A 51331-nucleotide genomic window follows, 5' to 3' on the forward strand; every position below is an offset into this window, starting at 1 on the left:
CTCGCGGTTGTAGTACTCCGCCAGCATGTACGGCCCGGTCCCGGTCGGCAGCGCCGCCAGCAGCACCGCCGAAGCCGCCCACATACTCGGCAGGCTGAACACCTTGTACGCCAGCACCCAGGTCAGGGCCGGCTGCCCAACCAGTTTCAATCCCACCAACGGCCACGGGCTGGCTTGCGCACCCGCGCGCTTTTCTGCCAGGAATGCGCCCAGCGATATCAAGGCGCACGGCGTGGTGGCCAACGCCAGCATGTCGAGAAAATGCAACACCGGCTCGGCCAGACCCAACCCGCTCATGGCCCACCCCGCCCCCACCACCGGCGAAATCACCAGCGGGTTCTTCGCCAGCGCCTTGCTCACCACCAGCATCGCCCGGCCGACCTGCCGCTCTTCCTGCAACCCGACCTCAATAAAGGTCAGCGAAATGGCGAACACCAGGCACACCACGATCAACGACGAGATCAGCGCCGGCTGCAAGCCCGCCTGGCCGAACAGCAACAGGCACAGCGGGATGCCGATGTAGCCGGTGTTGGCATACCCCGCACTGAGCCCGTCGATGCTCGCCGCGACCAGGCTATGGCCGCTGTACAGCCGCCACGCCAGCGTGATCACGAACATGGCCAGGGCGCCCGTGCCAAACGCCACGATGAAGCCTGGGTGCCAGATCTCGCTCCAGGTCGCAGTGGCGGTGACCTTGAACAGCAAGGCCGGCAGGCAGAGCCAGACCACCATCTTGTTGATTTCGGCAGCGGCCTTGTCGCCGAGCTTGTTGGCGCGACGGCACAGGTAACCGACCAGGATGAGGGCAAAGATCGGCGCGACGATGACAAAGAGGGTATGCATATCAGGCCTTGCGGGTCAGCGCAGCATCAGTGCGGCTACCCAACCGGCTCATCCACACCGACGCCAGAATTACCGCGCCGCCAATAAGCAACCGCCCCAGTGGCTCGTGCTGGTTCCAGATCAACAGGTTGAGCAACAGCCCCACCGGCACATGCAGGTTGTTCATCACGGCCAGCGTCGCCCCGGAAACCAGGCACGCGCCCTTGTTCCACCAGTACAGGCCCAGCGCGGTCGGGCACAACCCGAGGAACAACAGCACCAGCCATTGCACATCGGTGCTTGGCAGGTGCTGGGCATTGCCGAACAGCAAAAACGCCGGCAGCACGACGATCAAGGCCCCGAGGTAGAAGTAGCCGAAGCGCTTGTAGTGCGGCAGGTCGCTGGGGTTTCGGGCGATCAGGTGACGGTACAGCACCTGACCGGCGGCATAGGTGAAGTTGGCCAGTTGCAGCAGCAGGAAGCCGATGAAGAACTCACCACTGATGCTGTCGAAACGAATCACCGCGGCTCCCGCCACGGCCACCAGCGCGGCCAGCAACGCCCATGGGTTGAAACGCCGGTTCAAGGCATCTTCGATCAGGGTCACGTGCAACGGCGTGAGGATGGTGAACAGCAGCACTTCCGGCACGGTGAGCACGCGAAAGCTCAGGTACAGGCAGACATAGGTAATGCCATATTGCAGCGCACCGATCAGCAGCATCGAACGCATGAAGCGCGGCTCGACCTGGCGCCAGCGGGTCAGCGGCAAGAACACCAGGCCCGCCAGCAGCACCCGCGCGAGCACGGCAAAGTAGCTGTCGACGTGCCCGGCCAGGTACTCGCCGATCAGGCTGAAGGAAAACGCCTGAATCAGCGCGACGATAATCAGGTAGCCCATGGTTGCCTCTCGTGGATCAAGGCGGCGACCTTAGCGGGTTGCGCCGCGTGAGTTCAACCATGAGAAGTGTGGGGGCTGTGCCGGCCCTTTCGCGGGCAAGCCCGCTCCCACAGGTACACCACGGGCCTTGAGAACAGTGAGTGACACGAGCAACCGAGAAATCCAAGGCATAAAAAAGCCCGGCCATCAGGCCGGGCAGGTACACCCAAAGGAGCAAAAACAGGTGTCAGGGTTGGGAATTCGTTGACGCTCAGGCCACCGCAGCCAGCTTGGCCTTGGCCTGGTTGATGCCCTTCTCGTGGAAGTCGCCGCTCATGTTCAGGCCTTCGGCATGGATGAAATTCACATCGTGAATGCCGATGAACGCCATCACCTGGCGCAGGTAGGGTTCCTGGTGGTCGCTGGTGGCGCCGGCATGAATGCCACCGCGGGCGGTCAGGACGATGGCGCGCTTGCCAGTCAGCAGGCCCTGCGGGCCGGTCGGGGTGTACTTGAAGGTGATGCCGGCGCGCAGCACGTGGTCCAGCCAGGCCTTGAGGGTGCTGGGGATGGTGAAGTTGTACATCGGCGCAGCCATCACCAGTACGTCGGCCGCCAGCAGTTCATCCGTCAGCTCATTGGAGCGGGCCAGCGCTTCGAGCTCGGCGGCACTGCGCTGCTCTTCGGGCTTCATCCAGCCACCGAGCAGGTTGGCATCCAGGTGCGGCACCGAGGTCACAGCCAGGTCACGTACGGTGATCTCATCGCTCGGGTGGGCGGCCTGCCATTGCTGGATGAAGTCGCGGGTCAGTTGACGGGAAACGGAATCCTGCTGGCGGGCGCTGCTTTCGATGATCAGTACGCGGGACATGGGGTGCCTCCATCGGCAAAAAGGGTGCGATTCGATGGAGGTGAGATTAAGGCTTGACCTATCGATAAAAAAGCGTAAAAAGTGGGTTCAATCAATCGATTAATCCGTTTATTCCGCTGTACAGTTCACGCTGATCCGCAATTTGATGATCTGGCGATTGAACTTGGCAGTGACGTCGACGCTTTTACCTGCCGGCACGTTCACCCGGCGCACCCGCGGCGCTTCCGGGCCGTTGCGGAACATTACCTTGCAGGCTGCAGGCACCTGCCCATAGTTGTTGAGGGTGATGGCGCCAATGTCGTAGGCGGTATCGTAGGCCGTGTAGTCGAGCTTGACCCCGTCCTCCAATTGCTTCTCCACATCGATGGGGTAAGCCATGGCACCGAGGGGCAGGCACATCAGTATTGCCGCACAACATTTCTTCATGGGGCGCTCTCCTTGGAAGAGCGCAGCTTAGGACAACAGGAGCGAAACATGAAAGCGCCGCGCGTAACCCTTGATCAGTGGCGAACACTGCAAGCAGTGGTCGATCACGGGGGGTTTGCCCAGGCCGCCGAGGCGCTGCACCGTTCGCAGTCGTCGGTCAGCTACACCGTGGCCCGCATGCAAGAGCAGCTCGGTGTTCCGCTGCTGCGCATCGATGGGCGCAAGGCGGTGCTCACCGAAGCTGGCAACGTGCTGCTGCGCCGTTCACGCCACTTGGTCAAACAGGCCAGCCAGCTCGAAGACCTTGCCCATCACATGGAGCAAGGCTGGGAAGCCGAGGTGCGCGTGGTGGTCGACGCCGCCTACCCCAGCGCCCGGCTGGTCCGTGCGCTGAGTGCGTTCATGCCGCAAAGCCGCGGTTGCCGGGTACGCCTGCGTGAAGAGGTGTTGTCGGGCGTCGAGGAAGTGCTACGCGAAGGCATCGCCGACCTGGCCATCAGCAGCTACAGCATCGGCGGCTACCTGGGCGCCGAACTGAGCGCGGTGGAGTTCATCGCCGTTGCCCACCCCGAACACAGCCTGCACCGCCTGGGCCGTGAAATTACCTTCCAGGACCTGGAAAGCCAGCTGCAGGTGGTGATCCGCGACTCTGGCCGCGCACAACCGCTGGATGTCGGCTGGCTGGGCGCAGAACAGCGCTGGACCGTCGGCAGCTTGGGCACCGCCACCACCTTCGTCAGCAGCGGCCTGGGCTTTGCCTGGCTGCCGCGGCACATGATCGAGCGCGAACTGCGTGAAGGTGTGCTCAAGCCGTTGCCGCTGGATCAGGGTGGCAGCCGTCACCCACTGTTCTACCTTTATTCGAGCAAAGAGAAGACCCTGGGCCCGGCTACGCAGATTCTCATCGACCTGCTGCGCAACTTCGACACCGCGCCTCTGGACGTGCCCTTCGCAGCCCCCCCACAAGCCTGAGAGGACCGCGCCCATGGCCTATTTCGAACACGAAGGATGCTTACTGCATTACGAGGAATACGGCCAGGGCGAACCCTTGGTGCTGCTGCATGGCCTGGGCTCCAGCTGCCAGGACTGGGAACTGCAGATACCGCTGTTGAGCCGCCACTACCGGGTCATCGTCATGGACATCCGCGGCCACGGCCGCTCCGACAAGCCCCGCGACGGCTACCAGATCGCCACCTTCAGCGAAGACCTGCTGGCCCTGCTCGAACACCTGCAGACCGGCCCGGTGCACTTCGTGGGCCTGTCGATGGGCGGGATGGTCGGCTTCCAGTTTGCCGTCGATCACCCGCGCTGGCTGCGCAGCCTGTGCATTGTCAACAGCGCCCCAGAGGTGAAGCGCCGCACCCGCAGCGACTGGGCCTGGTGGGCCAAGCGTTGGGGCCTGGCACGCCTGCTCAGCGTCGAGACCGTGGGCAAAGGCCTGGCCCAGCGCCTGTTCCCCAAGCCCGGCCAAGCTGACCTGCGCCAGAAGATGGCGCAGCGCTGGGCACGCAACGACAAGCGCGCCTACCTCAAAAGCTTCGACGCCATCGTTGACTGGGGCGTGCAGGAACGCATTGGGCAAATTCGCTGTCCCACGCTGGTGATTGCCGCCGACCACGATTACACGCCGATACATCTGAAAGAGCGCTACGTAGCCCTGATGCCGCAGGCCAGGCTGGTAGTCATCGACGATTCCCGGCACGCTACGCCCCTCGATCAACCCGAGGTCTTCAACCAGACCCTGCTGCAGTTTCTTGCAGCTGCTTCCACCTCTCAAGGATCTTTGAGCCCATGCTGAAAAAACTCCTGCTCACCGCCTGCTCGGTCGCCTTCGCCACCAGCGTCATGGCGTCCGACAAGACCCCTCACGTGTTGCTGGACACCAGCTTCGGTCAGGTCGAAATCGAGTTGAATGCCGAGAAGGCGCCGATCAGTACCAAGAACTTCCTCCAGTACGTCGACAGCGGCTTCTACAACAACACCATCTTCCACCGCGTGATCCCGGGCTTCATGGTGCAGGGCGGCGGCTTCACCGACCAGATGGTGCAGAAGAGCACCCAGGACCCGATCCGCAACGAAGCCAGCAATGGCTTGCTGAACACCCGCGGCACCCTGTCCATGGCCCGCACCTCGGACCCGAATTCGGCCACCAGCCAGTTCTTCATCAACGTGGCTGACAACGACTTCCTCAACCCAGGCCGTGACCGTGGTTATGCCGTGTTCGGCAAGGTGACCAAAGGCATGGAAGTGGTCGACCAGATCGTCAACTCACCGACCACCGTGAAAAAGGGCATGCGCGACGTGCCGGCCGATCCGGTCTATATCAAGTCCGCCAAACGTATCGACTGAATGCAGGTTTCACAGGGACGTGAACCCGCCTGAAGGCCGGACCAACAGGAGTGTTGTCACCCATGCTGTACCGCCGTTTCGAACGACTCATCGACATTTTTCGCGAGGCACCGAGCGAAGCACCGCCGAGCACGGTGTGGCCGTTCTACCTGTATTACCTGCGCCAGGTCTGGCCAAGCTTCGCCGCCCTGCTAGTGGTCGGCCTGATCGCTTCGTTGATCGAAGTGGCGATGTTCAGCTACCTGAGCCGCATCATCGACCTGGCCCAAGGCACGCCCAATGCCAACTTCTTCAGCGAACACAGCGGTGAGCTGATCTGGATGCTGGTGGTGATCCTGCTGCTGCGCCCGCTGTTCTTCGGCCTGCACGACCTGCTGGTGCACCAGACCATCAACCCGGGCATGACCAGCCTGATCCGCTGGCAAAACCACTCCTATGTGCTCAAGCAGAGCCTGAACTTCTTCCAAAGCGACTTCGCCGGGCGTATTGCCCAGCGCATCATGCAAACCGGCAACTCGCTGCGCGATTCGGCGGTACAGGCAGTGGACGCCCTGTGGCACGTGCTGATCTATGCCGTCAGCTCGCTGGTCCTGTTCGCCGAGGCCGACTGGCGCCTGATGCTGCCACTGTTGGCGTGGATCGCCTGTTACATCGCCGCGCTGTTCTACTTCGTGCCACGGGTAAAGGCGCGTTCGGTGATTTCGTCCGACGCACGCTCCAAACTGATGGGGCGCATCGTCGACGGCTACACCAACATCGCCACCCTCAAGCTGTTCGCCCACACCGACTACGAACAGCAGTACGCCCGTGAGGCGATCCGTGAGCAGACCGAAAAAACGCAACTGGCCTCGCGGGTGATTACCAGCATGGACGTGGTCATCACCACCCTCAACGGCTTGCTGGTGGTCGGCACCACCGGCCTCGCGCTGTGGCTGTGGAGCCAGTCGCTTATCACCGTGGGGGCAATTGCCCTGACCACCGGGTTGGTGATCCGCATCGTCAACATGTCGGGCTGGATCATGTGGGTGGTCAACGGCATCTTCGAGAACATCGGCATGGTCCAGGACGGCCTGCAGACCATCGCCCAGCCGGTCACCGTCACCGACAAGCCCAATGCGCCGGCGCTGAAGGTGAGCCGTGGCGCGGTGCATTTCGACGATGTGGACTTCCACTACGGCAAAGCCAGCAACGTGATCGAAGGGCTCAATCTGAACATCCGCCCGGGCGAAAAGATTGGCCTGATCGGCCCTTCTGGCGCGGGCAAATCGACCCTGGTGAACCTGCTGCTGCGTCTGTATGACGTGCAGGGTGGGCGTATCCTCATCGATGGCCAGGACATCGCCGAAATGAACCAGGCCAGCCTGCGTGCGCAGATTGGCATGATCACCCAGGACACCTCGCTGTTGCACCGCTCGATCCGTGACAACCTGCTGTACGGCCGCCCAGAGGCCAGCGAAGCGGCACTGCTTGAAGCCGTACGCCGCGCCCGCGCCGACGAGTTCATTCCGCAGTTGACCGACGCCCAGGGGCGTACCGGCTTCGATGCGCATGTGGGCGAGCGTGGAGTCAAGTTGTCTGGCGGCCAGCGTCAACGTATCGCGATTGCCAGGGTGTTGTTGAAGAACGCACCGATCCTGATCATGGACGAGGCCACTTCAGCGCTGGACTCTGAGGTTGAAGCCGCGATCCAGGAGAGCCTTGAGACACTGATGCAGGGCAAGACCGTGATCGCCATCGCCCACCGGCTCTCGACCATTGCCCGGATGGACCGGCTGGTGGTGCTGGACAAAGGGCATATCGTCGAGAGTGGCAGCCACAGTGAGTTGCTGGCGCAGCAAGGGTTGTATGCGCGGTTGTGGCATCACCAGACCGGCGGGTTTGTTGGGGTGGATTGAGATGTGCGGTTGCCTGCGCCGGCCTCTTCGCGGGGCAAGCCCGCTCCCACAGGTAAATCACTGCCCTTAAAATAAGTGATGTACCTGGGGGATGCACAGCTAGATCACTGCCCTTAAAACCAGTGATGCACCTGTGGGAGCGGGCTTGCCCCGCGAAGAGGCCGGGGAAAGCGACATAAAGTTCAATCCCTGCGGTAAGGCAACATCCCCCGCGCCTCTTCGGCATACCCCTGCACCCCTTCCCGCTCCTGCAACAAAAACCCTTCCACCGCCCGCCGCAACCCGGGATGCAGCAGGTAATGCCACGACCGCGTCAGCACCGGCTCGAACCCTCGGATCAGCTTGTGCTCACCCTGAGCCCCCGCATCGAACCGCTGCAAGCCTTCAGCAATGGCAAAGTCCATGCCCTGGTAGAAGCACGTCTCAAAGTGCAGCCGGTCGAACTCATCCAGGCATCCCCAGTAACGGCCATACAGGCTGTCACCGCCCACCAGGCTCAGGGCCATGGCCACGTCACGCCCGCCTTGCCTGGCCATCACCACCCGCAGCGCCTCGGGCATGCGCTCGGCCAGCAGGCTGAAGAACTCACGGGTCAGGTACGGCGCGCGCCGGCGCACTGCATAGGTGTTGGCGTAGCACAGGTAGACGAAGTCCCACTGCGCCTCATCCAGTTCATCACCCCGGTACCACTGAAAGTCGATGCCCTGCCCGGCCACTTGCTCGCGCTCTTTGCGCATCTGTTTGCGCTTGCGCGAGCTGAGCGTGTCGAGAAAGTCCTGGAAGTCCCGATAGCCTCGGTTGCGCCAGTGGAACTGGCAACCCAGCCGCTCCATCCAGCCTGGCAAGCCGGCCATCTGCTGGTCCAATGCCGGGTCGGTGAAGTTGATGTGCGCGCCAGAGAGCCCGCCCTTGCCCAGGTACTCGGGCAATGCTTGCAGCACCAGCAGGCCATCGGCGGGGTCGGCGGCCAGCAGGCGCGGGCCGCTGACCGGGCTGAACGGCACGGCGCCCAGCAGCTTAGGGTAGTAGGCAATGCCTGCCCGCTCACAGGCATCGGCCCAGCCGTGGTCGAACACGTATTCGCCAAACGAATGCCACTTGCGGTAGGCCGGCAGCACGGCGCGTACCTGCCCTTCACGCTCCAGCACCAGGTGCTCGGCAGCCCAGCCGGTCGAGGGGGCAACGCTGCCACTGTCCTCCAGGGCGGTGAGAAAGGCGTGGCGCAGAAACGGTTGGCCCGCAGGCACCAAGGCATCCCAGGTGGCCGCGGGAAGATCACGCAGATGAGCAAGGCTGTACAGGCTGGTCACGGTTTCGACTCGCTGTCTTGAGGCCCTCAGTATCCCGGAAGAATGGCCCATCACTCAAATGACGATCACCTGGCCAATCCGTTCATTGTCGATTACTTAACAACAGTGCCACTAATTAGACATTAATCTGTCATTCCCCCCCGCAATACTTGCGCCTGTTTTCCGGAACCCCAGAACCTGTCTATTCAGGCCCTTTCCGAAGACATGCCAACACAGGGGCGGGCGCTGAGCCTCCCCCATTTTTTTCTAGTAGGGAGAACCTTATGCGTCTTGTTTCCACACTTACCGGAGTGAGCCTCACCGGCATGATGCTGGCTCTGAGTACTCCGGCCAGTGCTGCTGTCGACGCCAAGCTGCTCGAAATGCTCCGCGCCAATGGCTCGATCAACCAGGCGCAGTACAACGAACTGCAAGGCGATCTGGCAAAAGAGACCAAGGAAAAGGCCGACCAGAAAGCGCAGTCCGAGCGTATGAGTTCCTTTGAACAAAAAGTGGCATGGGCCGCCAAGACCCAGATCAAGGGTGATGTGCGCCTGCGTTACGAAGACGTCAACGTTGACGACCCGAACAGCAGCAGCGGCAACCAGGACCGCCAGCGCGTCCGTGCCCGTGTCGGCTTCTACAGCGAGATCAACCCGCAAGTCGATGCTGGCGTGCGTATCGCCACCGGCAGCAGCGCCGACCGTCGCTCGACCAACCAGAGCTTCGACAACTATTTCGACAAGAAATCGCTGTGGGTCGACCTGGCCTACCTCGACTGGCACCCGACCGCAGTGCCAAACCTGCACCTGATCGGCGGCAAGATGCCACAGCCGTGGGTGAGCATGGGCGATATTATCTGGGACAGCGACATCAACCCGGAAGGCGTGGCCGCGACCTACAAGGCTGACCTGGGCGGCGCCGAAGTGTTCGCCAGTGCCGGTCAGTACACCCTCAAGGACAACGTCGACGGCGACGGCGTGCAGTACAAGCACGATGCGCAGGTCTACCACGGCCAGCTGGGCGCCAAGTTCGCCCCTGCCGACGTGCTGAAGTTCACTGTGGGTGCGAGCATCTATGGCTACGACAACGACAAGGAAGCGGCCATTCTGCAGTCGTTCGGCAACACCACCAATGAATTCAACCTGGTGGAAGGCTTCGGTCAGCTCGACTTCACCGGCTTCGCCATCCCGCTGTCGGCCTACGGCCAATACGTGAAAAACACCGAGAGCACCGACGGTGAAGACCAGGCCTGGCTGGCCGGTCTGAAAACCAAGGTCGGCGCTTGGAGCCTGGACTACAACTACCGCGATGTTCAACGTAACGCCGTGGTCAGCCTGTTCACCGACTCCGACTTCGGCAACGGCTTCACCGGCTCTCGCGGCCACAAGTTCAAGGTCGGTTACGAGATCGACAAGAACTTCTCGCTGGGCGCGGCGTACCTGATGGCCAAGACCGATCTGTCGCAGCTGCCGAACAGCAATGCTGACGTAGACACGCTGCAGGTAGACCTGGAAGCCAAGTTCTAAGCAACCGCTTCACTGCTTCACTCAAGGCGGGAAATGCCGACCCCATCCGGTATTTCCTGCCTTTTTTTGTGTGTGACATTGTAGGGGCTGCTTTGCAGCCCATTCGCAGCGCAAGGCTGCTCCTACCGGTGCGGCTCGCGTTCCCCTGTAGGAGCAGCCTTTGCGCTGCGAATGGGCCGCAAAGCGGCCCCGGCAATCAGCGTTTGCGCAAAATCACGCTACCCACCGAATACCCCGCGCCAAACGAGCTCAGCACGCCCACCGCACCCTCGGCCAGGTCATCCTGGTACAGGTGGAATGCAATCACCGACCCCGCCGAACTGGTGTTGGCATAACGGTCCAGAATCACCGGTGCCTCTTCCTCGGTGGCTTCACGCCCCAGCAGCTTCTTGACGATCAAGTGGTTCATGCTCAGGTTGGCCTGGTGCAACCAGAAGCGCTTGACGTCGCTCGGCTGCAGGTCATTCGCTTCAAGGTGCTCACCGATCAGCTCAGCCACCTTCGGGCACACTTCACGGAACACCTTGCGGCCTTCCTGGATGAACAACTTGTCCGCAGCACCTTCCCCCTCCTCCGCCGCGCGGTTGAGGAAGCCGAAGTTGTTACGGATGTTGTTGGAAAACCCGGTCCACAACTTGCTGCTGACAATCTCGAACTGGTGCTTCGAGGTGGCCTGGTCGGCACGCTCGATCAGCACGGCGGTGGCGGCATCTCCGAAGATGAAGTGGCTGTCGCGGTCGCGGAAGTTCAGGTGGCCGGTGCAGACCTCGGGGTTGACCATCAGTACCGAACGCGCCTGGCCCAGCTGCACGCTGTTGGCGGCGGTCTGGATGCCGAAGGTGGCTGACGAGCAGGCCACGTTCATGTCGAAGGCAAAGCCCTGGATGCCCAATGCATTTTGCACTTCGATGGCAATGGCCGGGTATGGGCGCTGCAGGTTGGAGCACGCGACGATCACACCATCGACGTCGGCAGCGGTACGGCCCGCACGTTCAAGCGCCTGACGAGCAGCGGCCACCGCCATTTCACACAGAATCGACGGCTCGTCATTCGAGCGCTCTGGCAGGCGTGGCTTCATGCGTTGCGGGTCGAGTATGCCGGCCTTGTCCAGCACGAAGCGGCTCTTGATGCCCGAGGCCTTCTCGATGAAAGCGGCGTCGGACAGCGGCGCTGCCTCGACCTCGCCGCGCTCGATGGCGGCGGCGTTGTCGTGGTTGAACTGCTGCGCCCACGTGTTGAAGGACTCCACCAGTTCTTCGTTGGAAATGCTCTGGGCCGGGGTATACAGGCCGGTGCCGCTGATCACGACGTTATGCACGGTCGTTCCTCTGGTCAAAGGCCATCGCCACGGGGCGCTGGCTGGAAAATGCGTAATAGCACTTTAGTGCCAACTCGAAGGCGAGGGCGTTGCCCTCGTTCGCGGGTAAACCCGCTCCCACAGAGGCCGCTAGGCGGCCCCAAATTGCATCAATATTGCCACATCTTCTGCGGTTTAGGCTTCCACCTGAGCCCACTGTTTGCTGAGACGCTTGTCAGAAATCGGCACTTTGGTACCCAACTGCTGAGCGAACAACGACACCCGGTATTCCTCCAGCAACCAACGGTACAGCGTCAGTTGCTCATCACGCTTGCCCTCCTGGGCGTGCTTGTCGGCACGTGTCTTGTATTGGGCCCAGAGGTTTGCCAGCTCGCCACTCCAGACGCGGTCCTTCTGCACCTGCGAGCCGAGCTTCTCCAAGCGTAACTCCACGGCCTTGAGGTAACGCGGCAACTCCTTGAACCAGGCGCCCGGGGTTTCGCGAACGAAGCCTGGGTACACCAGGTTGGCCAGCTGTTGCTTGATGTCGTTCAGCGCCACCGCCTGGCTCAGGTCGATCTTGCCTTTGAAGCGCTTCTGCAGCCCGTGCCACAACTTGAGCACTTCCAAGGTCTGGCGCGCCAGGCGTTCAGCGTGCTCGGCCCAACTGCCACGTTTGCGCTCGGCCAAGCCGGCCAAGGCGGCACCGTCGCGCGGCAGCGGGTGTTCACCCTCGAGGATGCAGCTGTCCAGGCTGGCCAGCAGAATGTCTTCGACCAGTGCCTCGACACGGCCCAGCTCGCGGTACAGCAAGCCCAGTTCGGTCAGCCCGGGCAGCTTGCCACGCAAAAACTTGGCAGGCTCCGCCAACTGCTGCAGCAACAGCCGCTGCAAGGCGCGACGGTGCTGGAACTCGGCTTCGGCCTGAGTCGAGAAACGCCCTTCGCGCACGGTGCCGTTTTCGTCCACCAGCGCCGGGTAGACGGTCATCGACAGGCCGGCGATCTTCTGCTGGGTGCTCTGCGCCACTTCACTGAAGGCCTTGGCCTGCACCGGGCGTTCGGCGTTCTCGCTGCGTGGCACGGCCAGTGCGGCCTGGCTGGCGGCGACAAAGCGTGCGGTCAGCTCGGCCAGGTCGCGGCCTTCGCCGAGGAACTTGCCCTGGCCATCGACCACTTCGATGTTCATCCGCAGGTGGCCTTCGACCAAGTTGACCGATTCTGCCCAGGCCTCGTCGGACACACGCGCACCGGTCATTCGCAGCAGCTCCTGGCCCAAGGCCTGGGGCAACGCGCCTTGGCCGAAGGTCATGCGCGCCAGCGCGGCCTTGACGAAGTCCGGTACGGGCACGAAATTCTTGCGCAGGGCCTTGGGTAGGTTGCGCACCAGCGCCACGCACTTGGCTTCGATCAGGCCCGGCACCAGCCATTCCAGGCGCTCGCCCGGCAGGCTTGGCAACAGCGGCGCCGGTACGCGAACGGTCACACCGTCGCGGGGGTGGCCCGGTTCGAAGTGGTAGGTCAACGACAGGCGCAAGTCCCCTACCTGCAGGCTGTCCGGGTACTGCGCAGCGGTGACCTCACTGGCTTCACGCGCCAGCACGTCTTCTTCGCGCATGATCAGCAGGTTGGTGTCCTTCTGGCTGGTCATGCGGTACCAGGCATCGAAGGTCGCGGTCTGGTGGATTTCCTCGGGCAGGCGCGCTTCGTAGAACGCGTAGAGGGTCTCTTCATCGGCGAGAATATCGCGCCGACGGGCCTTGGCCTCCAGTTCGTCGAGCTGTTCGAGCAGGCGTTTGTTGGCGGCCAGGCACTTGGCCCGCGACTGGATCTCGCCGCCCACCAGCCCCTCGCGGATGAACAGCTCGCGGGAGGTCACCGGGTCGATCGGGCCGAAGTGCACCGGCCGGCGCCCCACCAGAATCAGCCCATACAAGGTGATCTGTTCAAAGGCCACCACTTGCCCGCGCTTTTTCTCCCAATGCGGTTCGAAGTGGTTCTTCTTGACCAGGTGGGTGGCCAGCGGCTCGATCCAGTCGGGCTCAATCTTGGCGACCACCCGCGCATACAGTTTGGTGGTCTCTACCAGTTCGGCAGCCATGACCCACTGCGGGCGCTTGCGGCCCAAGCCCGAGGACGGATGGACCCAGAAGCGCCGCTGACGGGCACCTTGGTAATCGCCCTCTTCTGTCTTCTGGCCGATCTGGCTGAGCAGGCCGCTGAGGATGGCCTTGTGCATGCGCTGGTAATCGGACGGTTCCTTGTTGACCGTCAATTGCAGGTCACGGCAAATCAGCGCCAGCTGGCGGTGGGCATCGCGCCATTCGCGCAGGCGCAGGTAATTGAGGAAGTTCTTCCGGCACCAGTTACGCAACGGGTTGGCCGTCAACGCCTGGCGCTGTTCTTCGAAGCCACGCCACAGGTTGACCAGTGCGGCGAAGTCGGAATCGACGTCCTTCCACTGAGCATGCGCCTGGTCGGCCGCCTGCTGGCGCTCCGGCGGCCGCTCGCGCGGGTCTTGCACCGACAGGGCACTGGTCACGATCAACACTTCCTGCAGGCTGCCCTGGCGGGCGCCTTCAAGCAGCATGCGGCCAAGCCGTGGGTCGATCGGCAAACGCGCCAGCTGTCGCCCAAGCGGGGTCAACTGGTTCTCGCGGTTGACCGCCGAAAGCTCCTGCAACAGGTTGAAACCGTCGCTGATGGCCTTGCCATCTGGCGGCTCGATGAACGGGAACGCGTCGATCGCACCCAGGCGCAGGTGCAGCATCTGCAGGATCACCGCCGCGAGGTTGGTGCGCAGGATCTCAGGGTCGGTGAAGGCCGGCCGGCCGTTGAAATCCTCTTCGCTGTACAGGCGTACGCAGATGCCCGGTTCGACCCGGCCGCAGCGGCCCTTACGCTGGTTGGCGCTGGCCTGCGACACCGCCTCGATCGGCAGGCGCTGGACCTTGGCGCGGTAACTGTAGCGGCTGATGCGGGCGGTGCCGGTGTCGATCACATAACGAATGCCCGGCACGGTCAGCGAAGTCTCGGCGACGTTGGTGGCCAGGATCACGCGGCGCCCGGTGTGCGACTGGAAAATGCGCTGCTGCTCGGCGGGCGACAGGCGCGCATACAGCGGCAGAATCTCGGTATGGCGCAGTTGCGCCTTGCGCAAAATCTCGGCGGCGTCGCGGATTTCCCGCTCGCCCGGCAAGAAGATCAGCACATCCCCAGGGCCCTTGCCCTCGCTGCGCTCATGCTGCGCCAGTTCGTCCAGGGTGGCGAGGATCGCCTGGTCGACGGTGAGGTCTTCCTCGATCTGGTTGCCTTCCTCGTCCTGCTCGCTGGTCAGCGGCCGGTACCAGGTTTCGACCGGGAAGGTGCGCCCCGACACCTCGATGATCGGTGCGCCATCGAAGTGCTGGGAGAAGCGCTCAAGGTCGATGGTCGCCGAGGTGATGATCAGCTTCAGTTCCGGACGGCGGTGCAGCAGGGTCTTGAGGTAGCCGAGCAGAAAGTCGATGTTGAGGCTGCGTTCGTGAGCTTCGTCGACGATGATCGTGTCGTAGCGTTCGAGGAAGCGGTCGTGCTGGGTTTCGGCCAGCAGGATGCCGTCGGTCATCAGTTTGACCAGGGTATTGGCATCACTCTGGTCTTCGAAACGCACCTGGTAGCCGACCAGCCCGCCCAGCGGCGTGCCGAGTTCTTCGGCGACACGGGTAGCGACGCTGCGCGCGGCGATACGGCGTGGCTGGGTGTGAGCGATCAGGCCATGGCTACCGCGCCCCAACTCGAGGCAGATTTTCGGCAACTGAGTGGTCTTGCCCGAGCCAGTCTCACCGGCAATCACCAGCACCTGGTGCTCGGCCAGCGCCTTTTTGATCTCGTCACGCTTGGCAGCAATCGGCAGGCTGTCGTCGTAGCGCACGGTTGGCACACTTTGTTGGCGTGCGGTGACCTGCGCGCAGGAGGCCTGGACCTTTTCCACCCACTGGGCGAGCTTCGCTTCGTCCGGGCGTTTGCGCAGCTCGTGCAGTTGCCGACGCAGACGGTGGCGGTCGGCGATCATGGCGTGGTCGAGGTTTTTCAGGAGCTGGTCGATGGCTTGGTCTGTCATGGGGCTTTTTAGTGATGCAGGTGAGCCTGCTTTTTCATGATCGGCTTGAAGAGGCGCGATTGTCGCAGATTTGAGGGTTCTTTGCTGTCCGCGCTGGCCGCACCTTTGTGTGTGGAGCAGCCTTGTGCTGCGAAGAGGCCGGTGACAACAAAGGTGATGTCGGTTGCTATCACCGGCCTCTTCGCAGCACAAGGCTGCTCCTACAACGATCAGGCAGGCGCGCTATGTTTAGTGGAGGCTGATGTAAAGGTTGCCATTCACTGCTTTAATCAACCTTACGCCGCATGTGAGTATCAAAGGCATGACTCCCGCCCAGCCTATCGCCCCACCGTCGTCCCGCCCTTCGCTGCCGAAGGCCAGGAGCCGTGCTGGGGAAAATCCGCTGGTCCACATCATCCTCGCCTTCTGGGCTTTGTGGCACTGCCGTCACGCGCGCCCACCGGACACTTCGCTCACGCCATTGTGACCCAACCCGGCCACCGCCTGGCCGTTTGACTCAACTGGGCCGCCAGCATGCGCGGTGGCCCTGTGCGCCCGTGAGCGAATTCATCATGCACTTTGCACCCGTAGAGCACGCCAGCCAATTCCTGGCCGACAACCCCGATATCGAGCTGTTCGAGCTGTTCATCCTCGACGCCAATGGCGTCCCCCGCGGGAAGCTGCTGCACCGCGAGGAACTGCTGGCGGTCTACCAGACCGGCCGCCCGCTGCCCAGCACCATCCTGGGCCTGACCCTCAATGGCGATGACGTCGAAAACTCTGGCCTGGTCTGGGACGTTGGCGACATCGACTGCCGCGCCTACCCGCTGGAAGGCAGCTTGGTGCGCCTGCCCTGGCGGCGCGTACCCACCGCCGCAGTGCAGGTCAGCATGCACCCCAGCGAAGGCCTGCCGGCGAGCATTGCCGACCCACGCCATGTGCTGTTGCGCACGATCGAAGCGCTCAAGGCCGATGGCTACCACCCGGTGATGGCGTGTGAGCTGGAGTTCTACCTACTCGACCAAAAACGCGATGCCCAGGGCCGCCCGCAGCCGGCCCTGGACAACGACGGTGGGCGCCCGCGCAGTACGCAGGTGTATGGCCTGCGTGAACTGGAACAGATCGAGCCCTTCCTCGCCGACCTTTACGCCGCGTGCAAAGCCCAGGGTATCCCCGCCCGCACGGCAATCTCCGAGTACGCACCTGGCCAGGTGGAAATCACCCTTGAGCACGGCGATGCGCTGCTGGCCATGGACCAGGCCGTGCGCTACAAGCGCCTGGTCAAAGGCGTGGCCCATGCGCATGGCATGCAGGCTTGTTTTATGGCCAAACCCTTTGCACAACTGGCCGGCACCGGCATGCACATGCACCTGAGCCTGGCCGACAGCGCTGGCAACAACCTGTTCGCCAGCGAGGACAAGGCCGGTACGCCGTTGTTGCGCCAAGCGGTGGCCGGCATGCTGCGCCACCTGCGCGATTCGCTGCTGCTGTTTTGCCCCAATGCCAACTCGTTCCGCCGCTTCCAGGCCAACAGCTACGCGCCACTGGCGCCCACCTGGGGCGTCGACAACCGCACGGTCAGCCTGCGCGTACCGGGCGGCCCGGCCAACAGCCGACACGTGGAGCACCGCATCTGCGGTGCCGATGCCAACCCGTACCTGGCCGCAGCGGCCATCCTCGCCGCCAGCCACCGCGGCATCCGTGAACAGCTGGACCCCGGCGCCCCCGTTGAAGGCAACGGCTATGCCCAGGCCACCGAGCACTTGCCCACCGACTGGCTGACCGCCCTGGATGCCCTGCAGCATTCGGGCTGGGCCCGGGAGGCACTGGGCGATGAATTTCTTGGGGTGTACCTGAAGGTCAAGCGCGCCGAGTACCGCCAGTTCATGGCCGAAGTCAGCGAACAGGACTGGCGTTGGTACCTGCACCAGGCCTGAGCCCCATTCATAACAAGGAACACCCATGAACGCAGCATTGAACAAGGGACCGGCCCAACGCGCGCCGTCCTATTACAGCGCCACCCTCAATGACCACACGCAGTACCCGACCCTCAAGGGCACCGTGCACGTCGACGTGGCCATCATCGGCGGTGGGTTCACCGGCGTGGCCACCGCTGTGGAGCTAGCAGAGCGCGGCCTGAAGGTGGCCATTGTCGAAACCAACCGCATCGGCTGGGGCGCCAGTGGGCGCAATGGCGGCCAGGTGACCGGCAGCTTGTCGGGCGACGAAGCCATGCGCACGCAAATGCGCGATCGCCTGGGCAGCGAGGTGGATGATTTCATCTGGCACCTGCGCTGGCGCGGGCACCAGGTCATCGAGCAACGGGTGGCACGCTACGGCATCGACTGCGACCTCAAGCGCGGCCACCTGCATGCCGCGATGAAGCCGTCGCACTTGAACGAACTGCGCGGTTTCGCGGCCGAGGCAGAGCGTCGCGGCATGGGCGATCAGGTCGAGATGCTCGACCGCAGCGCCATGGCCCAGCACCTGCAGAGCCCGCTGTACCTGGGCGCCTTGAAAAACCGCCGCAACCTGCACCTGCACCCGCTCAACCTGTGCCTGGGCGAGGCCCGCGCCGCCCACAGCCTGGGCGCGTTGATCTTCGAGCATTCAGAGGTGCTGGACATCGTCCACGGCCCGCGCCCGGCAGTGGTGACCGCCGAGGGGCGCATCGAAGCCCGCCAGGTGATGCTGGCCGGCGATGTCTACCACAAGCTGGAGCAACGCAAGCTCAAGGGCAAGATTTTCCCGGCCATGGGCGGCATCGTTACCACTGCGCCGCTGGGTGAACTGGCCGAGCAGATCAACCCGCAGGACCTGGCGGTGTATGACTGCCGCTTTGTCCTCGACTATTACCGCCTGACCGCCGACAAGCGCTTGCTGTTTGGCGGCGGCGCCAACTACTCCGGGCGTGATTCACGCGACATCGAAGGTGAACTGCGGCCCTGCATCGAACGCACCTTCCCGGCGCTCAAAGGGGTGCCGATCGAGTTCCAGTGGAGTTGCGCCATGGGCATCGTGGTCAACCGTATCCCGCAACTGGGCAAGCTCTCGGACAATGTCTGGTACTGCCAGGGTTACTCCGGGCATGGCATTGCCACCAGCCACATCATGGGCGAGATCATGGCCGAAGCGCTGACCGGGACACTGGAGAAGTTCGACACTTTCGCGCAGTGCAAGCACGTGCGGGTGCCGATGGGGGACTTGCTGGGGAATCCGCTGTTGGCGGCGGGGATGTGGTACTACCAGATGCTCGAGAAATTGCGCTGATTTCACCGGCCCTTTCGCGGGCAAGCCCGCTCCTACAGTGAGATACCTGTAGAAGCGGGCTTGCCCGCGAAAGGGCCAGCAAAGCCAGCCCAGAATACAGCCTCAAGCGATCTTCTTGAGCCCTTGCTTCTTCAGCTCTTCATCGCGCAATTCACGGCGCAGGATCTTGCCCACGTTGGTGGTCGGCAACGTATCGCGGAACTCGATGTAGCGCGGCACCTTGTAGCCGGTGACGTTGGCACGCATGTGCTCCATCACCTGCTCCTTGGTCACGGTCATGCCCGGCTTGACCACGATGAACATCTTGATCACTTCGCCCGACTTTTCGTCCGGCACGCCGATGGCCGCACACTGCAGCACACCTGGCAGGCCGGCCAGCACGTCTTCCAGCTCGTTGGGGTAGACGTTGAAACCGGAGACCAGGATCATGTCCTTCTTGCGGTCGACGATGCGCATGTAGCCGTCCGGCTGGATCAACGCGATGTCGCCGGTCTTGAGCCAACCCGCGCTGTCGAGGATTTCGGCAGTGGCGTCCTCGCGCTGCCAGTAGCCCTTCATCACTTGCGGGCCCTTGATGCACAGCTCACCCACCTCGCCCAGCGGCAGTTCATTGCCACTGTCGTCGATGATCTTGCACAGCGTCGAAGGCACCGGAATACCGATGGTGCCAACCTGGTTGGCCTCGGACGGGTTGACGGCGGCCACCGGGCTGGTTTCGGTCATGCCGTAACCTTCGCAGATGGCGCAACCGGTAACGGCCTTCCAGCGCTCGGCCACGCTCAATTGCAGGGCCATGCCGCCAGACAAGGTGATTTTCAGCGCAGAGAAGTCCAGCGCGCGGAACCCCTCGTTGTTGCACAGGGCGACGAACAAGGTGTTGAGGCCAACGAAGCCGCTGAATTTCCACTTGCTCAGCTCTTTGACCATCGCCGGCAAATCACGCGGGTTGCTGATCAGCACGTTGTGGTTGCCGATCAGCATCATTGCCATGCAATGGAAGGTAAAGGCATAGATGTGGTAAAGCGGCAGCGGCGTGATCAGGATTTCGCAGCCTTCATGCAGGTTCGAGCCCATCAGCGCCCGGCATTGCAGCATGTTGGCCACCAGGTTGCGGTGGGTCAGCATCGCGCCCTTGGCCACGCCCGTGGTACCGCCGGTGTATTGCAGCACGGCGACATCATTGGGTTGCGGGTTGGCCTCGGTGACCGGCTGGCCCTTGCCCAGCGCCAGGGTGTCGTTGAAGCGCACGGCACGCGGCAGGTCATAGGCCGGCACCATCTTCTTCACGTACTTGATCACACTGTTGATCAGCAGGCGCTTGAGCGGCGGCAGCAGGTCGGCCACTTCGGTGACGATGACATGCTTGACCTGAGTCTTGGGCACCACTTTTTCGGCCAGGTGGGCCATGTTGGCCAAGCACACCAGCGCCTTGGCACCGGAATCGTTGAACTGGTGCTCCATCTCCCGCGTGGTATACAGCGGGTTGGTGTTGACCACGATCAGCCCTGCACGCATGGCGCCGAATACCGCTACCGGGTATTGCAGGACGTTTGGCAGTTGCACGGCAATGCGATCACCCGGTTTCAGGTCGGTGTGTTGCTGCAGCCAGGCGGCAAACGCCCCCGACAGCGCATACAGTTCGCCATAAGTGATAGTCTTGCCCAGGTTGCTAAAGGCCGGTTTGTCGGCAAAGCGTTGGCAGGATTGCTTGAGTACCGCCTGGATATTGGGGAATTCGTCAGGATTGATTTCCGCCGTAATCCCGGCTGGGTATTTATCCTTCCAAAAATGTTCGATCATGGAAGCCCACTCCTTCAGCAACAGCGAAGTTCGATTCACGCGTCGATGCGCTTATTATTGATATGTGATGGCGGCTCATTGCAAACCGGATCATCTGAAAGCGGCCCGAGAGTAACAGCTTTGCCAGGGGTCGCCTAGAGGCCAAAACAGGCCTCACGGTCACAAAAATGACTCAATGAACGATACAAGTCATTTTTAGAGTATTTATCCAAAATGTCGCAAAACGGGCCAAAAGGCCCGTTCCAGAGGCGCCCTGCATCCCTGTCAGGCGATGTCACGCAACTCGCGCCGCAGGATCTTGCCCACCGGCGTCATCGGCAGCGACTCGCGCAGCACGATGTGTTTGGGCACTTTGTAGCCGGTGAAATTGGCTTTGCAGTACGCCTTCAGCTCATCGACGCTCAAGCCGCCCTCGCGCGGCACCACGAACAGTTTCACCGCCTCGCCAGAACGCTCGTCCGGCACGCCGATGGCCGCGCAGTTGGCCACCTGCGGATGGCCCATGATCACGTCCTCGATTTCGTTGGGGTACACGTTGAAACCCGAGACGATGATCATGTCCTTCTTGCGGTCGACAATGCGGGTAAAGCCATCCGGGTCGATCACCGCGATATCACCCGTCTTCAGCCAGCCTTGTGCGTCCAGGGTCTGCGCGGTGGCCTCGGGTTGCTGCCAATAGCCCCTCATCACCTGTGGGCCCTTGATGCACAGTTCACCCCGCTCGCCCAGCGGCAGCTCGTTGCCGTCGTCGTCGATTACCTTGAACGCCGTGCCTGCCACCGGGATACCCACCGTGCCCAGCCGCGCCAACTGGCCATAAGGGTTGGTACTGGCGACCGGCGAGGTTTCGGTCAGGCCATACCCTTCGACGATGCGGCAGCCCGTGAGGCTCTCCCAGCGCTCGGCGGTGGCCTTGACCAGCGCGGTGCCACCGGAGTTGGTGACCTTCAGCGCAGAAAAATCCAGTTGCCGGAAGCCGGGGTGGTCCATCAGCGCGACGAACAGCGTGTTGAGCCCCAGCAGGCCGGAAAAACGCCACTTGCCCAACTCCTTGATGAAGCCGGTAATGTCCCGCGGGTTGGTGATCAGCACATTGTGGTTGCCGGTGACCATCATGCACATGCAGTTCGCGGTAAAGGCATAGATGTGATAAAGCGGCAGCGGCGCGATCATCACCTCCTGGCCTTCTTTGATCATCTTCTGCCCGTCTGGCCCGTGCTGCGAGAAACACGCCAGCACTTGGAGCATGTTGGCCACCAGGTTGGCATGGGTGAGCATCGCGCCCTTGGCCAGGCCGGTGGTGCCGCCGGTGTATTGCAGCACGGCGATATCGTCCAGGCTCAGCGGCACCGGCTTGTGGCTCAGCGAGCGGCCCTCACGTAGCACCTGCTTGAATGACACCGCCTGGGGCAATTGATAGGCCGGCACCATCTTCTTCAGCTTGTCGACCACGGTGTTGATCAGCCAGCCCTTGGCGGCGGGCAGCAGGTCGCCCATTTTCGCCTCGATCAAATACTCGATACCGGTATCGGGCAGCACCTCCTGCACGCGCTTGCCGAACATGTTCAGGTAGACCAGCGCGCGGGCGCCGGAGTCCTTGAACTGGTGGCGCATTTCACGCTCGGTGTAGAGCGGGTTGGTGTTGACCACGATCAGCCCGGCACGCAACGCGCCGAAGACCGCGATCGGGTACTGCAGGACGTTGGGCATCTGCACGGCGATGCGGTCGCCCGGCACCAGGTCGGTGTGTTGCTGCAGCCAGGCGGCAAAGGCCGCCGAATGGCGCTCCAGTTCGGCGTAGGTCAGGGTCACGCCCAGGTTGCTGAACGCCGGGCGGTCGGCGAAGCGCTTGCAAGAGCGCTCGAACACCTCGACGACGGAGGTGTAGGCATGGATGTCGATGGTGGAAGGCACGCCCGCCGGGCGCTTGTCATTCCAGAAGTCGGCTAGCATTTATTATTGTTCCTCTGCCTGGACCTGCTGCGGGGGGTGTAGCGGGTCGTTTAGTCCTTTGACCTGATCGCCAATGGCAAACAGGCGTTTAACCGACGTTAGCAGGTAAGCCCAAGGCGGCATATACGCCAAGCTCCGCCATTAACATTGTGAATCTTATTTGTGCCCTTCCTGCAATCCAGCCGGTTGCGCATACACTGTGCTCGTACCCCCCGCGCAAAGGACCGGCCATGCCCCACGACGCCTTCTGGCTGCCCGCCAGCGAGCATTGCAGCCTGTACGTACACCAATGGCTGCCGGCCACGCCGGTCAAGGCCGTAGTGCTGCTGGCCCACGGCATGGCTGAGCACGCCGGGCGCTACCAGCGCCTGGGCCATGCGCTGAGCGAGGCCGGCTTCGCCCTGTTCGCCCCCGACCTGCGCGGCCACGGGCGCACCGCCGAACTGGGCAGCCTCGGCCTGTTCGCCCGCCATCATGGCTGGAATGCCGTGGTCAATGACCTCGGCTTGCTCGCCCAGCACATCGGCCAGCAATACCCCTGCACGCCGCTGTTCCTGTTCGGCCACAGCATGGGCAGCTACATTGCCCAGGCGTACCTGCTGCACCACAGCGCCAGCCTGCACGGGGCGATCCTCAGCGGCTCGAACTTCCAGCCCGCGGCGCTGTACCGCGTGGCGCGGCTGATCGCCCGGGTCGAGGCCTGGCGCCAAGGGCCGCTGGGCAAGAGCGCGCTGATCGAGTGGCTGTCGTTCGGCTCGTTCAACAAAGCCTTCAAGCCCAACCGCACCGCCTTCGACTGGCTGAGCCGCGACCCTGGCGAGGTGGACCAGTACGTGAATGACCCCCTGTGTGGCTTTCGCTGCAGCAACCAGTTGTGGCTCGACCTGCTGCAAGGCTTGGCGCAGATCAGCCAGGCAAGTAACCTCGCGCAGATCGATCCGAACCTGCCCCTGCTGGTGATTGGCGGTGAATGTGATCCGGTCAGTACCGGCAAGCGTCTCACCCATCTGGCCGACGCGTTACGCGCGACCGGCAACCAGCATGTACAGCTGCGCATCTACCCAGAGGCACGGCACGAAGTGCTCAACGAAACCAACCGTGACGAGGTCACCGCCGATATTCTCGGCTGGCTCGAACAGGCGCTGGCCCTTGGCCGCCCTGCGCGCAGTGAATGATAGCCGCCCTCGCCCACCGCTTAAGGAAGCCCCGATGTCCCAGGTCACCAACACGCCTTACGAAGCCCTTGAAGTCGGCCAGACAGCCACCTATGAAAAGTCTGTGGAAGAACGTGACATCCAGCTGTTCGCCGCGATGTCCGGTGACCACAACCCGGTGCATCTGGATGCCGAGTTCGCGGCCAAGAGCATGTTCCGTGAGCGCATTGCCCATGGCATGTTCAGCGGCGCGCTGATCAGTGCGGCGGTGGCGTGCACGCTGCCTGGCCCTGGCACCATCTACCTGGGCCAGAAGATGAGCTTCCAGAAGCCGGTGAAGATTGGCGACACCCTGACCGTACGCCTGGAAATCCTCGAGAAGCTGCCCAAGTTCAAGGTGCGGATCGCCACCAATGTGTACAACCAGAACGATGAGCTGGTGGTCGAGGGCGAGGCCGAGATCCTGGCGCCGCGCAAGCAGCAGACGGTCGAGCTGGTATCGCCACCGAATTTCGTGGCCAGCTGATTTCAGCGCGGGTTTCTTCGCAAGGCCCGCCCCTTGATTGAGTGGGAGCGGGCTTGCCCCGCGAACACCGGCGAAGCCGGTGCCCTGCACCGCGTGAACCCTTCGCGGGGCAAGCCCGCTCCCACAAGGGCAGTATTGCCCGCTCATTTCAGTGCCTGGAGCCGCCGCTCGATATGCCGCCGCTCCGGCGCCTGCCGGGTCAACGCCAAGGCCTGCTGCCACGCCGCACGGGCCTCTTCGACATGGCCCAGTTGAGCATGCAGCTCCGCCCTTGCCGCATGCGCCAGGTGATAGTCGTGCAGCTCACCCGCCGCCAGGATCGCTTCAACCTCTGCTAACCCCACCTGCGGCCCATCCCGTTTCGCCAGCGCCACTGCCCGGTTCAGCGCGACCACCGCCGACGGCCAGTGCCGTTGCAACACGTCATACAGCCCGACGATCTCGTCCCAGTCCGTGTCATCCGCCGTGGCCGCCTCGGCATGCACCGCGGCTATCGCCGCCTGCACGGTATAGGCGCCATAGCCGCGGCTTCGCAGGGCGTGGCGCACCAGCTCACAGCCTTCTTCGATGCGCTCACGGTCCCACACGCTGCGGTCCTGCTGTTCAAGCACCACCAGGTTGCCCTGCGCGTCGATGCGCGCACGCTGCCGCGATGCCTGCAACAGCATCAGCGCCAGCAAGCCGATCACCTCCGGGTCTGGCAGCAATTGCCCCAGCAGGCGGCCGAGCCGGATCGCTTCGTCTGTCAGGTCCTGCTGCAGCAAGGCGTCGCCGGACGAGGCCGAATAGCCTTCGTTGAACACCAGGTAAATCACCCGCAACACGCTCTCGAGGCGCTCGGGCAACTCATCGAGCGCCGGCACCTGGTAGGGGATGCCCGCGTCGCGGATCTTGGCCTTGGCGCGTACGATGCGTTGGGCGATAGTAGCCGGGCTTTGCAAAAACGCCCGGGCAATCTGCTCGGTGGTCAGGTCGCAGACCTCGCGTAGGGTCAGCGGCACCTGCGCGTCGGCAGCCAAGGCCGGGTGGCAGCAGGTAAAAATCAGCCGCAGGCGATCATCGCTGAGCAAGGCTTCCTCGCTGGGGTCTTGCACCTGGCCTTCCAATAGCATGATCAGGTCCGCCTGGGAGCGGTCGAAGCGGGCACGTCGGCGCAACGCATCAATGGCCTTGAAGCGGCCGGTCGACACCAGCCATGCCCGAGGGTTAGCAGGGATACCATCGCGCTGCCAGCGCTCAACAGCGATGAAGAACGCATCGTGCATGGCCTCCTCGGCCAGGTCGAAGTCGCCCAACAAGCGGATCAAGGTCGCCAGGATGCGCCGCGAATCGCGACGGTACACCGCCTCGACTTCGGCGCGCACCTGCGCCAGCCCTGCCATCAGTCCGGCATCCGCTGGGTCACCACCTCCACCAGGCGGTCCAGGCTTTCTCCCCAGCCTTGGTGGAAGCCCATTTCCTCATGGGCTCGGCTGTCGGCGGCGCTCCAATGCCAGGCGCGGGCGGTGTAACGGGTCTTGCCGTGCTCCTCGTCAAAGGTCACCACAGCGGTCATGAACGCTTTGTCAGAAGGTACCCAGCCCGGCCCGAAGGCGTCGGTAAACACCAGGCGCCTCGGCGCGGCAATCTCCAGGAACACGCCCTGGGTCGGGTACTCGGTGCCATCCGGGGCCCGCATCAGGGTGCGGAACAGGCCACCGACCCACAGTTGCATTTCGCATTCCGGGGTGGTCATGCCGTGCGGCCCCCACCATTGCATCAGCCACTGGGGCTCGGTCCAGGCGCGGAACACCTTGGCCGGGGGCGCGTCGATCAATCGGCTGATGGACAACTCGTGCTGCGCTTGCGCAGGGTGTGCAAGGCTCATGCTGGTGGTTCTCCGTGAGTGTCAGGGTTGCAGTTCGCGCACAGGTCGCACTTCAACGCTGCCGACCCTTGCGGCGGGGATGCCTTTGGCGATGTTCAGCGCCTCGTTCAGGTCTCGGGCATCCACCAAATAGAAGCCGGCCAGTTGTTCCTTGGTTTCGGCGAACGGGCCATCGGTGAGGCTCATGTGCCCACTGCGCACGCGCACCGTGGTGGCGGTTTGCACCGGCTTGAGCGCCTCGGCCGCGAGCATGCGCCCAGCGCCCTGCAACGCCTCGGCATAGGCCATGCATTCGGCGTCTTCCGGGCTGTCGGGCAGGCTGTGCAGCAGCCCTTCGTCACAATAGACCAGGCACAGGTATTTCATGGTCGCCTCCAGGGCATTGGCAAAGTGCGTTTGGCGATATCAGATCAGGGCTTCAGATCGAACAGGGCTTTCTGCGTTTCCATGTCGAACGGTGCCGACCAGTGTTCATGGATGACTTGCCATTGCCCGCCCTGGCGACGATAGCCGACCGTGGCGCGCATGAAGCCGCATTGGCTCTCGTCGTCCGACGGGCCGCAGCGGTTCAACCAGTGCGCCAGGCCCAGGTCTCCGTCGGCGTATACGGTGAGCTCGGCCAGCTCGAAGATCATCGGGCCGGTGCACAGGCCCATGCACATTTCCCAGTGGGCCTGGTAAACAGCCTTGCCTTTGAATTGCAGGGTTTTGATGGCATCGAAGGCGACGATGTCGTCGGCATAGGGCGCAGTGATGCCGGGGATGTCACGGTCGCGCACGGCCTGCATCCAGCGGTCGATCAATTGGCGGAGTTCGTTTTCGGCTGCGGTGCTCATCGGTGGGGCCTCCGATCGTTTGTCAGGTTTGGGCATAGGTGTGGCCTGTGCCTTCAACTGTTGGTCGAACGGTAGCTTGGGAAATCGACAGGCCGGTGAAAATAAATGGGCTTGAGGTTGGGTGAGGGCTACCAGGTGTTCGCTTCGGGATATTTAGCGCCTGGGAGACCCAAGGCATGCACCCTGCCTACACCCCAGGGCTGGCGAGAATGAACTCGCGATACCCCGAAACAATCACGTAAACCGCGAAATAGCAGAAAATCGCCGCCGACAGCAGGTACGACCAGGTCAGCAATCGATCCCCCAGCAATCGCCCTCCGTGGCTGGCAATGCCGCACAGGCTCAGGCACCAGACCAACCCCGCCGCAAAAAAACCGCTGAGGAACAACCCGGCCTCCAGCAAGCTGCCACCACCGGAACGGGAAATCAGCACCCCACCGACCGCCGCGAACCACAAAATCGCGGTGGGTGAGGACATGGCCAAAAAGATGCCACGCAAGAACTCGCGCCAGCCCGACTCCACCACCACGTCTGCCCGCGTGTCCATGTGCCCGCCGCGCCACGCCGCCAGCAGCATTTTCACTGCGAACCACACCAGCAGCGCCGAACCGCCCAGCCACAAGGTCCAGCGCACGCTTTCAAACTGCAGCAGCACGGTCATCCCGGCCAGTGCGGCAACGGCATAGATCAAGTCCCCCACACAGGTCCCCAGCCCCAGCCAGAAACCCTTGAGAAAACCACGCTGCATGGCCAAGGTAATCATGGCGATGTTGGCGATGCCGATGTCCAGACACAGGGACAGGCTGAGGAGAAAACCATTGGAGAAAGGCATTGAGCACTCGATGACCGGCCAATTAAGCGCCGTAGAGCCTGCCACGAGTGATCAGGGGATGGGAAGAAGAAGTGTTCGATCAGGCAAAGGCCGCCTGCTCGAATACCTCATCCGCCCATTGGTTCAGGCTCTTGCCGGCGGCCCGGGCGGCAATGCTGGCAGCAGCGTGGACTTCTGGCCGGATACGCAGCATGACCTTGCCTGATGCCGGCTTTTCAGGGGTGATGCCCTGTTCTGCAAAATCAGCGAGATAGTCCTCGAGCGCTTCACGGACGGCTTCATGCAACTCAGGAACGGAGCTTGCGTGAAAGCTGATGATGTCGCGCATGCCAAGCACGCGACCCACGAAAATGTCGTCACGCTCAGCGTATTCGATTCGGGCGGCATAGCCCTTGTAGCGCATGCAACTCATAGGCTGACTCCTGCCAAGTGCTATCAAAATACGATAGCACTTATTGCGTGTCATTCAGGATTTTTCATCACCCGCCAGCACGCGCGCATAACGCGCGCGATCCACGTTCGCCCCGCTCAGCACCACGGCCACCCGCCGGCCCACTTGCCGCTCGCGCTCCTGCATCAACGCCGCCAGCGCCGCAGCGCCCGCACCTTCGGCGGTGTTATGCGTGGCCTCGTGGTACACGCGCATGGCTTCGGCGACTTCACTGTCACTCACCCGCACGATGCGCGCGGCATGCTCGCACACCAAGGTGAACGCCTCCGGGTGCGGTACCCGGCAGGCCATGCCATCGGCGAAGGTGTCGGCAGTGGCAGTGGTGACGATGCGCCCGCGCTCGAAACTTTGCGCATAGGCATCGGCCGCGCTAGACACCACCCCCACGATCTCGGTCTTCAACCCCAGCAGGTTGCGTGCCTGGATAAGCCCGCAGATGCCCGACCCCATGCCGATAGGCACGTATACACAGTCCAGCTCAGACACGGCCTCGAACAGTTCCAAGGCATAGGTGGCTACCCCGCGCACCAGCTCCGGGTGAAACGACGGCACCATCATGTAGCCCAATGCGTCAGCCAGCCGGGCCGCCTCTTCACGGGCCACATCAAAATCGACACCGTGCTCTACCAGCTCGGCACCCAGGGCGCGCATGGCGGCGTTCTTCTCGGTGGAGTTGCCTTCGGGCACCACGATCACCAAGGGTATGCCCGCCTGGCGTGCGGCCAGTGCCATGCTCTGGCCATGGTTGCCGCGCGTGGCGGTGACCAGGCCACGGGGCGGCGCGCCATCCGCCAGCAGCGAACGCACGTAGACCAACCCGCCCCGCACTTTGAACGCTCCGGTGGGCGCGTGGTTTTCATGTTTCACCCACACTTGGCAGCCCAGCCGCTCGGCCAGCAAAGGCCAGGCGTGCTGGGGCGTTGCGGGCACATGCTGGTGAACGAAATCGGCGGCTTCGCGCAGGGCTTTCAAGTCGAACATGGCGATCATCCCTCATCGGTAGGTGGTTGATCCGATCCTAAGCGCCGGGCATTGTATGGGTACAACCTTATATTGCATGGGTAGCAATTTCGTGTGGATCCCAACGCTTGTGGATGATGACCAACCCCGCTACCTGGCCTTGGTCGATGCGATTGCCGACGCCATTGAGCGCGGCGAGCTCAAGGTCGGCGACCGCCTGCCACCCCAGCGGCGCCTGGCCTGGAAGCTCGACCTCAACCCCAGCACCACCCAGCAGGCATACCGTGAAGCTGCCGCGCGCCACCTGGTGGCAGGTGAAGTCGGCCGCGGCACCTACGTGCTGGCGGGCAGCAAGGAAGCGACGCTGTTTCGGCTCAAGCACCACGATGGGCAACAGCCATTGATCGACCTGTCGACCAACGTCCCGGTGGCCGACCCGCACAATCAGGACCTGCAAAGCAGCCTGCGTAACCTGCTGCAACGGCACGAGAGTGGCCTGCTGGATCATTACCTGGGGCCCGAGCAGTTACTGCTGGGCCGCATTCATGGCGCGCACTGGCTGGCCAATCGCGGCTTGGCCCTGCCACCGGACGCACTGCTGCTCAGTAGCGGTGCGCAACAGGCACTGACCCTGGTGCTGCAGTCGTTCTGCCAGGCCGGTGAGCCGGTCATGCTCGAAGCCTTGACCGCACCCGGCATCAAGGCGGCCTGCCGGCAGTTGCGCTTGCCCGTGCATGGTGTGGCGTTGGACAGCCAAGGCCTGCGCCCCGACGACCTTGACCGCGTCGCCCGCGCCAGCGGTGCCCGTGTGCTGGTGACCACACCCACCCTGCACAACCCTACCGGCGCCTGCATGGATGACGCTCGCCGCGAAGCGCTCGCTGCGGTCGTCAAACGCCTGGGGCTGCTGGTGATCGAGGACGACGTCTATGGCGCACTCAGTGACAGGCCGCCGCTCTACTCACTGTTGGGCGAGCAAGGGATTTTCATCAGTAGCCTGTCCAAGACGGTGGCTGCCGGGTTGCGCCTGGGGTGGATCGTGGCCAGCCCACAGTTGCTGGCACAGGTCGACCCGCATGCCCAAGCCAGCCACTGGCCTGTATCGCCGTTGAACCTGCTCATTGCCTGCCAGTGGATCGAAGACGGTACGGCTGCGCGGCGGCTGGCCTGGCAGCGGGCGGAAATTACCGAGCGTTGGCGCCTTGCGCGAAGGCTGCTGGGCGATGGGCTGCACAACACAGCGCAGCCTTCACCTCACGCATGGTTGGCCACACCGCAGGGTGCGGAGGGGGTGGTAAGACGGTGTCGCGAGCAGGGCGTGGAAATCGTCCCGGCCAGTGTCTTCGCCATTGGTGCGACCGAGGTGCAGGCGGTGCGTATCAGCCTGTCGGCGGCGGCTAGCCGGGCCGAGCTGAAACGCGGGCTGGAGGTGGTGCGCCAGGTAATGTACAGCCCATGACACCGAGGCCGGCCTGGCCACCTCTTCGCGACAGCTCGGCGCGAAGAGGCGGTTGGCGTTGCAGTATCAACCCTGCTGGCAACCCTCGCCCATGGCGCGGTACTGAATAGTGTGCACCTGGCCTTGGTGGTCTTCGTAGGTCATGGTCGCAGGCACTACTTCGCAGACATTGGGGATGGTCGACAGGTTGATGACCCGCTTGATATCCAGGTTCATGGAGTAGTCGTATTGCTGGGCCACGGGCTCGTTGGAGACAGGTTTGACCTCATCGGCGAGGGCGAACGAGGACATACCGACCAATGCAAGAATCAGTAATGGTTTCATGTGGGTTTGCCTATAACGCAATCAAGCTGATCGATTGACTTCTAATGCCGTCACTGGCGCGGAGAAGTTGTCATCGACTGCAAAGATGACACGAAGTACCGATCCCGCTTCGTCGTACTGCTGGTGGGATGAGTAAAAGTCTACTCCCGGTTTGCAATAGTTGAACCCCGAAGTCGGATATTCACCCTTGCCGGTTTTGCAACAATCTGCGACATAATGGGTTGGAAATAGTGGGATAGAGCCTTTGGCATGTACTTGCCGGTGTTGGCCGTTTAAACAAGGGATACACGTCATTTCTGATTATCTGCATTGCTCCGAGTTGTCGGACACGGAGCGTCGCCTGCTCGATCACTTCTACCGCCAGCACGGCTCGCCCATGCGCGCAGCACGTGATGCTGCACTGTGGGTGGCGCGGGCCAGCGGCATCATTGCAGGCATGAGCCTGACCGCCGTTGGCGATGGCTATTGGCTGACCGGGCTGTTCGTCGCCCCGCCACAGCGTGGCCAGGGTGTCGCTGGGCGGCTGATCGACAGTGCGTTGGCGCACGCGGCTGGGCCGACCTGGCTGTTTTGCCACCCCGACCTTGTGCCCTTCTACCAGCGCCTGGGCTTCGATGACGCGCAAACGCTACCCGAGCCCCTGGCCGCGCGCCTGCAGCGCTACCAACGCAGCAAGCGCCTGGTGGCCTTGGTGCGCGGTCAGTCGTCGCTCGCGTCCAGCCCGGGGAACAGCACCTCGGTGTAACCGAATTTGGCGAAATCCTGGATGCGCGAGGGGTACAGCCGGCCGATCAGGTGGTCGCACTCGTGCTGCACCACACGCGCATGGAAGCCATCGGCAAAGCGGTTGATCGGGTTGCCCTGAGGGTCGAGGCCTTCGTAGCGAATGTGCTGGTAACGCGGTACCACGCCACGCAGGCCGGGCACCGACAGGCAGCCCTCCCAACCGTCCTCGACCTCGCTCGATATCGGCGTGATCAGCGGGTTGAGCAGGATGGTCTGCGGCACTGGTTCGGCATCCGGGTAACGCTCGCTGCGTTCGAAGCCGAAGATGACCAGTTGCAGGTCGATGCCGATCTGCGGCGCAGCCAAACCCACACCCCCGACATGGCGCATGGTCTCGAACATGTCGTCGATCAGTTGCTGCAGTTCAGCGCTGCCGATCATCTGCGGGGGCACGGGCGGGGCGATACGCAGCAAGCGTTCGTCGCCCATCTTGAGAATGTCACGGATCATCGGGGATTCGGCTCGGTGGTTTGCGGCTCGACGGGGTGTTCATGGCCGAGCACAGTGATGGTTTCCTTGGGCTTATCGCCGTCGAAATCCTTTTCGCCAGGGTTCTTGCCCTCGGCCGACATGTGTTCGATCACGGCGTTCATTTCCGCGCCAAGCAACAGCACGGCAGCAGAGATGTAGAAATACAGCAACAGCACGATGATTGCACCGATGCTGCCATACATGGCGTTGTAATCGGCAAAAGTTTTCACGTAGTAGGCAAAGCCCAAGGAGGCGACGATCCACACCACCACGGCCAGCACCGAGCCTGGGGTGATGAAGCGAAACTTCTGCTTAACATCGGGCATCACGTAATAGATCAACGCCACCGCCACCATCATCAGGATGATGATCGCCGGCCAGCGCAGGATGGTCCACACCGTGACGATGACTTCCTGCATGCCGACCTGGGCGGCAATCCACTCCATCACCTGCGGCCCCAGCACCATCAACGCGGCGGCGGCCAGCAGCATGACGGCGATGCCCACGGTATAGAAGATAGACAGCGGTATGCGCTTCCATACCGGGCGGCCTTCGGGTACGTCATAGGCGGCGTTCATGGCGCTCATCATCAGCCGCACACCTGCCGAGGCAGTCCACAGGGCAATCACGATACCCACCGACAACAGCCCACCCTTGGACTGTTGCAACTGGTCGATCACCGGGTTCACCTGTTCAAGGGCCTGGGGCGGCAGCACCAATTCTGATTGCAGGCGCAGCCAGGAGAAAAAATCTGGCAAATGCAGGAAGCCGATCAGGGCAATCAGAAACAACAGGAAGGGAAACAGCGAAAACAGCATCTGGTAGGCCAGCGCGGACGCATAGGTGGACATCTCGTCGTCAAGAAACTCTTTGACGGTGCGCACCAGCACGCGGTGCAAGGGCAAACCTTGCAGGGCGGAAAAAATCATAGCGTCTCCTTTCGCCGCTCGATCGATACAACAGACAAGTCTAATAGACCACGCCGTTGCTGTGCTGCTCCCGAGGGTTTAAAAGAAAATGCCTACGTTAAACACAATCCTTGTAGGAACAGCGTTGCACTGCGAAGAGGCCCGTAGCAACTTACATAATAGTCATTGCTATCACTGGCCTCTTCGCAGCAGCTGCTCCTACAGGGCGACGCCTACACCCTGGTGAACAGGGCAGGATGCATCAAGGCTTTTTCACAGCGTCCTTTACATGGCCTTTGATCTGCTGGGCTTCACCCTTCAGTTCCTGCGCCTTGCCTTCAGCCTTGAGCTTTTCATTGTCGGTCACTTTGCCGATGCCTTGTTTCACGTTACCGATTGCTTCGTTGGCCAAGCCTTTCGCTTTGTCTTTAGTACCGCTCATGGCAAAACTCCTGCAAATGGAGACACGTGAACCGTGTCGACAGTCTGTGGACCTGAGGCCCTTCGCAAGAGTTTCAACCAATTTGCCACGATCAAGCCGAGCGGCAAATCTGCGGGCGAATACCGCACCAATTCCCGCCAACCACCTGCGCAGGGCCGACTGCCTGCCCTAGAATCCCCGCATACGACCGCCTGCAATAAAAACAACGACTTATCGGAAAACCCGCCCCATGCGTTTGATGCCTGTGCTCGTGGCCATGCTGCCACTGCTCCCCCTGCCTGCCCTCGCCGCCTCGCCGGCCGACACCGAAGCCCTGCGCGTCGAGCGCTATGCCGATGACGGCCAACCCGGCAGCCTGCGCTGGGCGATCGAGACCAGCAACCAGAACCCCGGCCACTACCGCATCGAGATTGCCGCGGTGGGCCAGGCGCCCTATGTGATTAAACCCACGCGCGCGCTGCCTGAAATCAAAGGCCCGGTGAGCATTACCGGCCTGGCTTGGGCCCGCGACGGCCAGTACATCGCCATCGACGGCTCGGGCTATATCAAAGACCAGGGCGTGCACACCTGCCCCGGCGCCCTGCCCGGCCAGTTCGGCACCAACGTACGCACCACAACCCACCCGGGCCTGGTGCTGCGCGACACCCAGGGCGTGCACCTGAGCGGCCTGGAAGTGCGCAACTTCTGCATCGGCATCCTGGTCAACCGCGCCAGCGGCAACGTCATCGAAGACAACCGCGTCGTCGCCAACAAAGGCGGTGCCGGCATCATGCTCACCGGTGACGACGGCGCCGGTAACCCCACCGCCACCAGCACGGTCAACAACAAGGTGCTGCGCAACCAGCTGATCGACAACGGTGACGGCCTGGAGCTGACGCGTGGCGCGGCCTTCAACCTGGTGGCGGACAACCTGTTCCGCTCCACACCGGCCAACCCCGAGCCGTCCCAGGGCATCGAGATTCTGCTGGGCAATGACAACACGGTGGTGCGCAACCGTTTCGAGCACTACTCGGACGGCCTGCAGATCAACTGGGGCAACCGCAACTACCTGGGCGCCAACACCTTCACCGGTAACTCGATCGGCGTCAGCGTCACCGGCGAGGGCAACATCCTCGATGGCAACCTGATCCACGGCAACCGCATCGGCGTGGCCTTGCGCCCAGAGCCGAGCGTCACCGCCACACGCCTGAGCGCCAACCGCATTTGGAATAACAGCCAGGACATCCGCCGCTGCGAGGCCGGTGGCTCCTGCGTGCCAAACCAGCGCACCGGCGCCATCGTCTTCGGCGTGCCGGCACAGGCGCATGCGTTGTATGTAGGGTCGCGCGGGGTGGGTGCGGAGCTGGCGAAGAAGGACCAAGCGATCATCTGCGATGCCAAGGGCGAACCCAAGCCTTGCCAACCGTTGCCTAACCACAACCAGCAGCCACCTCGGCTGATTGCGCTTGAGGGAAATGTGATTCGCGGCGAGGTGCAGGGGCCGGCGTCGAGCCTGTTGCGCATCGAGTTGTTCGGCAATGCGCAGGCTGCGGGCAGCGAAGCGGAGCAGTATCTTGGGGACGTGCTGGTGAACAGCAATGCCCAGGGGCAGGCGCGGTTTGCACATCCGCTGGAGAATATCGGCGGGTTGCGCAGCTTTACCGCGACAGTGACCACTGCCGATGGGGCCACTTCCGAGTTGAGCCGGCCGGTGAGTCGCTGAGGCAAATGGCCTCTTCGCGGGACAAGTCGGATCGCCGCACCGCCGCTCCCACAGGTTACACAACTGTTCTCAGGGTAATCGTATACATGTGGGAGCGGGCTTGCCCCGCGAAGAGGACAGCCCAGGCAAAGCGCATGGCAAACCTTGCCCCGCTAACCGCCACCCCTCACAATGCAGGCCTTATTACGCGTCAACCCGCAGGAACCTGCATGAAACTCGACAAACCCGCCGCCATCGCCCGGCGCAACGAAGCACTGGCCCGGCCCGTGCTGACCAGCAGCAACACCCTGTTCGCCATCCTCGACCCCAAACGCAACCTGTGGTGGTTCGAAGTGCCGGTAGCGCTGTTGGGCAAAGGCCAACCCGATTGGGTCAACCTGCTGCTGCACACCCCGGACAGCGATGAGCTGCAGCACCTGAAAGTACCGACCAACTTCCTCAAGGCTCACCTGGAGCAGATGGAAGTGCGCAAGCCAGGCAAACGCCGTTCGACCATCAGCCTGGCCCTGAGCGCCGACCGCGACTCGCTGCTGCGCGACACCCGCCCGGGTGGCGAGCAGCTGGACTTCCGTACGTTCGTGCAGGCCTGATCAGACCCGCTCGATACGATCGTCATGGATGACGATGCGGCCTTGCTTGAACAACGCGCCAATGGCCTTCTTGAAGTTGCCCTTGCTGACGTTGAACAGCTTGGTGATCACTGCCGGGTCGCTCTTGTCGCACACCGGCAGCACCCCGCCTTCGGCGTCCAGGCGCGCCATGATCTGCTCCTGCAGGCTATCAGCCAGGGCCGCGCCCACCGGTTGCAGGCTCAGGGCGATTTTGCCGTCGTGGCGGATTTCCTTGATGAAGCCCTTCTCGTGCATCCCCGAACGCAGGAACTTGAACACCTCGTTCTTGTGGATCAGGCCCCAGTGGCGGTTGTTGATGATCGCCTTGAAGCCCATCGGCGTCTCGCCGGCCACCAGTAGCTCAACCGGCTGGCCGACCTGGTAATCGGCCGGGGTACGGTCCAGGTAGCGGTCCAGGCGCGCGGTCGCGGTGATGCGGCGGGTACGCTTGTCGAGGTACGCGTGCACCACGCAGTAGTCGCCGATCTTCAGTGGCCGCAACTCTTCCGAGTAAGGCATCAGCAGGTCCTTGGACAGGCCCCAATCCAGGAAGATACCGGCACCATTGATGTCCTTGACCTTGAGGCTGGCGAACTCACCGACCTGCACCTTTGGCTTCTCGGTGGTAGCAATCAGCTGGTCTTCGCTGTCCAAGTAGATGAACACGTTCAACCAATCGTCTACCTCGGTCTCGGCGTTCTTCGGGATGTAACGCCCCGGCAGCAGGATCTCGCCATCGGCGCCGCCGTCCAGGTAGAGGCCGAATTCCACGTGTTTAACGATTTGCAAACTGTTGTAACGCCCAAGCAGAGCCATTTCCGATGTTCCTCAAGACAAGACGGCTATTCTACACCTGAAGCCACCGTACTGCCCGACCGCTGATTCGGTGGAACCGTCATCTTCCCCCTTGCGTCTACCGACTGGCCAGCCACTGCAAGGATCAGCACATGCTTCGACGCCTGCTCAAGCCCCTGCTTATCACCGTCGCGTTCGCCCTGGCCCTGGTCGCGTGCAGCCGCATCGACCTGGCCTACCGCAACCTGGACCGCCTGGTGCCATGGTCGCTCGGTGACTACCTGGACATGAACCGCGACCAAAAGGTGCTGCTCGACGAGCGGCTCAGGCAGCACCTGGCCTGGCATTGCAAAACCCAACTGCCCAGTTACCTCGACTGGCTGGACCGGGTGCGGGCTATGGTCGCCGAAGACCAGGTGACCGACCAGGCGTTGCAGCAGCGCACCCGCGAAGCGCGCGAGGCGATTGGCCGGGTTGCCGAAGAAATCACCCCCTCCGCCACCGAACTGCTGCGTGGCATGAGCGACGCGCAGGTGGCGGAAATGCGCGAGGCGTTTCGCGACGACATCAGCGAACGGCAAAAGCAGTATGTCGATACGCCTTTGCCCAAGCAGATTGCCCGCCGCGCCGAGCGCATGGAAAAACGCCTGACGCCGTGGCTGGGTGAACTCAATGCAGCGCAACGGCTACGTGTGCTGACCTGGTCACAGGCGCTGGGCGATCAGAACCGCCAGTGGATCGCCAACCGTGCCCACTGGCAGCAACAGCTGGTGCTGGCGATGGACAAACGCAGCGATGCCAGCTTCGAACCGCGCCTGGCGCAGTTGCTGCAGCGCAAAGAGAGCCTGTGGAGCCCGGAGTACCGCATCGCCTACCAGAACACCGAGCTGCAAGCACGCAGGTTGCTGGTCGATCTGATGCACTTGAGCACCCCGGAGCAGCGTCAGCAACTGCAGGCGCGACTGAGCAAGGTGCGCACCGATTTCAGCGAGTTGAAGTGCCTGAAGGGCTGAAACCCCAGACGTGCGTGGCGCTGATAGTTTGCGACTGCAGCGCAGCCCCAGGGTTACCGCACCTTACGTCGATACGGGAACACATCGATCACCTTCCCGTCGCGAATCGTTGCCTGCAAACCCTTCCAGTAATCCGCGTCATACAATTCGCCATGCAAGCGGCTGAACAAACGCCGCTGGCCCATATCGGCAAACAGAAACGGCGGGAACTCTTCGGGGAACACGTCATGCGGCCCGATCGAGTACCACGGCTCGCCTGACATCTCGTCTTCCGGGTAGCGCGGTGGCGGTATATGGCGGAAGTTCACCTCGGTCAGAAAACAGATTTCGTCATAGTCGTAAAACACCACCCGGCCATGGCGGGTGACGCCAAAGTTTTTCAGCAACATGTCACCGGGGAAGATGTTCGCCGCCGCCAGTTGCTTGATGGCCAAGCCGTAATCCTCCAGCGCTTCGAGCACCTGGCCTTCACTGGCGTGCTCCAGGTAAAGGTTGAGGGGTGTCATGCGCCGCTCGGTCCAGCAGTGGCGGATCAGCACTGTGTCGCCTTCCAGGGCGACCGTGGACGGCGCCACTTCCAGCAGCTCGGCCAGGCATTCCGGCTCGAACTTGCTGCGCGGAAAGCGAAAATCGGCGAACTCCTGGGTATCGGCCATGCGCCCTACCCGATCGACGCTTTTCACCAGGCGGTATTTGTCGATCACCGTGGCGCGGTCAACGGTTTTTGACGGTGAGAAGCGGTCCTTGATGATCTTGAACACGGTATTGAAGCCCGGCAGCGTGAACACGCTCATGACCATCCCACGCACCCCTGGCGCCATGATGAAGCGGTCGTCACTGTTGGCCAGATGATTGATCAGTGCCCGGTAGAACTCCGACTTGCCATGTTTGTAGAAACCGATCGAGGTGTACAACTCGGCAATGTGCTTGCCGGGCAAGATACGCTTGAGGAAGTTGACGAACTCCGCCGGCACCGGCACATCGACCATGAAATAAGAGCGGGTGAAAGAGAAGATGATGGACACCTCCGCCTCGTCGGTGATCAGCGCATCGGCCTCGATGCCAAGGCCTTCGCGGTGCAACAAGGGGATCACCAGCGGCCACTGCTCGTCGGGGGTGTACAGGCGGCCGACCAAGTAGGCGCCCTTGTTGCGGTACAACACCGGCGAAAACAGCTCGACCGCCAAGGCCGGGTCCTTGCACACCCAGTCCGGCAGGCATTCGCGCAGCTGTTCTTCCAGCCGCGTCAGGTCGCCCTCAAGGTCACCATAGGGCACATCGAACGGGTAATCGGCGAAGATCGCCCGCAGCAGGCCCTTGAGCCCTTCTTCAAGCTGATAGGTGCGGGTTTGCGCCGCGCGCTCGTGGCTGCGCAGGGAAGGCCGGGTGGTGTGGATGAACATGCAGCCGTCGCTGATCTGGTCATGGCTGAACAGGCTGCAGAACAGCGAGTTGTACCAGGTCTCGGACAACTCGTCGTCGAGCCGTGGGTCGATCAGGTGGATGTAGGCGCTCTTGACCAGCGGCCACTGCTCCACATCCAGCAGCACCTCGTCGGCAACGCTTTGCCGTAGCCGGCCGTTGGCCTCGGCCACCTTTTCTTCGTAGAGGTTGATACGCGCCGCCGCTGCGCGTTGGATGTCTTGCCAGCGCGCCTGCTCGAAGCGCTCACGGGCGCCGAGGGTGATACACCGAAAGTGTTCGCGGTAGTCATCGAAGCCATCGAGGATCATCCGGGCGATTTCGCTGGCAGGCCAGTGCTGGGACATGCAGGGCATCTCGGTGCAGGGTGAGAGATACAGCTTAGCCGGTCCACAGCCCGCCTAGATTCACAGCGCAAGAAAGCACAAGAATCCCACTCCCCCCTGGCGTAAACTCGCGCCCTGCCCAAAACCCGGAGACCGTTGTGACCCCCATTGCCCTAGCCCGCCTGCTGACCCTTGCCGCTGTCTGGGGGGCGAGTTTTCTGTTCATGCGCATCATCGCCCCCGAACTCGGCACCGTGCCGACCGCGTTCTTCCGCGTGTCGATCGCCTGCCTGGGCCTGGTCGCCATCGTCGCCGCCGCGCGGGTACGCTGGGACTTCCAAGGCAAGCTCGGCGCCTGCCTGGTGCTGGGCATGATCAACTCGGGCATCCCGGCGACGTTCTACTCCGTGGCCGCGCAAGTACTGCCAGCTGGCTACTCGGCGATTTTCAACGCCACCACACCGCTGATGGGCGTACTGATCGGCGTGCTGTTCTTCCGCGAACCGATGACCCTGCCCAAGCTCTGCGGCATCTTCCTGGGCCTGTTCGGCGTCGGCATCCTCAGCGGCGCTGGCCCCGTCGCGCTGGACCTGGCCTTGCTGCAAGGCGCCCTCGCCTGCCTGGCGGCCACCACCTGTTATGGCTTCGCCGGTTTTCTCGCCCGCCGCTGGGTCAGCGGCCTGGACAGCCGCCTCTCGGCCCTGGGCAGCATGCTCGGCGCCACGCTACTGCTGAGCCCGCTGTTCGCCTGGAGCGCCTTGGCTCAGCCGCCTGCCAGCTGGGGCGGCTGGCAGGTGTGGCTGTCGCTGCTCGGGTTGGGCCTGCTGTGCACCGCATTCGCCTATATCCTGTACTTCCGCCTGCTCGAAGAAATTGGCCCGGTCAAAGCCAGCACCGTGACCTTCCTGATCCCGGTATTCGGCGTATTGTGGGGGGCATGGTTGCTGGATGAACCGCTGTCGATGGCGCACCTCTACGGCGGTGTGTTGATTGGCGCGGCCTTGTGGCTGGTGCTGCGGCCGACGCGCCATTGAAGCGGGGCACACGATGAACAGTGCATACAAGAAGGTGTTGTTCCGCCTGGTGCAGGACGCAGACGGTTACCCGCCGGCCTCAGTCGAGGGCCTGTGGGCCAAGGCAGTCGACGGCGGCTACCAAGTCGATGGCATCCCGTTCTATGTCTACGGCATTGCGCCGGGCGACATCATCGACACGCGGGAGGACAGCGGTGAAACCTGGTTCGACAGCTTGCGCATCAGCAGCGGCCGCTCGGTGTTCCGGGTGATCGTCAAGCCACCGGAAACGCTCGACCAGGTGCGCGCAGCCCTGCAAGACTTTGGCTGCAACTGCGAAGCAGAACAGGCGGTGAGGATGCTTGCCGTCGAAGTCCCCTCGCAGCGCGCGCTCGACACCTTGCTCTATTACCTGCTGACCCAGCGCGAAGCCGACCTGCTGGACTTCGAGGAAGGCGTGCTGCGGCACACCATCCCCGAAGAGTTTCGCTAGAGCGCTACGCTTACGCCTCCGCCAACCGCGCAGCCGGCTTGCGGAACACGAACAGCAAGCCCACCACGATCAGCCCCATCCCCAGCAGGCTCAGCGCTGCCAAACGGTTACCGAAGATCAGGAAGTCCATCACCGCAGTCACCGCAGGCACCAGGTAGAACAGGCTGGTGACATTGACCAGATTGCCCTTGGCGATCAGGCGATACAGCAGCAGGGTCGCCAGCAACGACACCACCAGCCCCATCCACAGCAGTGCACCGACGAAGCCGCTGGTCCACTGCACGTGCAACGGTTGCAAGGGGGCGAACAGCGCGCACAGGGCAAACCCTGCCAGGTACTGCAACGGCAAGGTGCCCATGGGGTTGTCGGTGATGCGTTTCTGCAGGATCGAACCCAAGGTCATGCTGCCCAGCGCCAGCAGCGCGAACAGCATGCCGGCCAGGGACACCCCACCCAAGTTGATGCTTTGATAGACCACCATCACCAGGCCAGCAAGGCCCAGCCCCAGGCCGAACAGCCGGCTCCAGGAACGCTGACGCTCCATCAGTACTACGGTGAGGATCGGTTGCACCCCCATCACCGTGGCCATCACGCCAGGGGTGACATGGGTATTGAGCGCCAACAGATAGAAGATCTGGTAGGCCCCCAGCAACACGCAGCCGGTGCCCAGGGCGCGCAGCACCGCCCCACGACTGCGCGGCCAACGCAGGCCCAACAAGGGGCCGATCATCAACAGGCCCGCAAGGGCCAGCGCCGAGCGCAATAACAGGAAAGCGAACGGGCTGGCGTGCGCCAGGCCCAGCTTGGAGACGATTGCCCCGCTGCTCCACAGCAGGACGAACAGGCTGGTGGTGGCCGCCGAGGCCACGGATGCTTTGGAAATGACAGACATGTATTGCCACCTTTCGGGCGAATGAGCCGAACGGAGGGCGTACGCTTCAGCGAGGGAAGTAGCCGACCGTGTTCAGTAGGTTGCGAGTGCGGTGGGATGCGGCCAGAAGCCGATCAGCCCAGCACGACCACGCAAGGAGGCGGAGCTACGCCGCCTACAACGCCACTGACAGGTGGTGGGTAGTGACTGATCATGGCAGGCTGCTGGCTACCACGCACGACCTCGCCCGCGACTGGCGCGATGGCAAAACATGAGGTGGAAGGGATGGCTGGCATGAACAGGTCTTCAGGATGAGATCAATGGCCTGGACTATAGCCCGGCGTTTTCTGGCTGGCAACTGGCTAAACCGACCTTTGTAGGCGCGGTCGTTGGTTAATTTTTCACCGCCTTGGCTCGTCTGAATGCGAAACGCCGCACGCATTCACCCGCTCCGAGGACCACTCATGAACGCAAAAGCCTGGCTCTACCGGCCAGCCCAGATCACCTGCCTGCTGCTGGTCAGCGCCTACGCCCACGCGGCCAAGCCAGGTGATGTATTCCAGGACTGCAAGGACTGCCCAGAGATGGTGGTACTGCCCGCCGGCAGCTACGTGATGGGTGCACCCGATGACGAAGCCGGCCGCCAGCCCGACGAAGGCCCGCTGCACACCGTGACCTTCGCCAAGCCCTTCGCGATGAGCCGCTACCAGGTTACCGCCGGCGAGCTGGACGCCTACATCAAGGCCACCGGCACCGTCATCAAGAGCGGCGACGACCGCCCCGGCCGCTGGTGCGAAGCCAGCAAGCCCACCTACAAACAAACGGCCCGCCAACCTGCGGTCTGCGTCGACTATGACGAAGTCCAGGCCTACACCGTGTGGCTGGCAAAAAAAACCGGCAAGCCCTACCGCATGGTCAGCGAGGCTGAACGTGAATACGCCGCCCGCGGTGGCTCTACCGGCCCGTTCCCCTTCCCGTTCGACGAGCCGGGCAAGTACGAGATCAGCAAGCACGCCAACACCTACGGCCCCCGTGACGGCTACACCTTCACCGCCCCCGTGGGCAGCTACCCGGCCAATGCCTTCGGCATGTACGACATGCACGGCAACGTCTACGAGTGGGTCGCCGACTGCTACCACGAAAGCTACGAAGGCGCCCCCAGCGACGGCAGCGCCTGGGTCCAGGACCCCAAGTGCATCCGCGCGCACATGCGCGGCAACGACTGGGGCGAGCCACCGATCTTCTCGCGCTCGGCCAACCGCAACGACCGCCTCAAGACCACCCGTGGCGACTTCCTCGGCTTTCGTGTAGCCCGCGAACTCTGAACGTTGTGACGCGGTTAACAGCACCTGCGGAAAAACAGTCAATAAGAATCGTTCCGGTTTTTCACAGGTGCTGCGTCACATACAGCACATAGAAAAAACCCTTCTGCCAACGAGAACGCAACAGATGTCCATGCCATTGCCCAGTGCGCTCAACCCGCTTGCCAAAGCCTTACTGATTCGTCATTCCCTTCGCCCCCAGCGTGCGCTGTCACGCATTGGCCTGGGCCTGGCGCTGTCCTCTGCGCTGGTTGCACAGGTGCAGGCACAGGAATGGACCCTGGATATTCCCGCGCAGTCGATGAACTCGGCGCTGCAGGCGCTGGCCAAGCAGACGGATACGCAGTTGTTGTACAGCCCACAAGATATCAGCGGGCTGCGTTCTTCGGCACTGAAGGGGCGCCATGACCTGGCGTCATCGCTGCGCATCCTGTTGCAAGGGACGGGGTTGAGGTACCAGATCGATGGCAACTCGGCAACGGTGACAGCGAGTTCGGCCGCAAAGGAAGGCCAGGTCGAGCTTTCGGCGACCAACGTCAATAGCGTGGGCCTCGGCGCTACTACCGAAGGCACCGGTTCGTACACCACAGGTATCACCAGTACAGCCACGAAGATGAACCTGTCGCTTCGTGAAACGCCTCAATCGGTCACCGTGATGACGCGTCAACGCATGGATGATCAACACCTCAGCGCCATCACCGATGTGCTCAAAGAGACCCCAGGGATCACCATGTCCCAGGATGGCGGGGAGCGCTTCAACATCTACTCTCGCGGGAGTGCCATCGATACCTACCAGTTCGACGGCGTCAATACCAGCCAGGAAAACCAGACGCGCAACATGCCCAGCACGCTGCTGGACATGGCCTTGTATGACCGGGTCGAGATCGTCCGTGGCGCCACGGGCCTGATGACCGGTGCCGGCGAGCCTGGCGGCGTGATCAACTTGATCCGCAAGAAGCCGACCCGCGAGTTCAAATCCTATGTCAAGGGCAGTGTTGGATCCTGGGATAACTACCGCAGCGAAGTCGATGTCTCTGGCCCACTGACAGAAACAGGTAACGTCCGAGGGCGCATGGTTGCGGCCAAGCAAGACAACCACACGTTCATGGACTGGTATGACCAGAAGCGGGAAATCCTCTACGGCGTCGTTGAAGCCGACCTGACCGACACAACCCTCGTGCGTTTTGGTGTCGACTACCAGAAGTACAAATCGACGGGCGCGCCGGGTGTCCCGCTGCTGTTCACCAATGGCAAGCAAACCGATTTCTCGCGATCCACCAGCTCCGGCGCTCGGTGGATGTACGATGATTTCGAGACCATGAACTACACGGCGACCTTGGAGCAGCAGTTGGTCAACGACTGGAAGCTCAGGGTGGTGGCCAATTACATGGACGTCGATCGCGATGCTGACCTGGGCTGGTACCGCAGCACGTCCGGGGTCACGTACTTGAACGAGGAAACCGGCGCTGCAAGCGCCGAGCGGGCAAAGATTTCCGCCGATCAAACCCAGAAGGGCTTGGACGTCAACCTCGCCGGTACTTACGAACTGTTCGGCCGTTCCCACGATTTGGTCGTGGGGTACAACTATTCCGAATATGAAAACGACCACCACTCGCAGACCGGTGGTATCGCCACGTTCAATTTCTACACCTGGGATAACTACCTGGCCCGCGATGGCTACCGGCCCTCTCTGATTTTCAACATCAAGACACGACAAAGCGGTTACTTCGTGGCCAACCGTTTCAACATTACCGATGACCTGCACCTGCTGCTGGGTGCACGGGTTTCGCAATACACTTACGACTCCGACCTGACCTCGCTGATTGCCAACACCAACACGGTCAGCAAGATGCGTGAAACCGGCCAGGTAACCCCCTATGCCGGTGTGGTCTACGACCTGACCCCTGAACAGTCTGTCTATGTCAGCTATACCGACATCTTCAAGCCGCAGACGTCGATGGACAAAGACGGCAAGGTACTCGAGCCTGTGGTCGGCAAGAACTACGAATTGGGTTGGAAAGGCGAGTTCTTCGATGGCCGCCTGAATACCAGCGCCGCCGTGTTCATGGTAGAGCGGGACAACTTCGCCGAAATTGATCCGGGCCAACTCACACCGACCAATGGCCAGGCGTATCGTGCCGTAGACGGCGCGAAAACCAAAGGCTTCGAGTTTGAAATCGCGGGTGAGATCGCGCCTGGCTGGAATGTCCAAACCGGCTACAGCCATGCCCGTACCGAGAACGCCGACGGCGACCGTCTGACGACCCAATTGCCCATGGACACGTTCCGCCTGTGGAGCACTTATCGCCTCCAGGGCAACTGGGACAAGTTGACCGTAGGCGGCGGCGTCAACTGGGATTCCAGCAAAGCGTTGACGTTCACCAACTTCAACAATGCCAAGGTCAAGGATGACGACTATGCCGTGGCCAGCCTGATGGCGCGTTACCAGGTCACTGACCACTTGGCGGCAACGCTGAATGTGAACAACCTGTTCGACGAAAAGTACTACTCCGGCATGGCCGGCAGTTATGGCCACTATGGTGCACCGCGTAATGCCACGCTCGACCTGCGCTACGACTTCTGATGGCGTTCATCTAGCCAGGCGGGTCTAGCCGGCCACGGTGCATACGACAGGCCTGTTGAAAACGGCGCTTCCCTAACCGGAGCGCCGTTTTTTCATGCCCAGCCTTTGCGAAGGCGAGCGCCATTTACGCCTGCATACAAAAAGGGGCTATCCCGTACGGATAGCCCCTCTTGGTACTTCTACAAGGCCGTTGTTACGCGACCGTATCCACCTCCCTCAACTTAGCCACCAGGCTCTCGATCACCTCTGCATGCTTGAGGATGTCATAGTGGCCAGCTGAGACAGCGTTGCTTTCAGCATAGGCATGGGTCCAGGCAGGGCTCACGCTGCCGCCTGCCCACCAGCACGATGCCAATGCCTGGGTGGCCGGAAGCGGCTCGACCCCTTGCGACAACACCTTCAGCCGCATGGCAACGATGAATGTATGAGCCAATTCAGCGCTGCCGACTTCGGCAAACGCTGACTGCCCACCCTGCATCGCGCAGACTTCGTCGATCACCTGCTCCAGCATTGCAGTTGCAGTACCGGCTGGCACTGAGCCAATAGCCAGTTGTTCCTTGGGTACGCCCAACACGACACCCAGGAAGCCGCGTAGGTCATCGCTCCAGTCACCTTGCACGTCATTTGGCTCGGTCCCCGGCATGAAGCTGTCGACCAGCCCGAGCAACGATACCTGCTGGCCCTGGCTTTCCAGTTCCTGGGCCACCAGCACGGCCAGCGTCCCCCCCAACGACCAACCCAGCAGGCGGTAAGGCCCTTCGGGCTGCTTCTGGCGGATGTACTGGGCGTAATCGATGGCCATCGACTGAAGCGAATCGTCCACCCAGTCACGGTCGAGCAGCATTCGGCATTGCACACCGTATACGCTGCAGCGCCCCTCCAGGCGTCGGGCCAGTGGTTCATAATCGAACACCGTACCAAAGCCCGCGTGCAGGCAGAACAGGGGGGCCACATCGGGCACCCGGCTGTTGAGCAGCAACAAAGGATCGAGGCTTTCATCGGCGGCGGCATAGCCACTGAGTTCACCGATGGTCGGTTTAGCCATGACGTCCCGCAGTTTCAGCTCTATCGGAATATCATCGCTGGCGCGGACCTTCGACAACATCTTGAGCACCCGCAGCGAGTCACCGCCAAGCTCGAAGAAGTTGTCGTCCACACCCACACTTTGCACGCCCAGCACCTCTTGCCAGATGTTCACCAAGGCCTGCTCCACGGCATTGCGCGGTGCAATCCGCTGCCGCTGTGCTGCAAATTCAGGGGCAGGCAATGCATTGCGATCGATTTTGCCATTAGGTGTGAGCGGCAGCGTCGGCAACAGCACCAACTGCGCAGGCACCATGTAGTCAGGCAGCTCGGCGCGCAGAGCCTCACGCAGATGCATCGCATCGGTTGCGGCCGTACCGGTGACCACATACCCGACCAGCTGTTTGCCGGCAGCGCCCTCACGCGCCACGACTACGGCATCCCTGACATCGGCCAGGTTACGCAAGCGCGCTTCGATCTCGCCCGGTTCGATACGGAAGCCGCGCACCTTCAGCTGGCTGTCCAGGCGCCCAATGAAATCGATCACCCCGTCGGCACGGCGGCGCACGCGGTCCCCCGTCCGATACAGGCGCGCCCCTTCGGCGAAGGGGTCGGCCACGAAACGCTCGGCCGTCAGGGCACTGCGCTGGTGGTAACCCCGCGCCACACCCTCGCCCCCGATGTACAACTCACCCGCGACACCCTCTGGCAGCGGGTTGAGGTCATCATCGAGTACATGCAACGTGCGCTGGCCGACCCGATCACCGATCGGCGCATACACCGCCTCGCAACGCTGCTGTGCCGATACCTTCCACAGCATCGGCGTCACTACCGTTTCTGTAGGCCCATAACCATTGGTCAAGTACTGCGGTTGCAAGGTGCGCTTGACCAATTCGAACAAGGCATCGGGTACCGCATCCCCGCCGAAGCAATAGATGCGTACCGCAGGTGGCGCCTCTGGCTGACTCTCGGCGAACTCGGCCAACTGCTGCAGGTAGGCAGGCGGGAAGCACGCAATATCGATGCTTTGTGCCTGCAGCACCTGCCAGGTTTCTTCCGCGGTCCACAAGCGGTTCTCGCGAACCACCAGGCAACCACCGGAGGACAGGGTGGAAAGCCACCGTTCCTGGGCTCCGTCGAAGGCAAACGACATGAACAACAACTCGCGCGTGGCCTCGTCCATCTCATACAACTGGGCGATGGCCTGGCAGTGCATGCGGATTTGCCCATGGCTTACCGCCACACCTTTCGGCTTGCCGGTAGAGCCAGAGGTGTAGATCAGGTAAGCGAGGTTGTCTTCCTGTACCTGAAGCTGAGGTGCAGTCGACGGCAGCTGCGACAGCGACAACTGGTCCAGTGCCACCACGTGTTGTACGTCACCCAAACGCTCACGCAGGCTGCTGCTGGTCAGCAGCAGGTGCATGTGCGAATCCTCCACGATCCACTGCAGACGTTCCTGCGGGTAGTCAATGTCCAGTGGTACATAAGCCGCGCCGGTTTTCATCACTGCCAGGAAGGCCACGATCGTCTCGACCGAGCGCTCCAGCGCAACCCCCACCGTCGCTTCAGGCTGCGCGCCCAGGCCGATCAAATGGTGCGCAAGGCGGTTGGCGCGTTCGTCCAGTTGCGCATACGTCAGTTGCTGCCCAGCACACATGACAGCCACAGCTTGCGGCCTGGCTACCGCGTGTTGGGCAATGCGCTCAGCCAGCAACGGCAGGCCCTGTTGCTTAGGTTGCAGTTGGTTGCGCTCGCGTGCCTTGAGCGACTGCATCGGCGTGAGCATGTCCAGGCTGCCTATCGCTGCGTTCGGGTTATACAGTATGCCGGTGAGCAAGCGCTCAAAGCTGCCGCGGATCATGTCCGTTGCCGCATGAGTCAAGCGGTTTCGCAGGTACAGGAACTCGACGGACAAGGTCTCGCCCAGGTGCACGGCGAGGTCCATGGCATAGTTGGTCACGTCACGGCTACTGACTTCACCGAACCGCAGCGTGCCAGCCCCTTCCTCGCGCAGACGCTCATCCACTGGATAGTTCTCGAAGACCACGATGCTGTCGAACAGCGGTTGCCCCGCGCGCCCTGCCCAACGCTGTACGTCAGACAAGGCAGCATGTTCATGGTCTCGCAGTTCCAGGTTGTAGGCCTGAAGCTGACGTACCCACTCACCGACAACGTGATGAGGTTGTGCTGACTGCACCACTGGCAAGGTATTGATGAACAGCCCGAGCATCTCATCGGCGCCGGCCAAACCTGCTGGCCGCCCAGCTACCGTGGCCCCGAAGCACACCGTGGATTGACCGGTATAGCGCTGCAAGAGCAACAGCCAAGTGGCCTGAATCAAGGTGTTCGGGGTGACGCGCAGACGCTGTGCCTGTTCGCGTAAACGGGAGGTCTGCTGGCGGTCCCATTTCAGATACAGGGCATCATGGCCAACCTGCTTGGCATCAGGCTGTGGCGCTATGCTGCCCGCCAGCAGCGTCGGGCTTTCCAGCCCTTGCAACTTACTGCTCCAGAACGTCTCGAGCGCGCTTTGCGGCTGCTCGCCCAGCCAACGGATGTAGTCAGCGAAGCGGCCGAGCGGCGCCTTGGCAGCATGACCGTGGTAATGCTGCAGCACCTCGCCCAGCAGGCGTGAGTTGCTCCAGCCATCCATCAGGATGTGATGGCGTGTCCAGATCAGGTGCAAGCGTGCGTCTTCGAGCTTGACCAATGTCAACCTCATCAGCGGTGCAGCCATCAGGTCAAAGCCTTCTGCCGCCTCCCTTGCAGCCAAGTCTTGCAATGCCTGAGCGGTATCATCACGGCCGCGCCAGTCAAGCACTTGCACAGGCAGGGTGGCGTGGCGATGGACCACTTGCAGCGGCTGGTCTGCTTTGGCAGACAACCAGAAGCCGGTACGCAGGATGTCATGGCGCGCAATCACATGGTTCCAGGCCGCGATGAAACGCTCGACTTCAAGGCCTTCGACTTCTACTGCGGTCTGATTGATGTAGAGCGCGGCTTCCGAGCCCTGCAGCGTGTGGAAGAGCATGCCCTGCTGCATCGGGGATAGCGGGTAGAGATCGGCAATGTCCGCAGCTGCAACCGGCAAGCTGTCCAGCTGAGCCTGGGTAAGGCCCGCCAATGGGAAGTCCGATGGTGTGACACCTCGATGGGACGGTTCGCAGCAGTGGGCCACCAACGCTCTCAACTCATCGGCATACGCGTCCGCCAGCTGCTTGAGTGTCGCCTCGTCGAACCGCTCGCGGCTGAAGCTCCAGCTCACCTTCAATTCGCCGCCATACACCTGGCTGTTCACTGTCAGCAAGCTGGGCAATGGCGCGTCTGCGTCCTGGTTAGCACCCGCGTACTCCTTGGCAGGCACGAACAGGCTCGACTCGCCGTCAAAGCTACCGTCGAACTGCCCCAGGTAGTTGAACACGATTTCCCCCTGGGGCAGCGCCGCGAGCACATCACGCGCGTTGTCCCCGCCCAGGTATCGCAGCAGACCATACCCGACCCCTTTATTGGGTACTGCGCGCAATTGCTCCTTGATGGCCTTGATCGAGTCGCCCAGGCCAGCGTGAGGGCGCAAGGTGATCGGATACATGCTGGTAAACCAGCCTACCGTGCGGCTCAGGTCGATGCCATCGAACAGGTCTTCCCGACCATGGCCTTCCAGGCGCACCAACACTTCCGGGCGCCCCGTCCAACGGCCCACTACCCTGGCCAGCGCAGTCAGCAGCAAGTCGTTGATCTGTGTGCGATAGGCCACCGGGGCTTGCTGAAGCAGTTGCCGCGTGGTCTCGCGGTCCAATTTAGTGCTGACCGACGCCGCATGTTTGAGCAGGTTTTCGCCCTGCGGGTAGTCACACGGCAGCGCGTCATTGGCGCCCTGCAGTTGTGTTTGCCAGAAGCCCAGCTCGGCCTGCAACTCAGGGCTGGTGGCATGACGCTGTACATGCTCCGCCCAGACTTTGAACGCGCAGGTCTTGGCCGGCAAGCGCAGCGCATTACCGGCCCGCAGTGCTTGGTATGCCTGTTGCAAATCCTCCAACAGCACCCGCCACGACACACCATCCACAACCAGGTGGTGGATCACCAGCAGCACGCGTTGGCTGCCATCGGCGAGGTTAGCCAGCACCGCCCGCACCAGCGGGCCCTGCTCCAGGCTCAAGCTGCGCTGGGCTTCTTCGACAAGAGGCTGAAGGTCGTCTGCATTGACGGCTGAGCGCGTCCACAGTTGATGGGGTAGCGCTTCGCGGAACTCGGCTTGCCAGGCGCCACCCTTCGACTCGAAGCGCAAGCGCAGTACATCATGGTGCTCGACCAGTGCGAGCAAAGCTGCGTCCAGCGTATCCGAGTCCAGTCGTTCACTCGGTGTCAGCAGTACCGACTGGTTCCAGTGGTGTCGTTGAGGAATATCCGCCTCGAAGAACCAGTGCTGAATCGGTATCAGCGGCGTGACGCCGGTTACCGGCCCTTGATCGATGACAGCACTCGCCGCGCGGCGGGCCACGGCTGCCAGGCCTTGAACTGTTTGAACCTGGAACAATTCCTTGGGTGTGAACTGGATGTTTTGCAGGCGTGCGCGACTGACCACCTGCAGCGACACGATAGAGTCGCCCCCCAACTCGAAGAAGTTGTCACTCAAGCCGACGCGTTCCAACCTGAGTACATCTGCCCAGATCGCCGCGATCTGC

At 62.3% G+C, this 51331-nt stretch carries 42 protein-coding genes; 18 read left to right on the forward strand and 24 right to left on the reverse strand.

Annotation, left to right across the window (positions count from 1 at the left end; all coding sequences use genetic code 11):
• From MFF34_RS24495 to MFF34_RS24510, 4 genes are all read right to left on the reverse strand, one after another.
• The coding region (locus MFF34_RS24495; RefSeq protein WP_238217002.1) for an AEC family transporter at positions 1-843 on the reverse strand (843 nt) is incomplete at its 3' end.
• Position 844: 1 nt separating this feature from the next.
• Complete coding sequence (locus MFF34_RS24500; protein WP_099430147.1) at positions 845-1720, reverse strand: carboxylate/amino acid/amine transporter; 876 nt, start codon at positions 1718-1720, stop codon at positions 845-847.
• A gap of 250 nt (positions 1721-1970) precedes the next feature.
• Complete coding sequence (locus MFF34_RS24505) at positions 1971-2570, reverse strand: FMN-dependent NADH-azoreductase (RefSeq protein ID WP_099455006.1); 600 nt, start codon at positions 2568-2570, stop codon at positions 1971-1973.
• Between the two features lie 108 nt (positions 2571-2678).
• Positions 2679-2996, reverse strand: a complete 318-nt coding sequence (locus MFF34_RS24510; RefSeq protein ID WP_099430150.1) for a 3-phosphoglycerate kinase — start codon at positions 2994-2996, stop codon at positions 2679-2681.
• 48 nt (positions 2997-3044) lie between these two features.
• Here MFF34_RS24510 and MFF34_RS24515 point away from each other — a divergent pair, with 48 nt between their 5' ends.
• From MFF34_RS24515 to MFF34_RS24530, 4 genes are all read left to right on the forward strand, one after another.
• Positions 3045-3968: a LysR family transcriptional regulator gene (locus MFF34_RS24515; protein WP_027593141.1), complete on the forward strand. Its 924-nt coding sequence runs from the start codon at positions 3045-3047 to the stop codon at positions 3966-3968.
• Positions 3969-3981: 13 nt separating this feature from the next.
• Positions 3982-4794: an alpha/beta fold hydrolase gene (locus MFF34_RS24520; RefSeq protein WP_027593142.1), complete on the forward strand. Its 813-nt coding sequence runs from the start codon at positions 3982-3984 to the stop codon at positions 4792-4794.
• Positions 4788-5345, forward strand: coding sequence for a peptidylprolyl isomerase (locus MFF34_RS24525; protein WP_186681932.1), 558 nt, complete (start codon positions 4788-4790; stop codon positions 5343-5345). Before MFF34_RS24520 ends, MFF34_RS24525 begins: the two co-directional genes overlap by 7 nt.
• 62 nt (positions 5346-5407) lie before the next feature.
• Positions 5408-7240 carry an ABC transporter ATP-binding protein gene (locus tag MFF34_RS24530; protein ID WP_238217004.1) on the forward strand — a complete coding sequence of 611 codons (1833 nt, stop codon included), beginning with the start codon at positions 5408-5410 and terminating at the stop codon, positions 7238-7240.
• A 182-nt stretch (positions 7241-7422) separates the two neighbouring features.
• Here the strand turns inward: MFF34_RS24530 and MFF34_RS24535 are convergent, their stop codons facing one another.
• Positions 7423-8550 (reverse strand): GNAT family N-acetyltransferase, encoded by a 1128-nt coding sequence (locus MFF34_RS24535; protein WP_238217006.1) that lies wholly within the window; start codon positions 8548-8550, stop codon positions 7423-7425.
• Between the two features lie 263 nt (positions 8551-8813).
• Here MFF34_RS24535 and MFF34_RS24540 point away from each other — a divergent pair, with 263 nt between their 5' ends.
• On the forward strand, positions 8814-10058 hold the full coding sequence (locus MFF34_RS24540; RefSeq protein WP_238217008.1) for a putative porin: 1245 nt from the start codon (positions 8814-8816) through the stop codon (positions 10056-10058).
• A 196-nt stretch (positions 10059-10254) separates the two neighbouring features.
• On the opposite strand, the gene MFF34_RS24545 is transcribed toward MFF34_RS24540, so the two are convergent.
• Positions 10255-11376 (reverse strand): beta-ketoacyl-ACP synthase III, encoded by a 1122-nt coding sequence (locus tag MFF34_RS24545; RefSeq protein WP_238217010.1) that lies wholly within the window; start codon positions 11374-11376, stop codon positions 10255-10257.
• 174 nt (positions 11377-11550) lie between these two features.
• Positions 11551-15456, reverse strand: coding sequence for an ATP-dependent RNA helicase HrpA (gene hrpA, locus MFF34_RS24550; protein ID WP_238217012.1), 3906 nt, complete (start codon positions 15454-15456; stop codon positions 11551-11553).
• A 551-nt stretch (positions 15457-16007) separates the two neighbouring features.
• Between hrpA and MFF34_RS24555 the strand changes: the two genes are divergently transcribed.
• Positions 16008-17372 carry a glutamine synthetase family protein gene (locus MFF34_RS24555; RefSeq protein WP_238217015.1) on the forward strand — a complete coding sequence of 455 codons (1365 nt, stop codon included), beginning with the start codon at positions 16008-16010 and terminating at the stop codon, positions 17370-17372.
• A 25-nt stretch (positions 17373-17397) separates the two neighbouring features.
• Positions 17398-18705 carry an FAD-binding oxidoreductase gene (locus MFF34_RS24560; RefSeq protein WP_099430156.1) on the forward strand — a complete coding sequence of 436 codons (1308 nt, stop codon included), beginning with the start codon at positions 17398-17400 and terminating at the stop codon, positions 18703-18705.
• Between the two features lie 102 nt (positions 18706-18807).
• On the opposite strand, the gene fadD1 is transcribed toward MFF34_RS24560, so the two are convergent.
• Complete coding sequence (gene fadD1 / locus MFF34_RS24565) at positions 18808-20505, reverse strand: long-chain-fatty-acid--CoA ligase FadD1 (RefSeq protein ID WP_027593151.1); 1698 nt, start codon at positions 20503-20505, stop codon at positions 18808-18810.
• A gap of 264 nt (positions 20506-20769) precedes the next feature.
• A complete protein-coding gene (gene fadD2 / locus MFF34_RS24570) occupies positions 20770-22458 on the reverse strand; it encodes a long-chain-fatty-acid--CoA ligase FadD2 (protein ID WP_238217017.1) in 1689 nt (562 codons plus the stop codon).
• Positions 22459-22688: 230 nt separating this feature from the next.
• Here fadD2 and MFF34_RS24575 point away from each other — a divergent pair, with 230 nt between their 5' ends.
• Positions 22689-23633 (forward strand): alpha/beta hydrolase, encoded by a 945-nt coding sequence (locus tag MFF34_RS24575; RefSeq protein ID WP_186681944.1) that lies wholly within the window; start codon positions 22689-22691, stop codon positions 23631-23633.
• 34 nt (positions 23634-23667) lie between these two features.
• Positions 23668-24138, forward strand: coding sequence for a MaoC family dehydratase (locus MFF34_RS24580; RefSeq protein ID WP_099430159.1), 471 nt, complete (start codon positions 23668-23670; stop codon positions 24136-24138).
• Between the two features lie 143 nt (positions 24139-24281).
• Here MFF34_RS24580 and MFF34_RS24585 read toward each other — a convergent pair whose 3' ends face one another.
• The 7 genes from MFF34_RS24585 to MFF34_RS24615 form a co-directional block, all read right to left on the reverse strand.
• A complete protein-coding gene (locus tag MFF34_RS24585) occupies positions 24282-25520 on the reverse strand; it encodes an RNA polymerase sigma factor (protein ID WP_027593155.1) in 1239 nt (412 codons plus the stop codon).
• Entirely contained in the window at positions 25520-26005 is a 486-nt protein-coding gene (locus MFF34_RS24590) for an SRPBCC family protein (protein ID WP_027593156.1), read from the reverse strand. Before MFF34_RS24590 ends, MFF34_RS24585 begins: the two co-directional genes overlap by 1 nt.
• 21 nt (positions 26006-26026) lie before the next feature.
• Positions 26027-26371, reverse strand: coding sequence for a YciI family protein (locus MFF34_RS24595; RefSeq protein WP_027593157.1), 345 nt, complete (start codon positions 26369-26371; stop codon positions 26027-26029).
• A gap of 44 nt (positions 26372-26415) precedes the next feature.
• A complete protein-coding gene (locus tag MFF34_RS24600; RefSeq protein WP_027593158.1) occupies positions 26416-26841 on the reverse strand; it encodes a nuclear transport factor 2 family protein in 426 nt (141 codons plus the stop codon).
• A gap of 187 nt (positions 26842-27028) precedes the next feature.
• Positions 27029-27673: a LysE family translocator gene (locus MFF34_RS24605; RefSeq protein WP_027593159.1), complete on the reverse strand. Its 645-nt coding sequence runs from the start codon at positions 27671-27673 to the stop codon at positions 27029-27031.
• A gap of 79 nt (positions 27674-27752) precedes the next feature.
• Positions 27753-28085 carry a type II toxin-antitoxin system HicB family antitoxin gene (locus MFF34_RS24610; RefSeq protein ID WP_238217019.1) on the reverse strand — a complete coding sequence of 111 codons (333 nt, stop codon included), beginning with the start codon at positions 28083-28085 and terminating at the stop codon, positions 27753-27755.
• Positions 28086-28139: 54 nt separating this feature from the next.
• On the reverse strand, positions 28140-29105 hold the full coding sequence (locus MFF34_RS24615; protein ID WP_238217020.1) for a threonine dehydratase: 966 nt from the start codon (positions 29103-29105) through the stop codon (positions 28140-28142).
• Positions 29106-29181: 76 nt separating this feature from the next.
• Here MFF34_RS24615 and MFF34_RS24620 point away from each other — a divergent pair, with 76 nt between their 5' ends.
• A complete protein-coding gene (locus MFF34_RS24620) occupies positions 29182-30543 on the forward strand; it encodes a PLP-dependent aminotransferase family protein (RefSeq protein ID WP_238217022.1) in 1362 nt (453 codons plus the stop codon).
• Between the two features lie 66 nt (positions 30544-30609).
• Here the strand turns inward: MFF34_RS24620 and MFF34_RS24625 are convergent, their stop codons facing one another.
• Positions 30610-30867, reverse strand: a complete 258-nt coding sequence (locus tag MFF34_RS24625) for a DUF2790 domain-containing protein (protein WP_027593162.1) — start codon at positions 30865-30867, stop codon at positions 30610-30612.
• A gap of 376 nt (positions 30868-31243) precedes the next feature.
• Between MFF34_RS24625 and MFF34_RS24630 the strand changes: the two genes are divergently transcribed.
• On the forward strand, positions 31244-31612 hold the full coding sequence (locus MFF34_RS24630; protein ID WP_238217024.1) for a GNAT family N-acetyltransferase: 369 nt from the start codon (positions 31244-31246) through the stop codon (positions 31610-31612).
• On the opposite strand, the gene def is transcribed toward MFF34_RS24630, so the two are convergent.
• From def to MFF34_RS24645, 3 genes are all read right to left on the reverse strand, one after another.
• Entirely contained in the window at positions 31567-32103 is a 537-nt protein-coding gene (gene def, locus MFF34_RS24635) for a peptide deformylase (protein WP_238217026.1), read from the reverse strand. The two genes, MFF34_RS24630 and def, sit on opposite strands and share 46 nt — an antisense overlap.
• Positions 32100-33053, reverse strand: a complete 954-nt coding sequence (locus tag MFF34_RS24640; RefSeq protein WP_027593165.1) for a YihY/virulence factor BrkB family protein — start codon at positions 33051-33053, stop codon at positions 32100-32102. The genes def and MFF34_RS24640 overlap by 4 nt, the downstream gene beginning before the upstream one ends.
• 241 nt (positions 33054-33294) lie before the next feature.
• Positions 33295-33474 carry a CsbD family protein gene (locus tag MFF34_RS24645; protein WP_238217028.1) on the reverse strand — a complete coding sequence of 60 codons (180 nt, stop codon included), beginning with the start codon at positions 33472-33474 and terminating at the stop codon, positions 33295-33297.
• Positions 33475-33703: 229 nt separating this feature from the next.
• Between MFF34_RS24645 and MFF34_RS24650 the strand changes: the two genes are divergently transcribed.
• A complete protein-coding gene (locus MFF34_RS24650; RefSeq protein WP_238217029.1) occupies positions 33704-35176 on the forward strand; it encodes a nitrous oxide reductase family maturation protein NosD in 1473 nt (490 codons plus the stop codon).
• Between the two features lie 209 nt (positions 35177-35385).
• Entirely contained in the window at positions 35386-35766 is a 381-nt protein-coding gene (locus MFF34_RS24655; RefSeq protein WP_027593168.1) for a hypothetical protein, read from the forward strand.
• On the opposite strand, the gene MFF34_RS24660 is transcribed toward MFF34_RS24655, so the two are convergent.
• Positions 35767-36603 carry a S1 RNA-binding domain-containing protein gene (locus tag MFF34_RS24660; protein WP_027593169.1) on the reverse strand — a complete coding sequence of 279 codons (837 nt, stop codon included), beginning with the start codon at positions 36601-36603 and terminating at the stop codon, positions 35767-35769.
• Positions 36604-36734: 131 nt separating this feature from the next.
• Here MFF34_RS24660 and MFF34_RS24665 point away from each other — a divergent pair, with 131 nt between their 5' ends.
• Complete coding sequence (locus MFF34_RS24665) at positions 36735-37595, forward strand: DUF6279 family lipoprotein (RefSeq protein ID WP_238217031.1); 861 nt, start codon at positions 36735-36737, stop codon at positions 37593-37595.
• A gap of 53 nt (positions 37596-37648) precedes the next feature.
• Here MFF34_RS24665 and aceK read toward each other — a convergent pair whose 3' ends face one another.
• On the reverse strand, positions 37649-39364 hold the full coding sequence (gene aceK, locus MFF34_RS24670) for a bifunctional isocitrate dehydrogenase kinase/phosphatase (protein WP_238217033.1): 1716 nt from the start codon (positions 39362-39364) through the stop codon (positions 37649-37651).
• 137 nt (positions 39365-39501) lie between these two features.
• On the opposite strand from aceK, the gene MFF34_RS24675 reads away from it, so the two are divergent.
• Together MFF34_RS24675 and MFF34_RS24680 are read left to right on the forward strand one after the other, a co-directional pair.
• Positions 39502-40377, forward strand: a complete 876-nt coding sequence (locus MFF34_RS24675) for a DMT family transporter (RefSeq protein WP_099430169.1) — start codon at positions 39502-39504, stop codon at positions 40375-40377.
• Positions 40378-40390: 13 nt separating this feature from the next.
• Entirely contained in the window at positions 40391-40849 is a 459-nt protein-coding gene (locus MFF34_RS24680; protein WP_027593173.1) for a DUF4265 domain-containing protein, read from the forward strand.
• A 10-nt stretch (positions 40850-40859) separates the two neighbouring features.
• On the opposite strand, the gene MFF34_RS24685 is transcribed toward MFF34_RS24680, so the two are convergent.
• On the reverse strand, positions 40860-41741 hold the full coding sequence (locus MFF34_RS24685) for a DMT family transporter (RefSeq protein ID WP_099430170.1): 882 nt from the start codon (positions 41739-41741) through the stop codon (positions 40860-40862).
• 443 nt (positions 41742-42184) lie between these two features.
• Here MFF34_RS24685 and MFF34_RS24690 point away from each other — a divergent pair, with 443 nt between their 5' ends.
• Positions 42185-43045, forward strand: a complete 861-nt coding sequence (locus MFF34_RS24690; RefSeq protein ID WP_238217035.1) for a formylglycine-generating enzyme family protein — start codon at positions 42185-42187, stop codon at positions 43043-43045.
• 124 nt (positions 43046-43169) lie between these two features.
• Positions 43170-45626, forward strand: a complete 2457-nt coding sequence (locus MFF34_RS24695) for a TonB-dependent receptor (protein WP_238217037.1) — start codon at positions 43170-43172, stop codon at positions 45624-45626.
• Positions 45627-45819: 193 nt separating this feature from the next.
• On the opposite strand, the gene MFF34_RS24700 is transcribed toward MFF34_RS24695, so the two are convergent.
• A partial coding sequence (locus tag MFF34_RS24700) for a non-ribosomal peptide synthetase (RefSeq protein WP_238217039.1) occupies positions 45820-51331 on the reverse strand: 5512 nt, incomplete at its 5' end.

The organism is Pseudomonas sp. PAGU 2196 (assembly GCF_022179005.1).
Lineage (GTDB): Bacteria > Pseudomonadota > Gammaproteobacteria > Pseudomonadales > Pseudomonadaceae > Aquipseudomonas > Aquipseudomonas kermanshahensis.

Coding starts and splice junctions, on each gene's coding strand:
- MFF34_RS24500 (WP_099430147.1), bottom strand. CDS start 1,720: ATGGGCTACCTGATTATCGTCGCGCTGATTCAGGCGTTTTCCTTCAGC.
- MFF34_RS24505 (WP_099455006.1), bottom strand. CDS start 2,570: ATGTCCCGCGTACTGATCATCGAAAGCAGCGCCCGCCAGCAGGATTCC.
- MFF34_RS24510 (WP_099430150.1), bottom strand. CDS start 2,996: ATGAAGAAATGTTGTGCGGCAATACTGATGTGCCTGCCCCTCGGTGCC.
- MFF34_RS24515 (WP_027593141.1), top strand. CDS start 3,045: ATGAAAGCGCCGCGCGTAACCCTTGATCAGTGGCGAACACTGCAAGCA.
- MFF34_RS24520 (WP_027593142.1), top strand. CDS start 3,982: ATGGCCTATTTCGAACACGAAGGATGCTTACTGCATTACGAGGAATAC.
- MFF34_RS24525 (WP_186681932.1), top strand. CDS start 4,788: ATGCTGAAAAAACTCCTGCTCACCGCCTGCTCGGTCGCCTTCGCCACC.
- MFF34_RS24530 (WP_238217004.1), top strand. CDS start 5,408: ATGCTGTACCGCCGTTTCGAACGACTCATCGACATTTTTCGCGAGGCA.
- MFF34_RS24540 (WP_238217008.1), top strand. CDS start 8,814: ATGCGTCTTGTTTCCACACTTACCGGAGTGAGCCTCACCGGCATGATG.
- hrpA (WP_238217012.1), bottom strand. CDS start 15,456: ATGACAGACCAAGCCATCGACCAGCTCCTGAAAAACCTCGACCACGCC.
- MFF34_RS24555 (WP_238217015.1), top strand. CDS start 16,008: ATGCACTTTGCACCCGTAGAGCACGCCAGCCAATTCCTGGCCGACAAC.
- MFF34_RS24560 (WP_099430156.1), top strand. CDS start 17,398: ATGAACGCAGCATTGAACAAGGGACCGGCCCAACGCGCGCCGTCCTAT.
- fadD1 (WP_027593151.1), bottom strand. CDS start 20,505: ATGATCGAACATTTTTGGAAGGATAAATACCCAGCCGGGATTACGGCG.
- fadD2 (WP_238217017.1), bottom strand. CDS start 22,458: ATGCTAGCCGACTTCTGGAATGACAAGCGCCCGGCGGGCGTGCCTTCC.
- MFF34_RS24575 (WP_186681944.1), top strand. CDS start 22,689: ATGCCCCACGACGCCTTCTGGCTGCCCGCCAGCGAGCATTGCAGCCTG.
- MFF34_RS24580 (WP_099430159.1), top strand. CDS start 23,668: ATGTCCCAGGTCACCAACACGCCTTACGAAGCCCTTGAAGTCGGCCAG.
- MFF34_RS24585 (WP_027593155.1), bottom strand. CDS start 25,520: ATGGCAGGGCTGGCGCAGGTGCGCGCCGAAGTCGAGGCGGTGTACCGT.
- MFF34_RS24590 (WP_027593156.1), bottom strand. CDS start 26,005: ATGAGCCTTGCACACCCTGCGCAAGCGCAGCACGAGTTGTCCATCAGC.
- MFF34_RS24595 (WP_027593157.1), bottom strand. CDS start 26,371: ATGAAATACCTGTGCCTGGTCTATTGTGACGAAGGGCTGCTGCACAGC.
- MFF34_RS24600 (WP_027593158.1), bottom strand. CDS start 26,841: ATGAGCACCGCAGCCGAAAACGAACTCCGCCAATTGATCGACCGCTGG.
- MFF34_RS24605 (WP_027593159.1), bottom strand. CDS start 27,673: ATGCCTTTCTCCAATGGTTTTCTCCTCAGCCTGTCCCTGTGTCTGGAC.
- MFF34_RS24610 (WP_238217019.1), bottom strand. CDS start 28,085: ATGAGTTGCATGCGCTACAAGGGCTATGCCGCCCGAATCGAATACGCT.
- MFF34_RS24615 (WP_238217020.1), bottom strand. CDS start 29,105: ATGTTCGACTTGAAAGCCCTGCGCGAAGCCGCCGATTTCGTTCACCAG.
- MFF34_RS24620 (WP_238217022.1), top strand. CDS start 29,182: ATGGGTAGCAATTTCGTGTGGATCCCAACGCTTGTGGATGATGACCAA.
- MFF34_RS24625 (WP_027593162.1), bottom strand. CDS start 30,867: ATGAAACCATTACTGATTCTTGCATTGGTCGGTATGTCCTCGTTCGCC.
- MFF34_RS24630 (WP_238217024.1), top strand. CDS start 31,244: ATGCGCGCAGCACGTGATGCTGCACTGTGGGTGGCGCGGGCCAGCGGC.
- def (WP_238217026.1), bottom strand. CDS start 32,103: ATGATCCGTGACATTCTCAAGATGGGCGACGAACGCTTGCTGCGTATC.
- MFF34_RS24640 (WP_027593165.1), bottom strand. CDS start 33,053: ATGATTTTTTCCGCCCTGCAAGGTTTGCCCTTGCACCGCGTGCTGGTG.
- MFF34_RS24645 (WP_238217028.1), bottom strand. CDS start 33,474: ATGAGCGGTACTAAAGACAAAGCGAAAGGCTTGGCCAACGAAGCAATC.
- MFF34_RS24650 (WP_238217029.1), top strand. CDS start 33,704: ATGCGTTTGATGCCTGTGCTCGTGGCCATGCTGCCACTGCTCCCCCTG.
- MFF34_RS24655 (WP_027593168.1), top strand. CDS start 35,386: ATGAAACTCGACAAACCCGCCGCCATCGCCCGGCGCAACGAAGCACTG.
- MFF34_RS24660 (WP_027593169.1), bottom strand. CDS start 36,603: ATGGCTCTGCTTGGGCGTTACAACAGTTTGCAAATCGTTAAACACGTG.
- MFF34_RS24665 (WP_238217031.1), top strand. CDS start 36,735: ATGCTTCGACGCCTGCTCAAGCCCCTGCTTATCACCGTCGCGTTCGCC.
- aceK (WP_238217033.1), bottom strand. CDS start 39,364: ATGTCCCAGCACTGGCCTGCCAGCGAAATCGCCCGGATGATCCTCGAT.
- MFF34_RS24680 (WP_027593173.1), top strand. CDS start 40,391: ATGAACAGTGCATACAAGAAGGTGTTGTTCCGCCTGGTGCAGGACGCA.
- MFF34_RS24685 (WP_099430170.1), bottom strand. CDS start 41,741: ATGTCTGTCATTTCCAAAGCATCCGTGGCCTCGGCGGCCACCACCAGC.
- MFF34_RS24690 (WP_238217035.1), top strand. CDS start 42,185: ATGAACGCAAAAGCCTGGCTCTACCGGCCAGCCCAGATCACCTGCCTG.
- MFF34_RS24695 (WP_238217037.1), top strand. CDS start 43,170: ATGTCCATGCCATTGCCCAGTGCGCTCAACCCGCTTGCCAAAGCCTTA.